We start from the raw sequence: 42,995 nt of genomic DNA, 5'->3' as shown, positions 1-42,995 counted from the left end.
CGTCGGGTGGTTCACCCGGCGGAGGTCGGTCGCTCGTCTGAGACGAGTGCGACCAGGATCGTGCCAGAGCGTCTCCTGGAACCTCCCGGTAGCCGATCCCCTACTGCGCCCGCGGTGCAACTCGGCGAGCTGCTCGTGACGCGGTCAGCGTGCCTGCGCCGAGACCGGCCAGCGTGCAGGTGAGGGAAAGCCCAAGCAGAACGACGTAGAACGCTGGCGCCAGTTGCGTTGGGATCGAGATGACCACGACGACCGCCGCTGCGATCAAGAACGGCAGCATGGCTTTCCGCGCAGCCAGGTGGCCGGCTCGCCAGGCCTCGTCGCTGCGCATCAGCGACGGCAGCCGGATGCCAGCTGCGTGATTCCGACCCAATTCATTGCTCGCGATCGACACGACCCCCAAGATTGCAGTGTTGACGACGAGCACGAGGAGCGCGCAGCTCACCGCCCCCAACCATCCCGGACTCGTCATCTCCGCCTCCCTCATCCGAAGCTAGCGAATGACGTGGTCTGCGGTAACCCGTCCACGAGCTCGGCGAGGACCCGACGTCGAGGGTCTGACCTTCACGCCGATCGTCTCCGCTCCGATAGTGCTGGCACTGGTCCGCTCATGGGGATCCGACTCGGAACGGCCGCCCGTAAGCCGATCGGCCATCGTGCATCGCTCTCACTCCTCGTCGGCGCGCTCCGCTCGAAGGGCTCGCGTCCCTGCGATCCGCTGAAGAAGTTTCCGCAAGAAGACGAGCTCGATCGCCACCATTACCGCCAGGCCGACCAGGGCGAAAGCGATGCGCGCTGGACTGAAGCCGCCGCTGAGCACGATCACCGGCCAGCCGACGAGCAACGCGGCCCCCGCAATGACGTTCCACCATGATTCGAGGAGCCCCGCGGGAGCGCGGTTCGTGAGTTCCGGGCGGTCTGTCGGATCGGTGCGATCCCACCAGGACGTCATGCGTGCGCCTTTCGTTCAGTCCACTCGAATGAGTGCAACCGGCGCGGGATCCGCTCGCATGACGTCTCGTAAGCGGCATATGAAGTGCCCCGCCGGACAGGCACCTTGCCCAATGTCCGCAACCTGTGTCAGACTGCTCATGCGTTCATAGTGCGCGCAACCAACCGGCCCTCGGGTCGGTTTTTTTGTGCCCAGAAGTCCCATCGCGACCCGCGCAGCAGGAACGCGTCATCCGAGCGGGTACTCCCGCGCCCTCCTCACGGAGGCCACAGTCCTCGGACGTGCACAGTGCACGAATCGAGAGTCAGCCGCCCAGCTGACAGATCGAACGGTGGAGGTTCCATGCTCCAGCTGTCGATTGAGATCCCCGCCCCCGCTGCCTACGCGGTCGGCTTCGCACTCGCGGTGCTGTTCATCGCGATCGCGATCCGCCACGTATGGCCGATCCTGAGCGACAAGGCAGCCCGCCGCCTTGCTCGGGTGCAGCGGGCGAAGGCACTTCGCAAGAAGTAGCCGGACTCAAAAACACGCCCCCTCCATCGACGAGGAGAGCTCTATCATCGACTTGTAGCACAAACCTCCGTTTATGGCACATCGCTTGCGCCGGGTTTCGAAGAGCGCGCCGCGCCGACCATCCACGTAGCGCAACTCAGTGCCGGTATCTACGTGCCGTTTCCACCGACGTCCGACGGGTTCCGCTACGTTCTGAGCCATGGGTGAGCTTCTCGGGTACGCGCGGGTATCGACAACCGATCAGGACGCGGCGCTGCAGCTCGACGCGTTGAACGCTGCCGGATGCTACCGGGTGTGGGTCGACACAATGTCCGGATCGCTCGAGCACCGTCCGGAGCTCACCAAACTGCTCGATCAGCTTCGACCAGGTGACACTCTCGTCGTGTGGCGGCTCGACCGGCTCGGGCGATCCATCCGGCATCTGATCGACCAGCTGCAGGCGCTGGGGGAGCGAGGTGTCGGGTTCCGATCCCTGCAAGAGACGATCGACACAACCTCACCCGGCGGCCGGCTCGTGTTCCACGTCTTCGCCGCCCTGGCCGAGTTCGAGCGGGATCTCATCCGAGAACGCACACACGCCGGCCTCGCGGCCGCTCGAGCTCGAGGGCGGAACGGCGGTCGGCCGCCTCGGCTGTCGGCCGATCAGGTGCGAACTGCCAGGCGCCTGTATGAGCAACAGGACATGACTGTCGCGCAGATCGGCGATGTTCTCGGAGTCAGTAGGACCACGGTGTACCGGGCGCTCCGACGCGAGAGCGAGCCAGTCGCGGGCCGGCGTCGAAAGACGTCCGGCTGACCGTCGGGCACCGCGCGGTCCGTGCGACCGATGCGCACGGGGTGTTGCGAGATGTCTAGAGCCAAGACCGGATCTGTCGCGGAAGTCCGTGAACCGACCCCATGGCCGCGGTTCTCAACCACACCGGGGCCGTGGCGTTGGGGCATGCCTCAGAGCAACACAGTCCGGAGCGCCTCAAGGGCGGTTTCATAGCTAATCCCGCCATGACCGGGCGGTCCCCGCACGCTGGACGTTTCTGCTCATGTGTACGGCCGGAGGCGCTCCGGACCGCACGTCTGTGAGCGAGGGCTCGGAGGGGTGCATGAGCGGCTATCGTTTTCACATCTGCGGCCGTCACGGCCGATCATCAAGGGGTTCCCAAACCCGACCACAGGGGTGACCATGGACGTTCACGAGCTAGCGCAGACCCTTACTCCCACGCGCACGACGCTGCTATTTGGTGCCGGCGCATCAATCCCGTCGGGAGCACCGAGCGGAGCGGCTCTTGCCCGAAGGATCGGCAGTCTGCTGCAGCCCGAGCCCGATGGGGCCGATCTGGCGGAGGTCGCTCAACTCGTTGAGAACCGCAAAGGTCGCCTTGCACTCGTTACAGAAGTACGCGCCGCCCTTTCCGAACTCAAGCCCACTGCTGGCCTCTTGGCTCTCCCCGAGTTCGATTGGCTGTCGATCTACACCACGAACTTTGACACGCTGGTTGAGCAGTCGTACCGACGCCATGGGCGGCGTCTTGATATCTACCGCTCAAACTTTGACATTGGCCAGCCCAGGGCGGTCGACGTGACTTCTCTGTACAAGATCCATGGCTGTGTCTCCCAGGACTCCGCTGACGGGCACAAGAGTCGCATGCTCATAACGGAAAGCGACTACGACGACTTTGAGAAGTATCGTCAAACGCTATTCAATTCTTTGCGGACCGATATGTTCACGGCTGACACGGTGATTGTCGGTCAATCGCTAGCGGATAGGCACCTTAAGGATCTCGCGCGACGCGTCACCGCCCTTCGAACCGAGGGTGTAAGTACCCGCATCTTTCTTCTAGTGCACGAGTTCGATCCAGATCGAGCGGAACTGTACACGCGGCTGGGTCTGGAAGTGGTGCATGCCGACCTCGACAAATTCCTTCTCTCACTGATCGATGTCGGGAAAACGCGGCGAAACGTCGTCCACTCCACGTCGACCAGCACCTCGCTGCTTTCTCCAGCGCTTGTGCTAACGACTGTCGACGTAGGGCATGCGGTCGCGCTGGAGCCGAACGTCACCAGGCTGTTCAATGGGTCGCCGGCTTCCTACGCTGACGTCAAGCAAGGCCTGACGATCTCTCGCGCAGCGGAGCACCGTATGCGCGAATCGTTCAAGGGCGCCCGCGGATTTTTCCATGTCATCGAAGGGGCTAGAGGCGTAGGTAAGACCACCTTGGCTCGTGCCTTCATGCTCGAACTCGCTCAACGAGAAGTGCCCGCTTGGGAGCACAAACCGGATGCGCCATTGGATGTCGAGGGATGGCTAGCTGCCGAGAAGCGTTTGCGCGAAACTGGAAAAGATGGCGTGCTCCTCGTTGATGATTGTTTTCGTCACTTGCGCGAGGTCAACAAGCTTGTAGATGCTCTTCATGCCTTGGAACGCCCGAGTCTCAGAGTCATCGTTACAGTGGATGCTGGACGATGGAAGGTTTCGCGGAAATCGCGCGGCTTCTTTGCGCGGGGGAGCAGCATTCGCTTGTCGGTCCTTGAGCGCAACGACCTCGAAGAGCTCGTTGCTCTGCTAGATCGCCGTCCCGAAATCAAGCAGCTAGTAGAGCAGAGCTTCCTGGCGCTGAGCAGAGGTGAGCGCCTTTCAAGGCTACGCAACAAGTGTAGCTCCGAGATGTTCGTGTGCCTAAAGAACATATTCGCCAACGACAACCTGGACGACATCCTATTGCAGGAATACTTCGGGTTGGAAGAGGCTGGCCAAGAGGTCTATCGATATGTTGCTGCCGTGCAAGCGCTGGGAGGTCACGTTCACCGTCAGCTCATCCTTCGCCTATTGGGGCTGGATGTTACCTCGTTGGATACGATCCTCGCTCGACTGGAAGGAGTGGTCTTTGAGCGCGCGGTTGATAGTCGACGCGGCATCTTCGGATGGGAAACTCGTCACGATGTCATTGCGACAGTCATAACGAGGGTCAAGTTTGCGGACCAGGCCGAGATCAAAAACTTGTTCTTTGACCTAATTGACGGGCTCAATCCGAGTGTGGGTATCGAGCTAGAAACTGCCGTTGCGTTGGCGACGGAAGAGTTGGGTATCAACCGGCTTACTAGCTTCGGGGATCAAATTGCTGCATACCGGCGTCTGATCGAGGCTATTCCTTCGCATAGAACTCCGCGCCGGCGGCTTGCCAAACTGTTTTTGTCCCGTGACATGCTCCCCGAAGCGAGTAACGAGATCGCCACCGCCGAACGCGCAGTCGGCCCCGACGCGGTATTGCAGAGGTATAAGGCGCAGGTGGCGCTACGAAAGTCGGAAACCATCACACTGGTTGAAGAGTCGGATCGACGCGCGATTCTGTTGGATGCCGAGAATATCATTCGTACTTGTATCGAAAAGTATGGGGCCGACCTGTATAGTTATCGGACACTTGGTGACATCGGACTATCTCTAGCTGAGAGATTCAATGATTATGGTGCCGTGGATGATGCAATCGCCTTGCTCTCGCAGTTCGAAGGCGACAACGGCGACCCCCAAATCCAGGTCGTGAGGAGGAGGTTGGCGGACCGTCTTCGCCACATCACCACAGGTGAGACGATGTCTGGCGCGGAAGACGATGATCTTCTCGAGGACGTCATTCATGACTGACCAGGATTGCGAAGCAAAGGTTAGGGCGGCGCAACTGGCATAAAAGCGCCGTATCGGCGCCAATGAGAAGAGCCGGCCGCCTTCGAGGGCGCCCGGCTCTTTTCGTGGGGGAGTGGCGTCAGTGTGCGGCGTCGTATGCGTCGCGGACGGCCTGGCTGATGCGGCCGCGGGAGGAGACTTCGTGGCCGTTCGCGTTGGCCCATTCGCGGATCTTCGCGAGCTCTTCCGAGTTACCCCGCTTCGGCGCGCTGCCGACACTGGTGCGGCCAGCGCGGCTGGTGACCTTGCGTGCGGCGGCGATGTAGTCGGAGAACGCTTCGCGGAGCGCGTCTGCGTTGTCGTCGGTGAGGTCGATTTCGTAGTGGCCGCCATCGAAGGAGAAGGACACGGTGCGGCCCTTGCCGTCTTCGATGGTGTGGCCGGTGAGGTCGTCGACGAGGTGCGTGGTGACTTTCTGCGCCATGGGAGGCCGCCTTTCGCTCGGGGATCCTCTCCACCCTGGCATAGCTGATCCCGTAGAACGCTTCGTTCGTTCTTGTTCCGATCGGCTGGTCGGGCAGACTGAGCGGTGATGTCTGATTCGTCGCCAGCCGTATCCGGGTATGCCGCTGCTCTTGCCGAGCTGAAGCAGCAAGTGCGTGCTGCCCGATTTGCGGCGCAGCGCCGCGTGAATACCGAACTCATTCGTCTGTACTGGGGGATCGGTGCGACGATCCTGCAGCGCCAGGGTGACGAGGGGTGGGGGAGCAACGTCATCGGCCGGCTCGCGGCGGATCTGCGTGCTGAGTTCCCGGAGATGAAGGGCTTCTCTCCGCGGAACCTCGCCTACATGCGCGCGTTCGCAGCAGCCTGGCCGGACGAGCAGATTCTGCAACAGGCTGTTGCACAACTGCCCTGGGGCCACATCACGGTCCTCCTTGACCGGCTCGATGACCACGAGCTCCGCGACTGGTACGGAGGCCAGGCGGCCGTGCACGGGTGGTCGCGGAACGTCCTTGAGCACCAGATCCGGTCCGAGGCACACACCCGGCTCCAGGCGGCGCCGACGAACTTCGCTGAGGCCCTCCCGCCGGGGGACTCGGATCTGGCGCAGCAGATCACGAAGGACCCGTACGTGCTGGACTGCCTCGCTCTCGACGGTGATGCGAAGGAACGCCACCTCGAGCAGGCACTGGTCGGCCGGATCATCGACACTCTCCGCGAGCTCGGAGAGGGTTTTGCGTTCGTCGGCCGGCAGGTGCACTTCGACGTCGACGGCGACGACTTCTACGTCGATCTGCTGTTCTTCCACGTCGAGCAGCTCCGGTATGTCGTCGTCGAGCTCAAGACCGGGAAGTTCAGGCCGGAGTACCTCGGACAGCTCGGCTTCTACGTCGCCCTCGTCGACGACAAGCTCGGCCGACCCCAGCATGGGGACACGGTCGGGCTGCTGCTGGTCGCGGACAAGAACGACGTCGTCGTCCGGTACTCCCTCGCGGGACAGCAGACCCCGATCGGTGTCGCCAGCTACGACCTCCTCCCGCCCGCGGTACGCGCGGCTCTGCCGTCGGAAGCCGACCTCGCAGCCGCACTGGCGACGGAGACCGACACCCTCGAGTCCTGACCAGGAGTGCGTGCCACGAGAAGCCCCGCCGTGTCTCACTGAGGGAACCGTCACCGGGCGCATCGCCGGGCGGGTCTGTTGAGACACCGAGATCCCCGGATCCTGGCGGGCTCCAGAAACGCCCGCACGTGTGCGGTAGCCGATTCTCTACCGGAACGACGAAGAGCGACCGAGGTGGCGTTCGGTAGACGACCGGCTTACGGGCACCTCCGGCCACTGACTGATGTCCCCCGTTCGTGGCCTAGACGTCGTTGTTGACGATGCATCAATATGAAGGCTGAGTGATCAGACAGGGGCGACTCGTGAACCAGCCGACACTGATGCCGGCAGACGCCGCAACCGCGGTGGGGGGAACAACATCGACGTTCCTCGGCGCCGGAACATTTGGGGAGACATGGCGCGTTGACGGTGTCCTCATAGACGGTGAGCCACGTTCGGTGGCCGTGAAGTTCTTGCAGCCTCACAACTTCCACCCCGGGTTGGTGGAGCGTGAGATCGCGGGCCTGACGGACATCTCGAGCCGCCGGATCATGGGCTTGCACGAGGTTCGCACAATCTCCATCGCTGATACCGACTACACCGCGTTGCTTTGCGAGTACTTGCCCGGTGGCAGTGTGGAGGACAACCTGGCCGCGGACGGTGTTCCTGGGCACGTGGACGCCGTCGCGTTCGCCATCGAGCTGCTGCACGCGGTTGCGCAGCTGCACGCCGCAGAGCGGGTGCATCGGGATCTGAAGCCTGAGAACATCATGCTGCGTGACGGCAGCTGGGCAAGCCCGGTCCTGATCGACCTGGGACTTTCCAAAGCCGCCACGGAGATGACAATGACGCGCTACCCGCAACGAGTCGGGTCGTTGCTGTTCATGGCGCCGGAGCAGCTGCGCGGCGAACGCGCTCGGAAGAGCTCCGACCTGTGGGCCTGCGGCGTGATCCTCTTCACTGTCCTGACCGGTCAGCACCCGTACATCACCTCCCTCAGTGGGAAAACGGAAGACGAGGTTGCAGAAGAGATCACTGGACCTCCTCGAGCGCTTCCCGCGCATATCCCCGATGCGCTCCACGACGTGGTTCTCCGACTGCTCAGCGAGGACGCGTTCGAGCGCGGCACCGCGAAGCGTGCTCTGAAGGACCTCCGAAAGGCTGCCAAGTGACTGACCAATCCACCACCGCTTCCCTGAACCGCATACTCCGCGGAAAGGCGCCCACCTTCATCACTCAGCGCAGCGCACAGCACATGCATCGGCTTCCGGAGGTGTTCGACGCGCTCATGATCGATCACGGGAAGAAGCTCGGCGTCGGGACTGCGATGAAGATGTGGGGCAACACCGAGGCCGCGATCGACAAGTACTTCTCCTCGGTCGGCGCCGTCCCGCTTCGGATCGCAGACCCCGTTCTGTTCCGCCACCCGCTCTCCACCTGGGAAGGGATGGCAACGATCGAGCCTGCGCGGCGCGATCCCACCTTCACGTTCTACAACACACTCCCCACCACCGTGGACCCGGCGTGGATCCGCAGCGTCATCCAGGCTCAGTACCGGGTGGGCGCCACCGTGGCACTCTCGGCCACCGGGTGGGTCGGGACGATCAACGCCGCAGCCGCGCTGGACCAGGCGATGCTAGTCGTTCGCGCGAGCCGAGCAGTCGTGGAAGACGGTCCCATGTTCGTCAACCTGACGATGGACAAGGAGTGGCTGATCAACCGGGAGCTACGGAACCTGCTGCTTCGCGAGATCGTGGAATCGAACGAGCAGCACTGGTACCTGCGCTTCTGGTGGCCAGAATCGGCGAACTCTTATGGCCAGCTCGCTGACCCGGACATCCTCCGCGGGTACCGCCTCCTCACCGAGACTGCTGCGCTCGAAGATAAGAAGCTGTTCCTCGCCAACGCGTCCCTCACTGGGTGGCTCATGGGTGCGTTCGGCGCTGCAGGGTTCTCGACCGGTGCTTCAGCTGCAGATCAGACCTTTGCGCGAGCACGGCGAATGGGTCGCCGACCCGGGCAGACACCCCCGAAAGAGATCCCGCGGATCTTCGACCGGTTCCTGCTGCACACGATGGACGCCGCCGTCTTCGACCGTCTCCGAACCCTCCCTGGACACCGCGATTTCCGGACCAGGTTCCTCGATGAGATCGCCACGGACGGGCACTCCAAACCGGTCGCCGGCTTGCACTACCTCAACGCGGTCGGGAACCTGCAGGCCAAGATGCAGCGTGCGGGCCGTGCCGCTTTCGCGCACCGTGCGATCGATCGCGGGCAGGGATGGGTAAACGCACTGGCACAGGTCGATAAGCCGGCCGGGGCCAACAGCCCAACCCACCTCCCGGTCTGGCAAACGGTCCGCTGACCAACCACGCCCAGCGTGGTTCCTGCAGGTCAGTTGTGAGGTGTGCTGGTCGGCGGATACCAGCCGAACACGGGTGACACCTGCCCAGAGCGTTCTCCGCGTGACCAGAGAGCGTGGCTTCGCTCGGAAAGCAGCTCACGACCAACTGAGGTCATCCGGCGGTCGAGCACTCGATGCGGGCGCGCGATGACGCGGTGCCGGTTCGTGTCGGCGTTGACCAGGATCACGCCGACTCCACGCTGAGCGATGGCGTCCACCTGGTCCTGCAGCGGCCCGCCGGCGCGTTCGTCGAGTGCGATGTATGCCGCGTCGGCGGAGTGGAACTGGTCGCGGGCCTGGTTGAATGCACGAAACCAGTCGCGCAGCTTCGCCTCGACGGTGACGACGCGTCGGCCCAATGGCGCTGTGCCCGGGCAAAGCAGGACGTCTCCGGCGTGCATCTGTAGCCACCCGAGCTGCTCCAGCATCGGCAGTGCTGAGCGCCGGAGGTACTCCAGTGGCAGCCCCGTTGCTCGAGCGATGTCGCCGCGATTAAGGCTGCCCGCTCGTCGGAGAAGCTGCACGATCCGCACCTCACGATCACTACTCAAGGGCTTGACCGCGTGTTCGGCGCGCGCCTCGAGCACGGTCGGGTCGAATCGGATCATCACCAGATCCGGCACCCCCCGCACTGCGGGGACTTCCCGGAGAGTGACGACGTCGGGATCTCCCCGCCGAAAGACGGAGTGCGCCACAACAGGTGCGAGCGCGTCGACGAGGTCCGTCTCGTACCGGAATCTGCCCCCCATGGCTGGCGTCTTCGACGACGTGGTGACGGCCCCGGTCATCGTGTGCGGCTTCGTCGGCGGCGACCTGGCGCCGCCTGAGCAGACTGCATCTCGGGCATGGATCCACCATAGGTGGAACCCATGTCGCACGCCTGGACCGTTCACGGTGATCAGCGGATTTTGACACTCAATTTGACCGCACGAGCCAAGGTTCACAGTTCCTTCCGACTCTACGTCTCGATAACCGATCGGCTACCGAGACGTAGGTGGGCTGCAGAAATGTTCCGGTGCTGCGACTTTCAGGTGCTCACTGCGGCCCCGATGATCGCGCCGGTGAAGAGGACCCAGTCGTTGATGATGTGCGCGCCGGTGCTGACCGCGATGTTCTTCGTGCGGATGTAGGCGAGCGTGAGTACCAGTCGTGCGATGCCGATGATCAGGAACGCCTGCGCGAAGTTCCACCCGTAGGTCGTCGGCAGGTGCGCTGCACCGAACCGAATCGCGGTCGCGAGCCAGGCAATGAGGATGCCTTGGGTGCCGAAGATGGCACCGTGACGTACCTGCATGCCCTGCTCGCCGTGCACGCTGAGGAGCGGGCTTTGATGCGTCTCATCGCGTCGACCCTGGTCACCGCAACCGACCCCTCAGCTGACGGAGCGGGCTACTACCGGTCGGCATACCTGGAGTTCCGAGCGACGATCCGAGCGGCTCCCGCCGCAGATGTGCGGGCCGGGCGGGAACCGATAACCAAGGACCCGGCCTGTGGAGCGCAGCAGCTGCTAGCGCTTTGCGACGGACTGCGCCTGCAGTCCCTGCTCACACCGGACACCGACGTCGTAGACGCGTTCGACCGTGCCGCCGCACGGATGCGGCGAGGCTGGGCGGGCGAGTACGAACAACCCAAGTACTGGGACATCCCCCTCAGCTGCGTTCGCTGAACGAGAGACTTGCGGACCGCTTCGGCAAGGCGGTCCTGCACCGCCGTGGACGGTGCAGCACCGCTCTGGCCGCGGCGGCGCGGATCAGGAGCGCCGCCGCGGCGCTCCCCGAGCGATCAGCCGAGGTGCCCTCAGCCTCTGTCGGTATCGATCGGTTGTCTGTCCACCAATCGGCGGACGCCCATCGGCAGAGTGTGAGCAGGATGCAACGAGCACTCGCCCCTTCGTCGGTCGGCCACAACGCCCGGGCGCGGTGAACAAAGAGGGTGGGCCTGGACTCCCAGTCGAGGGCCGCGCCGCGCGCTAGTGGATCTTCTGACTGGATGCGCTTGTGATGACTTCTGCGAGAGACGGTCCCATAGCCCTCCAAGCTGGGAGGGATCGAGCGTGAGCACTGTCGATCACTTCGTCGCGATCGAATACGCGGTACAGCGGGTCCTCCTCGTCAATTGAGCCGATCCGCACGCTTCCGGCGTCACCAAACGCGGCTACGCATGCCTGGTGCGTGTCGATCGCTAGGGCTGGGTCACGGAGCTGCGCACCGAGCAAGAAGCGATGGGCCACTTCGACCTCATAAATGCGGTGGTCAACGTATCCGCGCCCCGCATCTCAGAAGCGCAGCGATGCCGGACGGCATTGAGCCAGCTAGAGGGCGGCTCCGTCGAACGCGCACCGTGCTGGCACTGCGTCCGCCTCGCCGATGTCGACGCAGTCGGCGCTGAACGGCGACGGGCCGCCACTCGAAGGACGGACGCCCCAGCGTGCCGAGGACCTCGGTATCCCCGAGCGAGGCCATCGCGGCCACGTGCCGCAGTTCGCTCGGAACCCCGTCCTGACCGCCCCATGGGGCCGCCACACCAGTTCAGTCGGGTAGCAGGCCCCGACTGCCCACATCGGACCTCGTGATCCCGGCTGCGATGGTCATCACCTCAGCGAGCCGCACCGGCCGATCGTCGCTTGCGCTGGCCAGCGGCACCCTCGCCCGCCTCTGGAACAAATCGGTCTGAGTGCGCGATAGGTGTGCGGAACGGCTTCCGAAGGGCTCAACATTCAGAACTGCAGCGTGGAGTCTGAGGCGCCCGCGTCTAACATGGAGGACGCAGCGCCTGGAAGCGCTGCGTCCTGAGAAGTAGTGCCCGCTGAAACGGGACGAGAGTTGAACACCGAGACCGGTCGAGCCACTGGAATGGCCCGGCCATCTTCGCATGCCCTCGAAGGTGCCGCAACGCCCTGACGACGGAGGGAAGAACGAAGATGGTGCAACGAAAACCAGGCTCATCGGAGCTATCGGTCCGCGAAGCGCAACGGCTCCTGCAACGCATCGCGACCGTCAACGCCACGTACCGGGAGTTGGAGCAGCAGAGACGTCGCTTGATGCTTGAGGCGAATGACGGCGGCGTGTCTACCCAACAGATTGCAGATAAGACGGGCGAGAGCCGAGGTTCGGTCGCGCACTGGATCCGGATCGCCCGTACCTGCTCTAACGAACCCTCCTCCTCAACGAACTGACCGCTTGCTGCCCGTCAGATTCCGACCGCCTCGGCCGCGCGCCGACATGTGCGACTAGCGCACCAAGCTGCGACACGCTGAGCACGCGTAGAACCACGGGAGTGCAGTGCAGAGATTTCTGTTCGATACGGGGACGGTGTGGACGTGCGTTTCTCTTGAGGCTCGCGCCGGATGCTGCTGTGCCCGTGGTCGCGATTAGCGGCATAGGGTGCTGAACTTGCACGGATTCGTTTCCGTAGCACCTTGCTGCCATACGTAGTCCCGGCAAGGGATTCCCGTCGCGAAAAGCACGTTGTGCATTCGTAGAGCACGCTAATACGTCGGTTGGCGAAGCGTGCGCGTCTCGTTACCGTGGCTCGCGAGCGCCGATTGGTCAGATATTGACCGCGCCATGCCAGGTTTTCGGGACGGATCGGAGTCAAAGTGCCGTATTTCGACGGTGGGAGTGTGCACGGAGGCAGGAGGGTTGGAGAGGCGGTCAGTCAAACGTGGAGGCGCCGTCATCCGGACCCCGAGGATCGCGCCCGGCGTCCGCCCGCGGGTTGGAGCGCGCCGGACGAGTGGCGTTCGCGGCGTCGAGGTGGAGCATGGTGACGGCTGGGAGCGTGTCGATGCCGCCCCTGCGTGCGGCAGGCAACGGTGCCAGATACTCGGAGGAGGAAGAACGGTTGATCGCGGCTCGGTACCTGCCCGTCGAGATCCGTGGAAGCTGGGACGCGACCAAGCGTCGCACCGTTCCGGACGACCACGTCATCGCGTTGCAATTCAACGGCGCCGATGGAACGCAACACGTTAGCGACATCGCGTCGGTCGATCCGTGGGACATCGTGCGAGGCCGCCCCGTGCGAAAGCTGAAAGCGCGCCCACGCGCGCTCAACCGCATCAGCTGGATCTGGACCGAATCCCTCTTGCCTGATCGCGAGAGTCGGCCCACAGCAGAGCAACTCATCGGCGCCGAGTCCTTCAACTACGAGAGTCGATTCTTGCTGGTAGCAGAGTTCGATCCGGACATCATTGCGGTCGCCTCACAACCCTTCAAGCTCCGGGCCAAAGGGCGTCCGTGTCACGGCCACGTACCCGACTACCTCGTGATCCGGCGAGGACGACCAGCCGGGGCGGTCGACGTGCGTCCCGAAGGGCGCATTGATGACAACAGTCAGGAAGTGTTCGACGATACTGCATCGGCCGTGGCCGCAGCGGGCTGGGAGCACTGCGTCTGGACGGAACTCACCGGTGCCGTGTTCGATAACTTGTCGTGGCTGTCGCGCGCTCGGAGTAGGCGCTCCGTGCACCTGCCAACCGCCCAGCTCGCAGTGCGCCTCCTCGACTCTGACTGCTACGTCACTCTGGAGGAGAAGCTTCTCGACCGGCACGCTCCTCCGCTGTTCGTGCGGCCCGCGATAGATCACGCTATCTGGACCGGTCAGATTCGGATCGACATGACCGCTCCTCTGGACGCTGGAACCTTGTTGTACCCGCCTGCGCCTGATCGCTTCGCGGCGGCTGGCGGCCCGACATGGTCAGATCAATGAACGTCGGTACACCTGGCGTCAACCGGCGCGCGGGCTCAGCGGCGACTCAAGCGGGTCGCAAAGGGCCTGGACGGGTCGCCCACGCGACCAGTGCTCACGGACGTGCGTTAGCGCATGGCGGCCCTCGAACCGTTCTCGCGGGCGCGGGATTGGCGCTCCCATGGTGATGCTGCGGCGGGACATGCAGCTCAAGGTCGACGGTCGAGACGCAGAAGTCGTTTCATATACAGCCAAGGCAGCCACCATACGCATGTTGAATGGCGTTACGTTCGAAGTCACCATCGACGACCTCACTTATGCAGCCTCGGATAGATTCGAGTTTGACGAAGAAGCGGCCCACGACCCATATCAGCATTCTCGCGCGGATTGGGAGACTATCTCAGACTCCTGGAGAACCGAATACCGTGTCGCGAGCGCCGAGTTCGAGTGGGTGAAGACCGGCGACCTTCCGGATTGGCTGACCGATGAGGAACGGGATAAGTATCCAGCTGCAGCGCGAACGAAGACCGCCAAGATCTCGCACCTCTCCGCCAAGTACCAGCTCGCAGCGAGCACGATGTGGACACGATACAGGGCGTATAAGCGGAAGGATCGGCGCGGTGCGATAGGCAAGCCGAAAATCTCGCGGCACGTTGCACACCCGTCTGTGGACCCACGGTACATCGACGAGGTCCGCGCCTACGGGCGAATCTTGCAGGACGCTGGTGAGTCAGTGCTGACTGCGCAGGTCTTCCACGAAGACATCGAGCAGCGGATCAAGCGGATTGAAGATACGGAAGGGATTAGGGTCAGGATCCCCAAAAAGGCGCTCCGGTACCAAGTAACGAAAGAAACGCTGGCGGCGGCGGGAACTCTAACCGCGGCCATCTCCCGCCAGGAGGGCATCGCCCACAGCAGCAAGAAAGAGTTCCGGAGAATCAACCCAACGCGACCTGGTGAGTTTGTCCTCGTCGACACCACCCGACTCGACGTTCGAGCGTTTAGCGTGTTCTCGGCGAAAGCGCACTCGCTCGAGCTGACGTGGATGCTCGACCTGTACTCACGCTGCATCCTCGCGATTCGAGTCGCCCCGATTGCAACGGGCGGCACGGACCTCGCTCTGCTGCTTTTCGATCTGCTCCACCCTCGTCGCGCCCCGTGGGCGTTCCACAACGGTGTACCGATGCCCAACGCCGGTCTGCCCGACTACCTCCTTATCAATTCTAGGACCGGAGAGTTCGCAGTCGACGGCGACGCCGACGACCAGATCGTCCCCAGCGTGCGCCCGGAGACCATCGTCACTGACAACGGAAGTATCTACATCTCAGAGCAGATGTCGCAGATTTGTGGGGCCCTCGGAATAAACATCCTTCGTGGACGCGTCCTCAAAGCCGACGACAAGGCCCAAATTGAGGCGTCATTCCGTACGCTTCGAACGTCTCTCCTGGTGCGCCTCCTTGGATCGACCGGTGGGGAACCAAGCAAACGAGGCCGGAAGGCCGACGTCAACGCTGTATGGACAGCTGAAGAGCTGGACAACATCGTTCGCGGCTGGGTGGCTAACTTCTACCACCACACTGTCCACACCGGCATCCACCGACATGGTATCCCCGGAGCGAATTGCACTCCGATGGAAAAGCTCCGCGAGGGTCTTCTGCGGTCCGGCGTCCGGCTCGCGAATCACTCGGCGATCGACGCGATTGATCTGCTTCCCATCCAGTGGGTAACAATCCAGCGATACGGTGTAAACATCGACAACCTCGTCTACGACTCCGATGTCCTGAAGCAGTTCGTCCGCCACAAGAGCCGCTATGTCAGCAAGGGCGGGAAATGGCCGCTTGCCGTGAACCCGCTGGACCGACAGTATGTCTACTTCCAACATCCTGCCACCGGGAAATGGCACTCGATCCGCTGGATCGGCTCTGACAGCTATGGAGGGCCATTCAGTCAATCGATGCTGACCTACTCTATTACGCGGCTACACGGCCCAAGGGGAATGGAATACGTGCACCGCGACAGCCAGGGCATGGTTGGCGAGGCGCTCGCCTCCTGGGTTGATGATCTCGCGGATGCTGCCGGTGTCACCCGTCGCGAGGACGCGATCCTGCTTCGCGCAATGGGCTGGTCTTTGCCCCTCCGGACTGTCGAGACAGTTGTTGAGACCTTCCGTTCGAAGGTTCACATCCGGACGTCTCCTAACCGGCCGAAGCACCGCGCAGAGTCGGCGCCGCGGCAGAAGCATCTACGCAGCTCAGAAGCCCCAGCCCGGATCGAAGTGCAGACAGAGACCCAGAGGGCCGGGGTGACCATTGCTCCGACAGAGCCGGCGGCAGATTCGTACTGGGAGGAAAGCTACTGAACCGGACGAGCCCGAAACCCGCGCTTGGCGATGCCACGCGGAATCCGCTGTTCTCCCCGCGATTGCACACGCGCCTCGCACGCGCCAGCGGGCGCGCTTCAGGCTTCGACACGCTTGCCGCGCACGGCGTACGAGCGCGCGCAACCCGGCCGCAGGAAGTACCCGATCACCTTGCCAGGACCGTTCATCAACCGTCACCGCGGCGCTGAGCGTCCGCTCTACTTACAGTCAGAGAGGAAGAACACACTCATGGCGAAGCACCGAACCATCTTCACCGACACGCACGACCCTCAGACGAAGGAGAGCTTCGCCGCGGCGGCGCTCCGCGTGCTTTCCCGCCCCGATCCGATACCTGTGTTCGAACTCGCCGCCATGCCTCAGGTGAGCAGGGCAAGATACGACGATGCCCGCCGTCGGTGGCATGGTGAGCTGGAATACATCGAGATATCAATGACCGCCGTGCCCCTCGCGGACCTGCGGCTGCTCATCAAGTACAATCCCTACAACCCACGGCCGCGGCGCGGCATGTGGATTGACGGGCCATCGACCACAGGTAAGACAGCGCTCGCACGCTACGTCGCGTACCAGCTGTACCGGGAGCGAACGAAGAATGGCCGTGATCTTCGGACGGCCAGCGGTGACGAACGGGTTCCCGTCATGTGGATCGACGTCGACGGCGTCGCAACGTTGAAGTCTTTGGCGGAACTCATGTGTGAGTATCTTAATGCAGAGAAAACCGCCGTGCTCACCAAGGGTCGAGGAGAGCCCGGGTATCGCCTGGTGAACGAGGCAAAGAAGTGGGCCACTCGATGTGAGACCGAACTAATTGTCTTTGATGATGTGCACCATCTCAACAACTCGAGCGCGCAGCACGACAACCTCGGCGACCTCCTGAAGAACCTGGCGACCGTGCTGCCGGCAACGATCCTCATGATCGGTGCTGATCTCGAGAAGCGCACCGGGCTCCTCAACGAAGGGGTTGCACCTTCATACGCGCAGACGCCCTCTACGAAGCGGAACGGTGGGGCGTTGCTCTACCCGCTGCCGTACAGCAGCAAGCAGGACATGGAGGAGTGGCGGAAGGTGCTCAAAGGCTTCGAGCGTCGCCTCGTTCTCGGTAGGGACGTCCGCGGCATGCTGACGGATCACGCCGATCAACTGTGGGAGTGGACAGGCGGCTACATGGGGGGCCTTCAGACTCTCGTATCGTTCGCCGCCAACATCGCCATTGATGAGAACGATGACCAAATCACGCTTGACGTTCTCGCGCGAGCGCCCCGCGACCTCGCAACACAACGCGGTTGGCGGTGAGGCGTGACCCGGCGAGCAATGGCGTTACGCGTCTACCCCGGGTACGGCGAGTCGTTCGACAGTTGGATACAGCGGTACGCGGAAGACCTCGGTACGACGCGCAAACTGCTCCTAGAACACCTCGGAGTTCAGGACCACCAAAACCTGTCAATCGCGATGGAAGACGGCAACCGGCGCGCGGTCGCCGAGTCGATTGAAATTGACGAACGCGTCGTCACGGAGATGACCCTGGCGCGATACGAGGCAAGAGGCATCAGAACCATCAGCGTACGACGGGACAGACACGGACAGACCGTGGACGGGAACAAGACCCACACCCGCGTATGCCCATCATGCCTGCGGGAAAACGGACAGTGGCAGATTGGGTGGCGGTTGCGCTGGTACTTCGTGTGCCTGAAGCACAATACTCTGCTCCTGGACACCTGCCCCGAGCGACAGCACGCGATCGCAGCTGCACCTCCTACACGCTCCGAAGAGCGACAGGTATGGGGATGTCCCACGGACCTACCGCTGCTTGGGCGAACCTGTGGCGCGGACCTGCGGCTCAGTCAGCACGAGCAGCTCCCTACCGAACATCCAATTCTGCGAGCCCAAGCCCTCCTCCTCGCTCGCATTGAAGGAGGCGAATCGTCGCAGTCCCTAATGACGTACCTCCGGGACGTGGAAGCGCTCATCCGTGCGGTTGCTGCGGAGAATAATCTGGACCGCATCGCGCAGGTCGCGGCAATACCCAAAACATTACTCGTCGGGTTCAGCGAAGGCGCTGGAGTACGAACCGTCATGCCAATCCTCAACACCGTCATTGACGCGGCTCTCCACACCTACGCAGTCCGAGTGCTTGACGACTTTGACACCAGCGGGGCCTCCGGTCTCTTCATCCCAGTACTCGACTACGCGCGCCAGTTCGACAACCGCACAACTCCTGATCGGCTCGAACAACACTGGGGCAAAGTCAGCGCAGCGCTGATGCAACACATCCAGGGGCGCCTCAGCCGCACCCACCTCGATCACTACCGGCTGCGCTACTACACCGCGCTCGCCCCTCGACCTCGCCCCGCGCTCGACCCACGGACGCTCCGCACTCGCGTGCACTCCGTTCCACAACTCCTGTGGAGAGAGTTCACCAGTCATTTCATCGCACGGTCCCATCGGCTCGAACCACAGTTCCGGTACGCCTGCGCCACCGCCCTCCTACTGCCCGGCTGGCCAGGAACCCAGGACGAAGCTGCCGAACATTTCATGACCCGAAGCAGCAGCGCAAACCTGTCGGACCTTGCCGCCATCGACGACTTCACCCGAACCGATCTCCTGCGAGGGCTCTGCCTTCTCGCGGATTACATCGACGCCCATCCGGCGCCAATCGATTACGACCGCCGACGCAGGCTCAATTACCGCGGGCTGCTGGACGTGAAGGCATGGCAAAATTCCACCTTCCGCAACTTAGTGCCTCGGAAGCCGCGACTGCGGGCGAATTTGCAGCTCTGGCTCTGGAGTCGTGTGACCGGATCTCGCCCGACGGAAGCGCCGTACTGGATGATCAGCGACACGGATACTGAAGAGCAAGTCAGTCGTATGACCCTGCCGCCAGCGCTCGTTGAAGCCCTCGATAGAAGAGCGAGTGATTGGTTGGCAGCCCACGGCATCATCGACGAACCGATTACTTGGGCCCCGACGTTCACCTTCGATCCGACCCCCGACCACGTCGGGTGAGACGTTGACGCCGAAGCCGAGGCGAGCCGCGCGCGAACGGGGGAGCATGACGGCTGTCTGCGGTACGCGCTTGCGACGTCAAATGCAGCGTGTTGCTCCTCCGGGCATTTGGCGCAGCACCTCCAAGCCGGAGCCGTCTGGCGGCGAGGCGCTCGGGCGCAGGAAGTGGAGCCATACGAACGCATGTTCGCCAGGCGGCGATCTTCCGCGTTGGACGGGGCCCGCGGCTCGACGGGGTCCAAAGAGAGGTGCGCGTCACATTCGATGCCCTCCCGACGCCTGTGGACGCTCGAAGCGTCGCGAGAGCGCCGCCGACCGCATGCTCCCAACACGGACGCACAGTGCATCGCTCGTCGACCGTCCGCCGGATTCACCGCGGACCCCGAAAGCGGATCTATCGACGTCGCCATCCCTCAATCGCGTTGTACACAATCTGTGGCTCGTGGCCGAGGCGCAGCCAGTCGCGTGGCGACAGTGCTGCACCCCCGTTCAGCAGCCATCCTTGCGGTCGGTCCATGAAGCCAGCGAGGGTCACGGGAGTGACATCCCGGGCAACCGCCAGCAGCTCAGCCAGAGAGGGAATCGTGTTTGAGTCTGTGAACTGCCATGCCGGGAACAGCCGGGTACCGGCGACATCGAATGCCTGCAGCTCGCTGGCGGCCAATTTCGTGCTCAGATCGACTTGAGCGCAGCCGAGGGTCGCGCAGACTTCGTTGTCGGTGCATGACCTGGCGATGAGTTGGATGAGCGACATTTTCGCCGCGGCAGAGTTGGACGCGGCCGCGTACGCGGCTCGCGCCTCCTCGCTGGTTGCCCGCCGCGACAGTTCGGACGGTTGCTCCGGCTGAGCGCTGACGTTCTGATCACTCACGGCCGTCCCTCCGGTACTCGTCCCACCAGTCGATCAGTGCTTCGCTTGCGAGCCATGACGGATGCCGGCGTCGTACTCGTCGAATGTGTGCAGCATTCGACCACCACGCTGTCCAGTACGGTGAACCCGGTTGAGTAGGCCAGCCGCCTGCTCTGGAAACGAGCTGGCGGTAGATCGTCTCGGCGTTCCAATTGTGCTCAACCCAGCCGTTTCGCTCGGCGACTTCGCCGAGGTGGTAGGCCGGCAGCTCCGGCCGCAGCGGTTGCAGCCGCCACATCGCTGTCGCCAGCGCCGCTGCTGTCTCGTCGAGATCCATGCTCGCTTCGTACCCACGAGCCAGAGTCGCCTCCGGGCGGAGGTATGGGTATTGGTCCACCCACGCCACGTCAACGCGATCGATCTCCTCGACGACCACATCGACGACGTCGTCGGTCGCGACTCGAGACTGCTCGACAGGGACAGTGATCGCTGGCCGCCATATGGTCGGGCCGAACCCCCAATGCTTCCAAGCAGCGCCACCGCCGATCACCGGAACGTTCTCATCACGTCCGGTTCGTTCCGATCGCTCACGCAGAAGCAGCGCGGGTGCAAGCGCGAGCCAACTGGCCTGCGCTTCTAGTGTCAGGTCCCCGAGCGGCATCCGACCACTGGCCACATGCACCCAGACGTCCGGGATGACGTCGTCGATCTCGCCACGAGCGGCTAGGCCGCCGAGCCCCAGTCGCGCGGTCTCTCGACCGTGACGACGGGCGAGCTGAGCTTGCGTGATGAAGCCACCCTGAGCCGCGCAGATCGTGACCACGTCGGTGCGCACCCGTTCCGCCGCCCGGGGCGAATGCGACGTTGTGATCTCGCCAGCGTTGACTCGTGACACCTGCCGACCGCGCAGCGCGGACGACCCCGTCAGCCGGGGCGTCCTGCGTCGATTTGGCCGCTCTCGCATGCTAGGCACACTACCCACATTCAATGCAGCAGCGGAAGGGATCGGTTGTAAATCAGAACATTCATTGAGACATCCCCGTAGTTTGATCGCGGGAGCGTACTTTGTTCGCCGGTGCGTATTCTGCCCGCGGATTTTGCGTACTCTTTTCGCGATGAGGGGTGATCCATCCAAAATGCTTTGATGAACGCCAAATTTGTGCTTATGGTCGCCCTCCCTGCAACTGAAAGGAGAGCGCCATGGGTCGACATCACGAGCACCCATCGCAGCACGACCGCGCCAGCCCCATCCCCGATGGCCATCGCGCACCAGAATTCGACGCCGACTCCGTCGAGGAACTGATCGTCGTCGCTGGGGACTGGCACACCGACCTCGTCCACCTGGTGAGCAACGTGCCGCAGCTCCTCGACGCCAACTTCCCTGACGGCAGCTACCGGCCGACCACACTGCTCCATGCAGGGGACTTCAACATCACCAATGGTTCACGGGCGAACAAGCAGTTCATTCGACGAGCGGCTCAGCTCGCCGCGGAGCGAAAAATGCGGATCCTGATCACTCCCGGCAACCACGACAGCTGGTCGCGACTCGAAGCTCGCACCGACTTCTCCGCTGGCCGACCGATCCGCCTTGCGGGAGCGGTGTGGGTTCTCCCTCGCGGATACCGATTTCGGATGGGCGGTCGACGGGTGCTCTCCTTCGGCGGCGCAGGCTCATTCTCGAGGCCCGTGGCCAGCGAGGGCGTTACTTGGTGGCGCAGCGAAATGCCGTCGAACGACGAGGTGGCCGACTGCGTCAGCCTGGGCGGTGCGGAAATCCTCATCGCACACGAGGCGCCGACCGGCGGCAGCTCCAGAGTCGACGACATGCTGGCGCGCTCGCCCCTCCGCGATCCGGTCGATCGGGCATACACCGCCCTTGGTCGAGAGCGCCTTCGGCAAGTTTGGGACGGCGTCCACCCGCAGCTGCTCTTCCATGGCCACCACCACATCCAAGCCGAAGGCCACCATCCTGACGGTCGAAGCGTATACGCGCTCAACAAGAACGGTGAGCCCGGCAACCTCGCAGCGGTCGACCTGGCAACCATGCGGGTTCGTTGGCTCGACAACGTGCCGCTCCGTCGCGGCGGATATTGACCCAACCCGACTTGATATGCACAAGACCGCACGCAGCACCCCACGAGAGCAACTGAGGAACGACCCGTGAAAGTGAATGCTGCTGTCCCTCCGACGATGACGCCGGACGACAGCTGAGCGCCACGGTTCTCAGCAGCTAACTGCGCGGCCTCAGGCCCACTCCGAACAGAAATGGACAAATCACTCCGATGGCCGTTGGAACGCCGCATGAATTCATGGCTTCCACTCCGGCCCTGTGCTGGAACGGTCACTATGGGCACCCGCTGCGCGCGCGCCTCGAAGTCGTCGAGAGTCCGCCGTCCAACGCGCCGAGCTGGACGGCAGCGCCGGGTAGAGCCAGGTGACGAGCGCGACCGAGATCGTCATGAGCAGGAACCACGCGACGATCTTCGTCGGGGCCACCGGGTGCCAGACCGCGAGCTGCGCGGGGTAGCTCCACGCCCCGGCCCAGGTCGCGACGTTCTCGGCGAACCAGATGAACACGGCGACGAGTCCCATGGCGACGAGCACCGGCATGCGCATCGTCGCTCGGTGGATCCGGACGTGCATGGTCGTGCGGGCGAAGAGCAGCACGACGAGTGCGAGCAGGACCCAGCGGGCGTCGGGCAGGAAGTGGTGCCCGAAGAAGTTCAGGTACACGCCGGCAGCGACGACGGCGAGCAGCCACTGCCGCGGGTACCGGTCGAACCGCAGGTCGAACAGGCGGTGCACGCGGACCATGTACGACCCGACCGCGCCGTACATGAACCCGGAGAACAGCGGGACACCGGCGATCACGAACAGCCCGCCGGGTTCGTACGACCACGAGCCCATGTGCGTCTTGAAGACCTCCATGGCGGTGCCGACGACGTGGAAGAGCAGCACGACCCGGAGTTCCCGCACGGTCTCGAGCCCGAACACGAGCATGCCGACCTGCAGCAGCACCGCCACGACGGTCAGCACGTCGTTCCGGAACGTCGCCGGCACGGTCACGGAGGCCACGGCCATCGAACCGAGCAGCAGTGCCCCGAACGCGCACGCCCACGCCTGCTTCGCACCGAACACCAGGAACTCGGTGACGAACAGCCGGACGGGCCGGTGCGGCTGGTGCCCGGCGTCGAGCAGTCGGCGGGCGGCACGGTCGATCCTGGCCTCGACGGCGGTGGAGAGCGCTCGGACGGTCATGCAGCGATGGTCAGCGTCGATGCTGAGATGCACGGGCTCCGGCCGGGCGCGTGTGTCCCGCGACACAGGACGGTCCGCGGTCACCCTGGCCCAGTAGGGTCGCGCCATGACCCTCGTGATCGCCCACCGCGGTGCGTCCGGCTACCGCCCCGAGCACTCGCGGAGCGCGTACGAACTCGCCATCGAGCTCGGTGCCGACGCGATCGAGCCGGACCTGGTGCCCACGAAGGACGGCGTGCTCGTGCTCCGCCACGAGAACGAGGTGTCCGGCACCACCGACGTCGCGGACCACCCGGAGTTCCGGCACCTGCGCACGACGAAGACCGTCGACGGCCAGAGCCTGACCGGCTGGTTCACCGAGGACTTCACCTGGGCCGAGCTGCAGACGCTCCGCACCCGGGAACGCCTGCCCGCGCTGCGGCCCGGGTCGGCCGAGCACGACGGCGAGGAGCCGATCCTGCGCCTCGAGGACCTGCTCGCGATCCTGGACGCCGCGCCTCGTCCGGTCGGGCTGGTCGCCGAGGTCAAGCACGCGGCCTTCTTCGGCTGTGCGGGCTTCCCGATGGACGAACTCGTCGATCGCGCGCTCGGTGACGCCGGGTGGCGTCGTGACGAGCGGCTCACGGTCGAGAGCTTCGAGAAGGGCGTGCTCCGCGACCTGCGTGAGCGGCACACGGGTGGGCGGCTGGTGTACCTCCAGGAGGCCCGTGGCAGCGCCGCCGACGAGGTCGCGTCCCACGGATCGCTCGCCCCCACCTACGCCGCGGAGCGTTCCGAGGACGCGGTCGCGTCGTTCGCGACCGAGTTCCACGGCATCAGCGTCGACCTCGGCACGCTGATGGCGGGGGTGGACAGCGTCGCGCTCGAGGACCCGACGCCGGTCCGGAGCGCGATCGTCGACCGTGCGCACGCCGTGGGCCTCGCGGTGTACACGTGGACGCTCCGACCGGAGAACCGGTTCCTGCCCGGGCCGCTGCGCCGCGGTGGGGACGTCGCGGCCTTCGGCGACTGGGAGCGCTGGTACACCTCGGTGATCCGGACCGGCCTCGACGGGGTGTTCGCGGACCACACCGACCTGGCGGTGCTCGCCCGGTCCGCCATCGTGTGATGTACTACATTCGTGGATCGACGCTGCTTCCTGATGACCGCCGCCGCGAGTGCGGTCTTGGTCGACCGGAACCGGGAAACGGCGTTTGCGTCGGCCTCGGCTGACGGCGCGGAGCACCGGGTCATCGACTCGGCGCAGGGGCCGATCGTGATCGATCAACCCGGCGTCGTGTCATTCAGTTCGTCGGGCAGGATCGTCGCTCCGGCGGGTGCGTCAGGGATCACGATCACGTCTTCCGGCGTCACCGTTCTGGATCCTCGCGTCGAGGGCCCGGGCAGCACGCTCGTCGGTGAGGACACGAGCCGGTCGAGCGCCATCTCGATCGTCGGGTTGCCCGGCAACCTGCTCGAGGGTGTGCAGATCCTGGGCGGTGACCTGCGCGGCTTCACCTACGCCGGCGTCCGTGCTTCGCACGTTCGTGGGCTGACGCTGTCGGGCGTGTCGATCACCGACGTGGCGTACGCCGGCGTCCAGATGCTGTCGGTGCTCGGCGGCGGAGTGCTCCGGTGCACGATCACGAATGTGCGCCAGCAGGACTACGTCAACTCCTACGGGATCGTCGCGACCCGCGACACGAACAAGTCGATCAAGGACGCGCCCAGGTGCGCCGACATCGCGATCGTCGGCAACGACGTCCGGAGCGTCCCGCGTTGGGAGGGCATCGACACCCACGGGGGCGTCCGGATCATGATCGCGGGCAACAGCACGACGGACTGCGCCACCGGGATTGCGCTGGTGCCGCTGAAGGGGACGGGCGGCGGCCCGACCGATGCGGCCCCACTCGACGCTCAGGTCCTCGCGAACAGGGTGACCTGGACCGGGGACTACTCGGACACGAGCGCGATGCGTGCAGGGATCACCATCGTGGGCGCCGGAGTCGGACTCGGCTCGACGGCGGAACGCGCGACGGGGGTGGTTCGTGGGAACACCATCTCGGGGTACGGGAACGCGAACGCACAGACGGCGAGTGTCCTCGCCTACTTCACCGAGGACTTGGTCATCGAGGGGAACCGCATCGAGCAGGGCAGTGCCCGAGGGATCATGCTCTGGCACTCCAACGACCAGGCGCGGGTCACCCACAACACGATCGACGACCTGCGACCAGCGGGAGTCCAGGCCTACCGCTGCGCTGTCGACGTCCGCGCCGCGGGCAACGACGTGGTCGTCGACGGCAATCAGGCCTTCGCCGGCCTCAGTCCGGTGCCGGGTGCACCGCGGTACGGGATCTACGCGCCCGGCAGCGGAAGTACGCTCCGCCTCGGTACGAACGATTGGGGGGCCGCCGAACTCCCCCTCGTTCCCGTGAGGCAGGGGAACACTGTCGTGCCGCTGGCGGACCGGTCGGCTGTCGGGGGTCCCGCTTAGACTGTCCCGAACATGACGATCGTGCTCGACCCCTTCGAATCGACGCCCGAGCCGGGCGCCGGTGCCCGTGCGTACGAAGACCCGTTCACCGCGGGTCTGAACCCCCAGCAGAAGGAAGCCGTCGAGTACCGCGGCGAGTCCCTGCTGATCGTGGCCGGTGCCGGATCCGGCAAGACGAGCGTCCTCACGCGCCGCATCGCGCTGCTGCTCGCCAACCGTGAAGCCTGGCCGTCGCAGATCCTCGCGATCACCTTCACGAACAAGGCTGCGGCCGAGATGCGTGAGCGCGTCCGGGCCCTGGTGGGTGGCGAGTCCGACGGCATGTGGATCTCGACGTTCCACTCGGCGTGCGTGCGCATCCTCCGGCGCGAGGCGGAGCGGTTCGGGTTCGCGCAGTCGTTCACGATCTACGACTCCGCCGACTCCAAGGCCCTGCTCAAGCGGATCATCAAGGACCTCGAGGCGGACACGCTCGGGCTCACGGTGGGCGCCGCGGCGTCGAAGATCTCGAAGCTCAAGAACGAGCTGCAGGACATCGACTCCTACGCACGCAACATCAACGTGAACGACCCGCAGGAAGTCATGTTCACCGAGGTCTTCCGTCGGTACACGAACGACCTGCGCCGGGCGAACGCCTTCGACTTCGACGACCTCATCGGCCAGACGGTCTTCCTGTTCCGGGCGTTCCCCGAGGTCGCTGCGCTCTACCAGCGGCGCTTCCGCTTCATCCTGGTCGACGAGTACCAGGACACCAACCACGCGCAGTACTCCCTGATCCGCGAGCTCACGCGTCCGGTGCCGGTCGAGCAGGTCGACAAGCTCGAGGACTCCGGCCAGCACGTCGCCCGCATGCGCGAGCGCGACGGGTCGATCGCCGGAGCGTCCCTGACCGTCGTGGGCGACTCGGACCAGTCGATCTACGCGTTCCGCGGGGCCGACATCCGCAACATCGTCGAGTTCGAGCGCGACTTCCCGAACTCAAAGGTGATCCTGCTCGAGCAGAACTACCGCTCGACGCAGACCATCCTCGACGCCGCGAACGCCGTCATCGCGAACAACTTCGACCGTCAGGCGAAGAACCTGTTCACCGACGTCGGCGCGGGCGAGAAGATCGTCGGCTTCACCGGGTACACCGGCCACGACGAGGCCCAGTTCGTCGCCGACGAGATCCAGCGTCTGCGCGAGGACGGCATGGACTACCGCGACATGGCGGTGTTCTACCGGACGAACTCGCAGACCCGTGCGCTCGAGGAGATCTTCATCCGCGCGGCGATCCCGTACCGGGTGCTCGGCGGCACGAAGTTCTACGAGCGCGCCGAGATCAAGGACGCCATGGCGTACCTGATCACCGTGGCGAACCCCGCCGACCCGATGGCGCTCCGTCGTGTGCTCAACGTGCCGAAGCGCGGCATCGGCTCCGTCACCGAGACGACCCTGCAGCGCTACGCCGACGAGCACGAGACCACGATGCGCGATGCCCTGCGGCACGCGGGTGAGCTCGGCTTCGGGCCGAAGGTGCGGAACGCCATCACCGAGTTCGCGGCGCTGCTGGACTCCGTGTCCGAGAAGGCCCCGACGCAGCCGGTCGTCGACACCCTGACCCAGCTGCTCGACGGCTCCCACCTGCTCGAGAACCTGCGGAAGTCGCCCGACGCGCAGGACGCCGCCCGGGCCGACAACATCGACGAGCTCGTGGCGGTGACGCGCGAGTTCCAGAAGAACAACCCCGAGGGCACGCTGACGGACTTCCTGACCGAGGTCTCGTTGGTCGCAGCGGCGGACGAGCTCGACGACTCGTCGGGCACGGTGTCGCTCATGACACTGCACACGGCCAAGGGGCTGGAGTACGAGGCCGTGTTCCTGACCGGCGTCGAGGAAGACCTGCTGCCGCACCGGATGTCCGCGAACGAGCCGGGTGGCCCGTCGGAGGAACGCCGGCTGTTCTACGTCGGCATCACCCGCGCGAAGAAGGTCCTGTTCCTGTCACTGGCGATGACCCGCGCCCAGTTCGGTGACGTCAACGTCGCCATGCCGTCGCGCTTCCTGCAGGAGATCCCCGAGGGGCTCATCGAGTGGAAGCAGTCGCCGGGCATGGCGAACAGCCGTGGTGGCACGCAGCCCCGAGCGCTCAACGCGAAGCGCGAGGGCGGCATCGGCGGTGGCGGTGGCGGTGGTTACCGCGGCGGTGGCGGCTGGGGCGGTGGCTCGTACGACCGCGCGGCCGCTGCGTCGAAGACCCGCCCGAAGACCGAGTGGGCGAACCGGGTGTCCGGCCAGGTGCGTGACAACGGCGACATGGAACTCGTCGCCGGCGACCGGATCAAGCACGTCGACTTCGGCGAGGGCACCGTCTCGGCGGTGACCGGTCAGGGCGCGAAGCGCATCGCCGAGATCGCGTTCGACTCCGCGGGCCGCAAGAAGCTGCTCATCAAGATCGCGCCGATCGAGAAGCTCTAGCCAGAGCTGGCTGAACGTCCGTACACCCCGCCGGTTCCCCGGCGGGGTGCGTTCGTCGTGGGCACGAGGACGTCGCGCCACGCCCGAGACCTGGGAGTCCACCCCTGTTCGGGTGACACCGAAATCAAGGTGAGGTTAGCCTTACCTAACGTGACACCCATCGAACTGCTGACCACTGCCAACGCCGAGCGCTACCGGTCCACCGTCGGGTCCACGGTGGACCAGCTCGCCGACCGACTCGCCACCGTCGACCGCCCGACGACCGCGACCGCCCCGGACGCGCTCCACGACCGGGTGCGCGCGGTCGACCTGGACGCCGCTCCCGTCGGGACGGAACAGGCGCTCGCCGAACTCGACGACCTGTTCGTCCGCGAGGCCGTGTGGTTCCACGACCCCGGCTACCTCGCGCACCTGAACTGCCCGGTCGCGCTGCCCGCGGTCGCCGCCGAGTCCGTCCTCGCCGCGGTGAACCCGTCGGTCGACACCTGGGACCAGTCCCGCATCGGCACGGACATCGAACGCCACGTGGTCGACTGGCTGGCCCGCCGCGCTGGGTTCGCTGCCGGCGACGGGGTGTTCACCTCGGGCGGATCGCAGTCCAACCTGCAGGCACTGCTGCTGGCGCGCGAAGCGGTCGGTGTGGCCGGAACCGTGTTCACGACGGCGGAGACGCACTTCAGCATCGCGAAGTCGGCACGACTCCTCGGTCTCGAGGCCGTGGTCGACGTCGCCACGGACCACGCCGGTCGGATGCGACCGGCAGCCCTCGCGGAGGCGATCGCCGCGACCCGGGCAGCGGGCCGTACCCCGATCGCGGTCGTCGCGACCGCCGGCACCACCGATCGCGGGGTCATCGACCCGATCGAGCCGATCGCCGACGTGTGTGATCTGGAGGACGTCTGGCTGCACGTCGACGCCGCGTACGGCTGCGGACTGCTCGTCTCCCCGACACGCCGGCACCTGCTCGCCGGCATCGAGCGGGCGCGCAGCGTGACGACCGATCTGCACAAGTCGTTCTTCCAGCCGGTGTCCTCGAGTGCACTGCTCGTCCGTGACCCGGCCGACCTGCGCCGGACGGCCTGGTACGCCGACTACCTCAACCCCGAGGACGCCGCCGAGCCGAACCAGGTCGACAAGTCGCTGCAGACCACCCGCCGCTTCGACGCCCTGAAGCTCTGGGCCACGCTGCGCGCGACCGGGGCCGACGCGATCGGCACCGCGTTCGACGCCGTCATCGACCTCGCCGCCGCCACCCACCGGATCGTCGAGGAGCACCCCGACCTGGTGCTCGTCGCGCCGACGCAGCTCAGCACCGTGCTCTTCCGCTGGCAGCCGGCCGGGGTGACCGACGAGCAGGCCGACGCGCTCGTCGCCCCGATCCGTGCGGCGCTGCTCGCCGAGGGCCGGGTCCTCATCGCGAAGACCGTGATCGACGGCCGCCCCTGCAACAAGCTCACACTGCTCAACCCCGAGACGACCCCGGCGCAGATGCGCGCGTCGCTCGACCACGTCGCCGCGACCGCGGAGCGTGTCCGAGCCGTCACCACCACGCCGGAAGGAGCGATCCGATGAGCCACGACGAGCAGCCCGTCCACGACCTGATCGGCATCGGCATCGGCCCGTTCAACCTCGGCCTCGCCTGCCTCACCGACCCGCTCGACGACCTCGACGCGGTGTTCCTCGACGCCGCCGACGGCTTCGCCTGGCACCACGGCATGATGCTCGACGACGCCACGATCCAGGTGCCCTTCATGGCGGACCTGGTGACGATGGCCGACCCGACCTCACCGTTCTCGTTCCTCGCCTGGCTCAAGGAGACCGGCCGCCTGTACCCGTTCTACATCCGCGAGGACTTCCACCCCCTGCGCAGCGAGTACGACGCCTACTGCCGGTGGGCCGCCGACCGGCTCGACACCCTCCGGTGGGGCCGGTCCGTCGCGGCGGTCGAGCACGACCCGGCGACGGACGTGTTCACGGTGCACGTCGAGACCGATCAGGGTCCCGAGACGTACCGCGCACGGCACGTCGTGGTCGGCATCGGCACCGAGCCGTCCGTCCCCGCTCCGCTGCGCGGGATCGCCGGACCGGTCATCCACTCGGCCGAGTTCCTGCCGAACCGCGACGCGCTTCGTGGTGCCGCCTCGATCGCGGTGGTCGGCAGCGGGCAGTCCGCCGCCGAGGTCTACCGCGAGCTGCTCGAGGACCTACGCCAGGACGACTACCGGCTCGACTGGATCACCCGCTCGCCGCGGTTCTTCCCGATGGAGGACACGAAGCTCACGCTCGAGATGACGAGCCCGGAGTACACGGACCACTTCCACGGCCTGCCCGAGGGGGAGCGTGACCGCCTCGGGCGCGAGCAGCGCGGGCTCTACAAGGGCATCAGCGCGGATCTCGTCGACGAGCTCTACGACCAGCTCTACCGGATCAGCGCTCGAGGCCCGATCCCGACGAGCCTGCGCACCGAGACGAGTGTCGTCGACGCCGAGTGGCTCGCCGACCGGGGGACGTACCGGCTGACGCTCCGCCACGAGCAGCTCGGCGAGACCTACGAGCACGAGGTCGAGCGGCTGGTCCTGGCGACCGGGTACACGCCGCGCACGCCACGGTTCCTCGACCCCGTCGAGCACCTCGTCGCCCGTGACTCCCGTGGTCGCCTGGCCGTCGCGCGCGACCACCACGTCGACACCCTCGGCGGACGCATCTGGGTGCAGAACGCCGAGGAGCACACGCACGGCCTGACCGCGCCCGACCTCGGCATGGGTGCGTGGCGGAACGCGTCGATCATCCGGTCCGTCACGGGTCGCCCCGTGTACGGCCTGGAGGCCCGGATCGCCTTCCAGGAGTTCGGCCTGCCCGCCACGGACCAGTCCACGACCCCACCCGACGGCGCGCACCGCGCGCCGGCCCGGCAGACGACCGAGCGCACGGAGGTGCCCGCGTGAGCGCGCACGTGACGGGCGCCGACGTGACGGGCACTGCACTGGCCAGTGCGCCCGAGGCGACGGTGTCTGCCGGAGCCGCTCTGGGCCTCCTGACCGTCGAACCCGTGGACCCGGAACGCGACGCCGCCGTCGTCCGGTCGTGGCTCGCCCACCCGGCGTCGTCGTGGTGGGAGATGGGGCACCTCGACGTGGCGGGCGTGCGCGACTACCTGGCCGGCGTGCAGGCGGACCCGGCGCAGGCTGCGTGGCTCGGCCGACGCGACGGGGAGCCGTGCTTCCTGGTCGAGACCTACGACCCCGCCGCCGTCCTGCTCACCGACGTGTGGGCGGCGGAGCCCGGCGACGTCGGTATGCACCTGCTCGTCGCACCGGTCCCGGCCGGCGGCCGCGTGCACGGGCTGACCAGTGCCGTGATGCGCGCCGTCGTCGAGCACTGCCGCGACGTCCTCGGCGCTCGGCGGGTCGTCGTCGAGCCGGACGTCCGCAACACCGCGGTGCAGGCGAAGAACGCCGAGGTGGGGTTCCGCGCACTGCGCCAGGTGGACGTCGACGGCAAGCGGGCACTGTTGTCGGTGCTCGACACCGACCGGATCGGCGTGCCCGACGACGACGGCCCGGCCGCGCACCTGCGACCCGAGCACCTGGAACCCGCCGAACGACACCTGGTGGCGAAGGCCATTGCCGAGTTCACCCACGAGCGGCTGATCGCACCCGTGCCGGACGGGGACGGGTGGCGGCTCGACGCGGGGGACTCGACCTACCGGTTCCGGGCACGGCGGCACCTGCTCGAGCACTGGTCGATCGACGAAGCCTCGCTGACGCGCACTCGCTCTGGGCTACCGGCGTCGCTCAGTGCGCAGGACCTCGTGCTCGAACTGCACGAGGTACTCGGGATCCCCGACGAGCTGCTCGGCACCTACCTGGAGGAGATCGCCTCGACCCTGGCGAGCGCCGCCGCGAAGCACCGGAGGGGTGGGCCGTCGGCCGCGCAGCTCGCGCGTGGGCGGTCCGCTGCGGGCTCGGCGGGCTCGGCCGGCTCGTCCGGTTCGTCCGTCGACGACGTCGTCGCCTCGTTCCAGGACGTCGAGGCGGCGATGACCGAGGGCCATCCGGCGTTCGTCGCCGCGAACGGGCGGATCGGGTTCGGGCTCGACGAGTACCGGGCCTTCGCGCCGGAGGTCGGCGGCCGGTTCCGCTACCGGTGGCTCGCCGCCCGACGTGCACACACGCACCTGGCGCTCGCCGCGGACCGGACCGAGCAGACGCACTGGGAGTCGGAGCTCCCGGCGCACCTCGTGGCCGGGTTCTGCGCCACGTTGGAGCGTCGCGGACTCGACCCCGACGACTACGTGTGGCTGCCGGTCCACCCCTGGCAGTGGCAGCACCGGATCGCCGTGACCTTCGCACCCGACCTGGGGCGGCAGGACCTCGTCGACCTCGGCGAGGGGCCGGACGAGTACCAGCCGCAGCAGTCCATCCGCACCGCGTTCGACCACTCGGACCCGACCCGCTCGTACGTCAAGACGGCGCTCGCCGTGCAGAACATGGGCTTCCTGCGGGGGATGTCGCCCGCGTACATGCGGAACACCCCGGCGGTGAACGACTGGGTCGAGTCGATCGTCGCCGCCGACCCGACACTCGCGTCGGTCGGGTTCTCGGTGCTCCGGGAACACGCCGCCATCGGGTACACCGGCGACGCCTACCACCGGGTCGACGTGTCGTCGCCGCAGCGCAAGATGCTCGCGGCACTGTGGCGGGAGAGCCCTCTGCCGCGGGTGAGGGACGGCGAGCGACTGCTGACGATGGCGGCGCTGCTGCACCGGGACGCCGCGGGGAACGCCGTCGTCTCCGCGCTGATCGAGGCGTCGGGGCTTCCTGCCGACGAGTGGGTGCGGCGCTGGCTCGACGCCTACCTGTTGCCGGTCGTGCACTGTCTGACCGTGCACGACCTGGTGTTCATGCCACACGGCGAGAACCTCGTGCTCGTCGTCCGCGACGGTGCCGTGGTCCGTGCCGTCATGAAGGACATCGGTGAAGAGGCAGCGGTGCTCGGGCGGCACGACGATCGCCCCGTGCCGGCCGACATCGACCGGATCGTGCACCCGGTGTCCGACGACGAAGCGGCTCTCGCGGTGTTCACCGACGTGTTCGACGGGGTGCTGCGGTTCGTCGCGGCGATCCTCGACGCCGACGGAGTGCTGCCGGAGGGCCGGTTCTGGGAGGTCGTGGGAGAGTGCATCGACGCGCACGCCGCCGCGCACCCGGACCGCCGACGGCCGTTGGACCTGCGGGTGCCGACGTTCGAGCACTCCTGCCTGAACCGGCTGCAGCTGCGCAACACCCTGTCGATGGTCGACCTGGCGGACCAGTCGTCGTCGCTCATCCGGGCGGGGGCGATGGCGAACCCGATCGGGCGGTAGGGGCTGCGCCGCGGACTCTCTCGGTGCGAGGTTGACCACTCCGTGCAGCGCAAGAAGCGCGCACGGAGTGATCAACCTCGCACCAGCCGGAGCGGCGACGAGACTCTGGTCTTGCAGGAGACCCCCAATTACCCGGCTATGTAACAACTGCATTTCAGAACATCACCGGACAGTAGATGATCCTCTACTGTCGTGCGAACAGGCCGCCGACGGTGGCGGCCCACGAACCGGTTGGGGACGCAATGTCGAAACTGCGGAACACGTTCACTGGTGCAGCGCTCGCTGGCACGCTCGTTGCGGGAGGGCTCGTTGCTGCGCCCACGGCATCGGCAGCTGAGGTGCCAAAGCCCGTCGTCAATGTCGGAGCAGTCCACTTGGAGGTCACACCAGCGTTGGTGAACGAGGCCATCGCGGAAGCGCGTCGGGCGGGGGCAGTCAAGCGCGAGGACGTGCAACGGGACGGAACTCGTTCGGTCACCATCGACGGACGCGACGGGTTCGAGTTCACGCTCAACGAGACAGACCCGCGGCAGCGCCTGGGCTTCGGGTCGGACAATCGCGGCGTCTACATCGCCTTCAACACGTTCGACCAGAACGTGATCATCGGCGGGACGGGCGCGGCACTGCTCGTCGGCATCTGCGCGCTCGGGCCGGCTGCTTGTGTGGTCGGCAACGCCGCGGTCATCCTCGGCGCCTCCTACCTCGCCACGCACAGCAAGTGCCCCGAGCCCGAAGTCGGTTCGCGTGTACCCCGTCACCAAGAAGTCGTCCCGTTGCGTCTAGGCGGAAGTCGGCACGCCATGACGAAGATCCTGCACAGCGTTCCGTTCGCTGTCGCGTTCGGTATCGCACTCGTGATCGTCGGAGCAGCGGTCGCAAGTGCCACGGCGGACACGCCGGGCCGTGCTCTCGGAGGTGTCGCCCTCGGGCTCGCAGCCGGTGGAGCCGGATGTTACGTCGGCTTGACGATCCGGTACCGTCGCCGACGCTGATCGTCGACGGGAGCGCTCTGTGCTGGTCGGCGCAGAGCGCTCTCGTCCGCGGACATGGCTGTGGTCCGTGTCGATAGCCCGCAGCTGGGAAGCTGGTGCGGTGCACACGAGTGGGGACGAGGTCACGGTCGACATCGGGGACGTCCTCGACGCGGATCAGACCTGGCGCCGCGCATGCCGGCTAGTCAGGCGCATCCGAGGCGCCGGACTGTTGCTCGGCGGGGCGGTCCTTGTCGGGGGAGTCGTCGTCGCGGTCCAGCCGAGTGACCGCGGTACCGCAGTGGTCCTGGTCGGCACGGTGCTGGTTGCCGCGCGGCTCATCGCCCTCGGGTACCTGGTCACGCGACGCCGGCTCCGGCTGGCCCGGGCTGCGCGGACGACGGCCGTCGATACTGGTGTCGCTCGTGTCCTCACGCAGGCGCGGGCTGCTGCCGTCCCCGACCTCGACCCTGCCAGCGTTCGACGTGTGCTGGTCGAGACCGACAACGGACCGGGGCCGTGGTACGACCCGAAGCTCGGTCCGCACACCTGGCCGGTGTGGCGCGTGCTGGCCGCGGACCCCACGGCGACGGTGTTCGTGGTGGCCAGGAAGTCCGACGACGCCCGGTCGCTGACGATCACCGTCGAGTCCGCGAAGCCATCGTGGTGGCAGTCGGACTGACCGGGAGCGGACTCGACTACGGCTGCAGGCGGGTGGCCGACCAGGCGCCGTCGGCGAGCACGTACTGCAGGCGGCGGTGCATCCGGTCGCGGCTGCCGTGCCAGAACTCCACCACGTCGGGTTCGAGCCGCCAGGCGACCCACTCAGCCGGCCGTGGCACGGCGTCGTCGGACTCGTCGAGCAGCACGTTGGCGTCGTCGATCAAATCCTGCAGTGTCCGCGGTTCGAGCACGGCGGACTGGTCGGCGATGGCGGTGGCGGCGCGGGACTTCGGCGAGCGGTCGGCGAACAGCGCGTCGGATTCGTCGTCGGACAGCTGCACCGCCCGGCCCTCGAACCGGAGCTGTTGCAGCGTCTCGCGCCAGTAGGCCTGCAGCGCCGCGTGTGGGTTGTCGGCGAGCTGACGACCCTTCGGGCTCAGCGTCGAGGTGCCGAACACGAGCCCGCGGTCGTCGAGTCGCTTCACGTCGACCGTGCGGGCGGACACTCGACCGTCCGCACCGGCCGTGGCGAGGGTCATCGACTTCGGCTCCGAGACGTCGCGTTCGTCCGCGGCATCCAGCCACTGCTGCGCGAGGTCGAGCGGCGACGCCGGGGGCGCGTCGAACTCGGGCAGGTGCAGGGAGTCGTCACCGGACAGGGAAGAGGACATGGGTCCACCCAACCGTGCTCAGTCCTGCCACGTCCAGGCTGCCGGGGGACGCCCGCCCCGGGGTCCCGCACTCGCTGGGAGGTCGACCCGGGCAAGCGCGGTGTTCGTACGGAGCGTCCGGTTGAGGTTGCCCGGGTCCGGTGTGGTCCCCGTCAGGGCGATCCGCAGCCGAGCGGCGTCCGCCGTGGTGAACGGATCGCCGAGCAGCGCTCGTGTGAACGGCAGGTCTGACCAGAGGAGGACCCGTGCACGCTCAAGCGCCGAGGCGACGATCCGGTCGTGGTCGAACGGCAGTCCGAGCGGGAGCGTGCCGACGTCGTGCCACGTTGCGTCGGCGTGCGCTGCCGGGTCGATGACTGCGAGGAACGCGATGCTGATCGCGGAGCTCCGTGGATCGCGGTCGGGCCCGTCGAACGCGCCGACCTGCGCGAGGTGGTGTACCGCCGTCGAGCCGACGCCGACCTTGGACCGCAGGGCGCGCCGTGCACCGTCGGCAAGGATCTCGGTGCCGTCGAGGAGCACGCCGGGGAGCGCTTCCTGTCCGACGTACGGTGCGTACGCCCGACGCGCGGTGGCGACCCGCAGACCGTCCGTCGTCACGAAGGACACCGGGACGACGTCGATCGCGATGAGCGGTTGGTCGCGGATCGCCGCTGCGGCATCGGTCACGCGGTGGCCGCCCGGCGGGTGGCACGAGCCGAACGCTCGTCGCGGAGCGTCTGGCGGACGTCGGCGAAGGACTGGAGGCGCGTGAAGCGGCCGTCGACCCACACCGGCTGGAGCAGGCTGCTCGCCTCGTCGTCGGCCGTGGCCTGGTCGGTCTGCCGGATCTCGCCGGTCTCGTCGCGGTGCAGGGCGATGCGGCCCTTCGCGCTCTTCTTGCCGCTGCCGGTCTTCGGGTCCTTCTGGATGTCGACGGGCTCGCCGTCGACGAGTGCCCACGTGGCCTTGACCGCGCTGCCGAGGTTGTCGCGGGTCATGTACTGGTACGTGTACGACCCGATGCCGAGCACGATGTTGTCGCTCGAGTACCCCTTGGCGGCCAGGCGCTCGTAGATGCGACGGGCACGGTCGAGCGTGATGCTGTCGCCGTAGATGACGCCGATGTGCTGGTCGAGGACCTTGAAGCCCTGCTCGTTCACGGTGTGCCCGAAGATCTCGTCGAGCAGTTCGACGACGCCCTTCTGCTCGTGGCTGCGGTCGGCGGCGAACAGTTCCGCCTCGTCGACGCCGTGCACGGTGCCGGTGACGATGTCGACCGGGTCGCCCGAGTCGGGGCGGATGACGAGCTTGCCGTCACGACCGGTGATGCGGTCCTTCAGCTGCGGCAGGGTCTCGGTGACGACCTTGAACAGGTCGAAGCCGTCGCTGACCGCCGAGACGATGCCCGTCGGGTACACGTCGAGGATCTGCTCGAAGGTCGCCAGCTCGCCGTCGGCGCCGCGGACGCACATCACGCTGTGCTCGGTGGCGGGCACGCTCGCGGCCACCCAACCGTTGTCGCCCGGGTAGTAGCGGTCGATGAAGTCGAGCGACGGCATCGAGTCGGTGCCGAGGAACGAGAGCAGGTGGCCCGCGCCGCCCGCTGCGGCCGACTCGATGCTCGACTGCCCACGGAACGAGAAGTCGTGCGCGGCGAAGTCGATGCCGGCCGGGACCGCGCCGGTGCGGGCGGCCCAGTCCTCCATCAGGTCGCGGTACTCGAGCGCCTTCGTCGCGACCGTCGACGGGTGCCAGATCGACGCCGACAGGGCGGTCTCGATGTAGTTGGGCAGCCAGTAGAACTCGTCGATCGTGTTCTCGACGGTCAGCGTCGCGACGCCGATCGGGGCGAGGGTGCCCTCGGGCAGGGCGCGGATCTCGAGAGGCAGGTAGCCGAGGCGGTGCAGGGCACGGACGTGGTCGGTGCCGATGTGGTTCGGGCCGAAGTAGCTCTGCAGTGCGTCGTCGAAGAGCCGGACGACCTCGTCTTCGTCCGCGGCGAAGAACGGCGCCCAGGCCTCGACGAGCGAGCGCTGGATGAACGCCTGCAGCCCGAAGACCACGGCGTGCGTCGACTCGGGCATGTGCGCGTTCGACCGGTTCGTCCAGTTGATCAGGATGCGGGTGGTGCCGGCCGGGTAGACCTGCCGGTGCGAGTGCTTGTAGCCGTCGACGGCCAGCAGCGGCGCGATCGGGCTCGCCGTGGTGATGCGCGGCTCGATCCCGGTGCTCGTGGTGCTCGTGGTGCTCGTGGTCTGCGTCATCGGATCTGCTCCGTCAGGTAGGGGGTGAGTGCGATCGTGCGCAGGCCGTCGATGGCGTTCTGCGCGGGGTACGAGTCGGTGGTGACGATCTCGCCGAAGTGGTCGGCGAGCTGTGCGGCCCGACCGGAGAAGACGCCGTGCGAGATCCAGAGGCTGAGGCGCTCCTTCGGCAGACCCGTCGAGCCGGCGAGGCCCATGAACGTGCCGCCGCCGTCGCAGATGTCGTCGACCACCAGGAACCGGCCGGTGTCGGGCAGGGGTTCGCAGGTGAAGCCGTCGAGCTTGCCGGTGTCGGGGTTGCGGTGCTTCTCGGCCCGGTAGAGCGGCAGCCCGCACGCCTCGGCGACCGCGGTGGCGCGGGGTACCGCACCCTTGTCCGGAGCGATGATGCCGGTGTACGGGGCGCCGCCGTCGTGCTCGGGTGCGCCGACCACGGCGTCACGGACGACCTGCTCGCTCGTGACGACGGTCAGGTTGTCGACCAGGCCGACGATGACCGGCGAGTGCGGGTCGAACGCGATGACCTGGTCGAGGTGGAAGCCGTTGAGGACGTCCGCGTAGACCTTCGCGCCGAACGGCAAGCCGCGGTCCTGCCGGGCACCGGGCAGGTAGGGGACGAGCGCGACGGACCTCGATCCGCGCTGGCGCACGGCGTCCGCCCACATGCCGAGCATGATCAGATCGTCGCCGTTCGTGCCGCGCAGGGTCGCGATCTCGGTGAGGCCCCCCGGCTCGGCGGTGTCGTTCGCGACCTTGACGTGGGCTTCACCGGCGGGGAACCGCATGGTGGAGAACGTCGCTGCCGTCTGGTTGCCCTGGGCGTCCCAGGTGCTGAGTTCGACTGCCATGGCTCGACCGTACCACGGTAATTGTCAGTGGGACAAGAACGGTTCTTCCCGAACGATCCGGAGGTGCCCGGCACCGCTGACGAGCACCGTGTACGCCACCCCGTCGGCCGTGCCGTGGAAGGTCGTGTTCGCCCCTTGGTCGTCATCGCGCCCCGTCGGGACGCGACCGCGGTCGGGCCAGAACATGGCGTCGATCGCGATCGCCGGCACCATGCCGAGCCCCTCGATGTGTCGCCGCAGCGCTTCGACCTGCCGTTGCGGGGTGAGCGCTGCCAACTCGGTGGGTCGGAATCCGGTTGTCGGCAGGCCCTGCGCGCGGGTGTCGAGCAGCACCTCCACGTGCGCGCGGGTCCGTCCGGTGTAGCGGCGTCGGAACCGTCGGACCAGCACCACGCCAGCCTCGTCGACCCCGATGTCGACGAGGTCCGACCACCGCACACCGTCCTCGTCCGCACCGACCGTCGTCACGAGCCGCACACCGTCCGGTTCGTCGGACAGCGCTTCGGCCTCGTCCCGTTCGTCTGGTCGCAGTGCATCGCCGACCAGCGAACGCACGACCTGCCATCGCTCGTCGCCGGGGCGTCGGCCACCGAAGAGTGCGGCACGGAGGCCGCCTCGCCGGCTCCGTTCGGCGACGAGCTGGTCGCACGGTGCCGAGACCGAGACCACCTCGTCGGCGTCCTCGTACGATGCGGCAGCAGGATCGAGTGGCGCGACCCCGACCGCCAGGCGCTGCTCGGCCACGGTCGCCAGGTGATCGGCAGCCGGAGCGAACACGTCGACCAGGTCCGCTGAACGGGGAGAACGCCCACGTCGGAGCCGGTAGGCGCGAAGGCCCCCGCCCTGGTCCCTCGCCATGCCGCTCGGCCAGACGTCGATCCGTGCACCCTCGACGCCGAGCAGCCAGCCGCGTCGTTCGAGCTCCATCCGCACCGTCGACAGGGCCTCGAAGGCGTCGTCCTCGACGGCGACGTGCTCGACACCGTCGACGACGACGGTCACGGAGTAGCGAAACCGGCCGTCCGCGCCGGACGGCTCGGAGCTCACGGTGATCATGGCTGGCGTCGTCTCGCCCTGGCGGTGCGCCGTTCGCGCGTACTCGGTCATCCGGGCGTCGATGCCAATGTCGGCCCGAGCAGGTTGCGGGTGGCCGTGCGCCAGGCGCGGGGGACGGCGTCGAGAGAGTCGACGACGGTGATCTCCGGGTGCGGGCGTCGACCAAGGGCCTCGACCGCTCGCCTCCGCCATCCGTCCGGGTCCGGGTCGATGACGACGGTGCAGCTCGCACCGCCCGTCGACGCCTCGAGGAGCATCCATGCCGAGTGCGGCCGAGCCAGTCTGCTGACGACGTCCCCCCAGATCCCGTTGGCTGCCGACAGCTCGAGGACGCGGACGCCGGACGGTGCGAACGGGAGCAGACCTGGGCGCCGTGGATGCTGCTCCGTGATCGGGACGCCGTCGCCGTGTCCTTCGGCGGCGTCGACCTGCACGACGAAGCGACCGCTCCGCTCGTCCTCGAGCAGAGACTGCCGGGTCACCGGCCGCGTCGCGACGCCCCGCGTCGCCGGACGGTCCTCGGCGACCGAGTACGCGAACTCGACACGAACACCCCGATCGTGCGGTTCGGTGGCGGGGCGACCATCGGACTCGATCGCCAGGGAGAGGCCGTTCGGAACCGGCACGGCCCGGACCGTCGTCTGACGGGTACTCGCGCGCCAGGTCACCATCAGGACACGTGGCTGTCGGGCCGCCCGAGCACCCACGCCTGCTCCGGTGAGGACCGGCGGTCGGTCACGAAGACGGGCAGGGGCACGAGCGATGCGGCCTGGACCCGGACGCGTCCGAGTTCGTCGGCGTCATCCGTGTCGACGAGTACCACGATCCGCTCGGACGCCCGTTCGACGATGACACCGACCGTGCTGATCGCCGCCCCGTCGTACTGTTCGCGGAAGTCGGTCACCGCCGGGTACTGCTCCGGCTTCGGGGCACCGACGACGACGTCGAACCCCGCCGGGAACGGGCTCGCCGCTCGGATGAGTGCCGCCGTCGTCCATGCGTCGAGTTCGAGGGGCATCGTCGGCCCCGCCGCCAGCGTCGACGGGACGCCGGATCGGCCGGCCTGGTCGAGGAGCACCCCCACGGGCAGACCATCCGGTTGCGGGCTGACGACTCCGTCCACGATCACCGCGGGGATCATCGACGTGATCGCCAGGTCGCGGGGTGAGAGCACCGGCGCGCGGTCCCGCGATCCACCGACGATCCGGTCGATGTCCTCGGGCAGCAGGACCTGCTCGTCGGGCTGGCCGGGCTGGAGCAGGAGAGCCACGTCGGCCGGGGTCGCGCGGAGCGCCGACCACAGCGTCGTGTGCAGGAGGACCGCGTCGTCCGGGGCCGCGGCCTGAGCCTGTTGCTGGTCGAGGAACGCGAGCGCGACGGCCTGGGGTGACTCGTCAGCCGGGGCGATGACCGCCGGGACGCCGTCCTCCGTCGCCAGCATCCACAGGTCCGTGTCGACCGCCCGTCGCCAGGCCGTGAGCTCGGCCGGCTCGCTCAGATCCACGGGCCTTCGAGTTCCCGTTGCGCGGGAGTGGCCTTCTTCCGCCAGCCATCGACGATCTTCGTCCATCGGTGCAGTGCCTTGGTGGTCTGCTTCGAGGGCGATGCAGCATCGTCGGTCTCGAAGGAGAGGACCTGGTCGAAGTACCCGGTGTCGCCGTAGCGCGTGAGTGCGGCTCCGGGGCCGATCTGCGAGACGACTTCGGCGCCACGGGGGAAGGTGAAGAGCCCTTGTGCCATCGAGGGTTCGTTGCGGACATCCACGAGTCGGCCGAGGTCACTCGACCGGATCACAGTGGTCGTCAGCGAGCCGTACGCGAGCAGGCGCGGCGGAGTCCCACCGGCGCGGGTGTCGACGCGCCCGTCGATGTGGTCGTTGAGCAGGAACTGGTGACGTGCGCCGACTCGGACGTCGACTTCGGGGTCGAGCGCGTCGAGGAGCAGCGCCAGGAGTTTCGCCCGTGCGACGAGATCCGGGAGCGTTGCGTCAGGGGACCACCGAGGCGCCGTGCCGTAATCGATGACCAGCCGGCCGTCATCGGAGAACGACCGATCGGCGACCGGTCCCACGACGAGGACGTCCGGGAAGCCCTCGTGGATCATTCGTTGCTCCCGACGAGCGGCTGCGTGTAGGCCACCGCGCGCCACGGTGCGTGCAGGGCTCCGCGCATACCGACCGACTCGGTGATCGACCGAACGCTCGGGTCCATGCCGGAAGGCCCGCCTGCCGGGAACGGCGATGGGCTGTCGGTCGCCATGCCGGAGTGGAAGTACTGCGTTCCACCGCCGGCGCCGAACTGCGGGTTGGCCTGCGCCGTGCCGACGGCGTACGGCTGGTCCGCTCCGATGTGTGCGACTGAGACGTCTTCACGGTACGGGGTCGGGTAGTCGAAGTTCGCGCCGACCTGGGCCGATTCGTGGAACGCGGCGGAGTCACCGCTCGGGGCGTTCGGGACGGCGTAGCTCGCCGACGGGCTCTGCATGCCGGACGGCGTCGAGGCGAACGCGTCGATCTGCGCGTGCGGGCCGGTCACGTTGGTCATCGAGTCGACACCGTAGTAGCCGTCGCCGCCCTGCCACAGCTGGCTGGCCCGGGCCGGATCCGTCCGAGCGATGTCGGACACGTGGGCGTTGTAGGCGCCGCTGACGGTGCGGTTGAAGGCGCGGTCACTCGCGGTGAAAGCGTCGGTGAGGCGCTCGACGATCGGCTTGCCCTGCGACCCCAAGAAGCCGGTGTGCAGCCCCTTCGCCGCATCGACGGCGCTGTGCACCATGTTCGCTGGGGTCAGGTAGCGCACCTGGAGCGCCATGCGCTCGAGTCGCCGCGTCGGGTTTGACGCGAACTGCTTCACCGCCAGCGGAAGCTCCTTGAGCGCCATCACGCCGTAGCGGCCAGCTCCGCTGAGGGTCCGGCCGGCGAGCGCGCCGAGCGATCCGGTCGAGCGGGCGAGCGAGAACGCCTTGCGTGCGTCGCCGGCTGCGGACAGGA

The 42,995-nt window shown here is 66.6% G+C and carries 37 protein-coding genes and 1 pseudogene (1 of these 38 running past the window's edge); 21 read left to right on the top strand and 17 right to left on the bottom strand.

Features of this window, described 5'->3' with window-relative positions:
* Nucleotides 1-100 precede the first annotated feature (100 nt).
* Entirely contained in the window at nt 101-472 is a 372-nt protein-coding gene (locus EDF40_RS17080) for an SdpI family protein (RefSeq protein WP_165901209.1), read from the bottom strand.
* Nucleotides 473-667: 195 nt separating this feature from the next.
* Nucleotides 668-952: a hypothetical protein gene (locus EDF40_RS17075; protein WP_123340993.1), complete on the bottom strand. Its 285-nt coding sequence runs from the start codon at nt 950-952 to the stop codon at nt 668-670.
* Nucleotides 953-1,294: 342 nt separating this feature from the next.
* Here EDF40_RS17075 and EDF40_RS19330 point away from each other — a divergent pair, with 342 nt between their 5' ends.
* The 3 genes from EDF40_RS19330 to EDF40_RS17065 all read left to right on the top strand — a co-directional run bounded on the left by EDF40_RS19330 (nt 1,295) and on the right by EDF40_RS17065 (nt 5,096).
* Nucleotides 1,295-1,465, top strand: a complete 171-nt coding sequence (locus EDF40_RS19330) for a hypothetical protein (protein WP_165901208.1) — start codon at nt 1,295-1,297, stop codon at nt 1,463-1,465.
* A 199-nt stretch (nt 1,466-1,664) separates the two neighbouring features.
* A complete protein-coding gene (locus tag EDF40_RS17070; RefSeq protein WP_123340992.1) occupies nt 1,665-2,261 on the top strand; it encodes a recombinase family protein in 597 nt (198 codons plus the stop codon).
* A gap of 381 nt (nt 2,262-2,642) precedes the next feature.
* Nucleotides 2,643-5,096: an SIR2 family protein gene (locus tag EDF40_RS17065; RefSeq protein WP_148053900.1), complete on the top strand. Its 2,454-nt coding sequence runs from the start codon at nt 2,643-2,645 to the stop codon at nt 5,094-5,096.
* Nucleotides 5,097-5,214: 118 nt separating this feature from the next.
* Here the strand turns inward: EDF40_RS17065 and EDF40_RS17060 are convergent, their stop codons facing one another.
* Nucleotides 5,215-5,559 carry an Lsr2 family protein gene (locus EDF40_RS17060; protein WP_123340990.1) on the bottom strand — a complete coding sequence of 115 codons (345 nt, stop codon included), beginning with the start codon at nt 5,557-5,559 and terminating at the stop codon, nt 5,215-5,217.
* A 108-nt stretch (nt 5,560-5,667) separates the two neighbouring features.
* Here EDF40_RS17060 and EDF40_RS17055 point away from each other — a divergent pair, with 108 nt between their 5' ends.
* The 3 genes from EDF40_RS17055 (at nt 5,668) to EDF40_RS17045 (ending at nt 9,043) form a co-directional block, all read left to right on the top strand.
* Entirely contained in the window at nt 5,668-6,699 is a 1,032-nt protein-coding gene (locus EDF40_RS17055) for a YhcG family protein (RefSeq protein ID WP_185003172.1), read from the top strand.
* Nucleotides 6,700-7,001: 302 nt separating this feature from the next.
* Nucleotides 7,002-7,850: a serine/threonine-protein kinase gene (locus EDF40_RS17050; RefSeq protein WP_131922744.1), complete on the top strand. Its 849-nt coding sequence runs from the start codon at nt 7,002-7,004 to the stop codon at nt 7,848-7,850.
* On the top strand, nt 7,847-9,043 hold the full coding sequence (locus EDF40_RS17045) for a hypothetical protein (protein WP_123340988.1): 1,197 nt from the start codon (nt 7,847-7,849) through the stop codon (nt 9,041-9,043). The genes EDF40_RS17050 and EDF40_RS17045 overlap by 4 nt, the downstream gene beginning before the upstream one ends.
* A gap of 29 nt (nt 9,044-9,072) precedes the next feature.
* Here EDF40_RS17045 and EDF40_RS17040 read toward each other — a convergent pair whose 3' ends face one another.
* The gene (locus EDF40_RS17040; protein ID WP_123340987.1) at nt 9,073-9,870 is read right to left on the bottom strand and encodes a hypothetical protein; all 798 of its coding nucleotides are present in this window, start codon (nt 9,868-9,870) and stop codon (nt 9,073-9,075) included.
* Nucleotides 9,871-10,109: 239 nt separating this feature from the next.
* Nucleotides 10,110-10,376 carry a CPBP family intramembrane glutamic endopeptidase gene (locus tag EDF40_RS17035; RefSeq protein ID WP_123341011.1) on the bottom strand — a complete coding sequence of 89 codons (267 nt, stop codon included), beginning with the start codon at nt 10,374-10,376 and terminating at the stop codon, nt 10,110-10,112.
* Between the two features lie 36 nt (nt 10,377-10,412).
* Between EDF40_RS17035 and EDF40_RS19685 the strand changes: the two genes are divergently transcribed.
* The 6 genes and pseudogenes from EDF40_RS19685 (at nt 10,413) to EDF40_RS19560 (ending at nt 19,148) form a co-directional block, all read left to right on the top strand.
* Entirely contained in the window at nt 10,413-10,748 is a 336-nt protein-coding gene (locus tag EDF40_RS19685) for a TetR family transcriptional regulator C-terminal domain-containing protein (RefSeq protein ID WP_395866538.1), read from the top strand.
* Nucleotides 10,749-12,862: 2,114 nt separating this feature from the next.
* Nucleotides 12,863-13,789, top strand: a complete 927-nt coding sequence (locus EDF40_RS17025) for a hypothetical protein (protein WP_131922742.1) — start codon at nt 12,863-12,865, stop codon at nt 13,787-13,789.
* Between the two features lie 181 nt (nt 13,790-13,970).
* Nucleotides 13,971-16,127, top strand: coding sequence for a DDE-type integrase/transposase/recombinase (locus EDF40_RS17020; RefSeq protein WP_185003169.1), 2,157 nt, complete (start codon nt 13,971-13,973; stop codon nt 16,125-16,127).
* 249 nt (nt 16,128-16,376) lie between these two features.
* Complete coding sequence (locus EDF40_RS17015; RefSeq protein ID WP_165901205.1) at nt 16,377-17,438, top strand: AAA family ATPase; 1,062 nt, start codon at nt 16,377-16,379, stop codon at nt 17,436-17,438.
* An 18-nt stretch (nt 17,439-17,456) separates the two neighbouring features.
* Nucleotides 17,457-17,840 (top strand): annotated as a pseudogene (locus tag EDF40_RS19680) (TniQ family protein); the annotation flags it as partial.
* 258 nt (nt 17,841-18,098) lie between these two features.
* Nucleotides 18,099-19,148: a hypothetical protein gene (locus EDF40_RS19560; protein ID WP_243649379.1), complete on the top strand. Its 1,050-nt coding sequence runs from the start codon at nt 18,099-18,101 to the stop codon at nt 19,146-19,148.
* Nucleotides 19,149-19,542: 394 nt separating this feature from the next.
* Here EDF40_RS19560 and EDF40_RS19005 read toward each other — a convergent pair whose 3' ends face one another.
* Entirely contained in the window at nt 19,543-20,019 is a 477-nt protein-coding gene (locus tag EDF40_RS19005; protein ID WP_148053899.1) for a hypothetical protein, read from the bottom strand.
* Nucleotides 20,012-20,833 carry a hypothetical protein gene (locus EDF40_RS19000; protein ID WP_131922737.1) on the bottom strand — a complete coding sequence of 274 codons (822 nt, stop codon included), beginning with the start codon at nt 20,831-20,833 and terminating at the stop codon, nt 20,012-20,014. The genes EDF40_RS19005 and EDF40_RS19000 overlap by 8 nt, the downstream gene beginning before the upstream one ends.
* Nucleotides 20,834-21,198: 365 nt before the next feature.
* Between EDF40_RS19000 and EDF40_RS17005 the strand changes: the two genes are divergently transcribed.
* Nucleotides 21,199-22,092: a metallophosphoesterase gene (locus EDF40_RS17005; protein WP_123340981.1), complete on the top strand. Its 894-nt coding sequence runs from the start codon at nt 21,199-21,201 to the stop codon at nt 22,090-22,092.
* Between the two features lie 213 nt (nt 22,093-22,305).
* On the opposite strand, the gene EDF40_RS17000 is transcribed toward EDF40_RS17005, so the two are convergent.
* Nucleotides 22,306-23,256: a DUF817 domain-containing protein gene (locus EDF40_RS17000; protein WP_123340980.1), complete on the bottom strand. Its 951-nt coding sequence runs from the start codon at nt 23,254-23,256 to the stop codon at nt 22,306-22,308.
* Between the two features lie 106 nt (nt 23,257-23,362).
* Here EDF40_RS17000 and EDF40_RS16995 point away from each other — a divergent pair, with 106 nt between their 5' ends.
* The 8 genes from EDF40_RS16995 (at nt 23,363) to EDF40_RS16960 (ending at nt 35,204) form a co-directional block, all read left to right on the top strand.
* The gene (locus tag EDF40_RS16995) at nt 23,363-24,364 is read left to right on the top strand and encodes a glycerophosphodiester phosphodiesterase family protein (RefSeq protein WP_123340979.1); all 1,002 of its coding nucleotides are present in this window, start codon (nt 23,363-23,365) and stop codon (nt 24,362-24,364) included.
* Nucleotides 24,365-24,511: 147 nt separating this feature from the next.
* Nucleotides 24,512-25,729, top strand: coding sequence for a right-handed parallel beta-helix repeat-containing protein (locus EDF40_RS16990; protein WP_185003167.1), 1,218 nt, complete (start codon nt 24,512-24,514; stop codon nt 25,727-25,729).
* Nucleotides 25,730-25,741: 12 nt separating this feature from the next.
* Nucleotides 25,742-28,186 carry an ATP-dependent helicase gene (locus EDF40_RS16985; RefSeq protein ID WP_123293192.1) on the top strand — a complete coding sequence of 815 codons (2,445 nt, stop codon included), beginning with the start codon at nt 25,742-25,744 and terminating at the stop codon, nt 28,184-28,186.
* Between the two features lie 150 nt (nt 28,187-28,336).
* Entirely contained in the window at nt 28,337-29,758 is a 1,422-nt protein-coding gene (locus EDF40_RS16980; RefSeq protein ID WP_123340977.1) for a pyridoxal-dependent decarboxylase, read from the top strand.
* Complete coding sequence (locus EDF40_RS16975; protein ID WP_123340976.1) at nt 29,755-31,131, top strand: lysine N(6)-hydroxylase/L-ornithine N(5)-oxygenase family protein; 1,377 nt, start codon at nt 29,755-29,757, stop codon at nt 31,129-31,131. Before EDF40_RS16980 ends, EDF40_RS16975 begins: the two co-directional genes overlap by 4 nt.
* A complete protein-coding gene (locus tag EDF40_RS16970; protein ID WP_260213522.1) occupies nt 31,128-33,551 on the top strand; it encodes a GNAT family N-acetyltransferase in 2,424 nt (807 codons plus the stop codon). The genes EDF40_RS16975 and EDF40_RS16970 overlap by 4 nt, the downstream gene beginning before the upstream one ends.
* A gap of 176 nt (nt 33,552-33,727) precedes the next feature.
* The gene (locus tag EDF40_RS16965) at nt 33,728-34,543 is read left to right on the top strand and encodes a hypothetical protein (protein WP_148053898.1); all 816 of its coding nucleotides are present in this window, start codon (nt 33,728-33,730) and stop codon (nt 34,541-34,543) included.
* 100 nt (nt 34,544-34,643) lie between these two features.
* Entirely contained in the window at nt 34,644-35,204 is a 561-nt protein-coding gene (locus EDF40_RS16960; protein ID WP_148053897.1) for a hypothetical protein, read from the top strand.
* A 16-nt stretch (nt 35,205-35,220) separates the two neighbouring features.
* Here the strand turns inward: EDF40_RS16960 and EDF40_RS16955 are convergent, their stop codons facing one another.
* The 9 genes in view from EDF40_RS16955 to EDF40_RS16915 are tightly spaced (at most 44 nt apart) and all read right to left on the bottom strand, a layout consistent with a single transcriptional unit that may run on beyond the window.
* The gene (locus tag EDF40_RS16955; protein ID WP_123340973.1) at nt 35,221-35,856 is read right to left on the bottom strand and encodes a pyridoxal 5'-phosphate synthase; all 636 of its coding nucleotides are present in this window, start codon (nt 35,854-35,856) and stop codon (nt 35,221-35,223) included.
* 18 nt (nt 35,857-35,874) lie between these two features.
* Nucleotides 35,875-36,525: an NUDIX hydrolase gene (locus EDF40_RS16950; RefSeq protein ID WP_123340972.1), complete on the bottom strand. Its 651-nt coding sequence runs from the start codon at nt 36,523-36,525 to the stop codon at nt 35,875-35,877.
* A complete protein-coding gene (locus EDF40_RS16945) occupies nt 36,522-38,102 on the bottom strand; it encodes a nicotinate phosphoribosyltransferase (RefSeq protein ID WP_123340971.1) in 1,581 nt (526 codons plus the stop codon). The genes EDF40_RS16950 and EDF40_RS16945 overlap by 4 nt, the downstream gene beginning before the upstream one ends.
* Nucleotides 38,099-38,950: a phosphoribosyltransferase family protein gene (locus tag EDF40_RS16940; RefSeq protein ID WP_123340970.1), complete on the bottom strand. Its 852-nt coding sequence runs from the start codon at nt 38,948-38,950 to the stop codon at nt 38,099-38,101. The genes EDF40_RS16945 and EDF40_RS16940 overlap by 4 nt, the downstream gene beginning before the upstream one ends.
* Nucleotides 38,951-38,974: 24 nt before the next feature.
* Entirely contained in the window at nt 38,975-40,057 is a 1,083-nt protein-coding gene (locus EDF40_RS16935; protein ID WP_123340969.1) for a hypothetical protein, read from the bottom strand.
* Nucleotides 40,054-40,632: a hypothetical protein gene (locus EDF40_RS16930; protein ID WP_148053896.1), complete on the bottom strand. Its 579-nt coding sequence runs from the start codon at nt 40,630-40,632 to the stop codon at nt 40,054-40,056. Before EDF40_RS16930 ends, EDF40_RS16935 begins: the two co-directional genes overlap by 4 nt.
* A 44-nt stretch (nt 40,633-40,676) precedes the next feature.
* A complete protein-coding gene (locus EDF40_RS16925; protein ID WP_123340967.1) occupies nt 40,677-41,510 on the bottom strand; it encodes a hypothetical protein in 834 nt (277 codons plus the stop codon).
* Nucleotides 41,501-42,109 (bottom strand): hypothetical protein, encoded by a 609-nt coding sequence (locus tag EDF40_RS16920; RefSeq protein WP_123340966.1) that lies wholly within the window; start codon nt 42,107-42,109, stop codon nt 41,501-41,503. Before EDF40_RS16920 ends, EDF40_RS16925 begins: the two co-directional genes overlap by 10 nt.
* Nucleotides 42,106-42,995, bottom strand: partial view of a WXG100 family type VII secretion target gene (locus tag EDF40_RS16915; RefSeq protein WP_185042163.1) — the 3' portion only. It continues 949 nt past the right edge of the window; only the last 890 of its 1,839 coding nucleotides appear in the window; its start codon lies beyond the right edge, outside the window — the gene reads right to left on this strand; it ends in the stop codon at nt 42,106-42,108. Before EDF40_RS16915 ends, EDF40_RS16920 begins: the two co-directional genes overlap by 4 nt.

This window comes from Curtobacterium sp. PhB170, from assembly GCF_003752345.1.
Classification (GTDB): domain Bacteria; phylum Actinomycetota; class Actinomycetes; order Actinomycetales; family Microbacteriaceae; genus Curtobacterium.
The sequence above is the reverse complement of the archived record's forward strand: the minus strand, read 5'-3'. Positions and strand labels throughout refer to the sequence as shown.

Coding starts and splice junctions, on each gene's coding strand:
- EDF40_RS17080 (WP_165901209.1), bottom strand. CDS start 472: ATGACGAGTCCGGGATGGTTGGGGGCGGTGAGCTGCGCGCTCCTCGTG.
- EDF40_RS17075 (WP_123340993.1), bottom strand. CDS start 952: ATGACGTCCTGGTGGGATCGCACCGATCCGACAGACCGCCCGGAACTC.
- EDF40_RS19330 (WP_165901208.1), top strand. CDS start 1,295: ATGCTCCAGCTGTCGATTGAGATCCCCGCCCCCGCTGCCTACGCGGTC.
- EDF40_RS17070 (WP_123340992.1), top strand. CDS start 1,665: ATGGGTGAGCTTCTCGGGTACGCGCGGGTATCGACAACCGATCAGGAC.
- EDF40_RS17065 (WP_148053900.1), top strand. CDS start 2,643: ATGGACGTTCACGAGCTAGCGCAGACCCTTACTCCCACGCGCACGACG.
- EDF40_RS17060 (WP_123340990.1), bottom strand. CDS start 5,559: ATGGCGCAGAAAGTCACCACGCACCTCGTCGACGACCTCACCGGCCAC.
- EDF40_RS17055 (WP_185003172.1), top strand. CDS start 5,668: ATGTCTGATTCGTCGCCAGCCGTATCCGGGTATGCCGCTGCTCTTGCC.
- EDF40_RS17040 (WP_123340987.1), bottom strand. CDS start 9,870: ATGACCGGGGCCGTCACCACGTCGTCGAAGACGCCAGCCATGGGGGGC.
- EDF40_RS17035 (WP_123341011.1), bottom strand. CDS start 10,376: ATGCAGGTACGTCACGGTGCCATCTTCGGCACCCAAGGCATCCTCATT.
- EDF40_RS19685 (WP_395866538.1), top strand. CDS start 10,413: ATGCGTCTCATCGCGTCGACCCTGGTCACCGCAACCGACCCCTCAGCT.
- EDF40_RS17020 (WP_185003169.1), top strand. CDS start 13,971: ATGCAGCTCAAGGTCGACGGTCGAGACGCAGAAGTCGTTTCATATACA.
- EDF40_RS17015 (WP_165901205.1), top strand. CDS start 16,377: ATGGCGAAGCACCGAACCATCTTCACCGACACGCACGACCCTCAGACG.
- EDF40_RS17005 (WP_123340981.1), top strand. CDS start 21,199: ATGGGTCGACATCACGAGCACCCATCGCAGCACGACCGCGCCAGCCCC.
- EDF40_RS17000 (WP_123340980.1), bottom strand. CDS start 23,256: ATGACCGTCCGAGCGCTCTCCACCGCCGTCGAGGCCAGGATCGACCGT.
- EDF40_RS16995 (WP_123340979.1), top strand. CDS start 23,363: ATGACCCTCGTGATCGCCCACCGCGGTGCGTCCGGCTACCGCCCCGAG.
- EDF40_RS16985 (WP_123293192.1), top strand. CDS start 25,742: ATGACGATCGTGCTCGACCCCTTCGAATCGACGCCCGAGCCGGGCGCC.
- EDF40_RS16975 (WP_123340976.1), top strand. CDS start 29,755: ATGAGCCACGACGAGCAGCCCGTCCACGACCTGATCGGCATCGGCATC.
- EDF40_RS16965 (WP_148053898.1), top strand. CDS start 33,728: ATGATCCTCTACTGTCGTGCGAACAGGCCGCCGACGGTGGCGGCCCAC.
- EDF40_RS16955 (WP_123340973.1), bottom strand. CDS start 35,856: ATGTCCTCTTCCCTGTCCGGTGACGACTCCCTGCACCTGCCCGAGTTC.
- EDF40_RS16945 (WP_123340971.1), bottom strand. CDS start 38,102: ATGACGCAGACCACGAGCACCACGAGCACCACGAGCACCGGGATCGAG.
- EDF40_RS16940 (WP_123340970.1), bottom strand. CDS start 38,950: ATGGCAGTCGAACTCAGCACCTGGGACGCCCAGGGCAACCAGACGGCA.
- EDF40_RS16935 (WP_123340969.1), bottom strand. CDS start 40,057: ATGACCGAGTACGCGCGAACGGCGCACCGCCAGGGCGAGACGACGCCA.
- EDF40_RS16920 (WP_123340966.1), bottom strand. CDS start 42,109: ATGATCCACGAGGGCTTCCCGGACGTCCTCGTCGTGGGACCGGTCGCC.